Annotated in this window: 58 protein-coding genes and 1 rRNA gene; 58 read left to right on the top strand and 1 reads right to left on the bottom strand. The window is 34.4% G+C overall.

Annotated features, from left to right (window positions below; translation table 11 throughout):
• The 11 genes from rrf to rsmI form a co-directional block, all read left to right on the top strand.
• Nucleotides 1-97 (top strand): 5S ribosomal RNA (gene rrf, locus EPK97_RS20325); the annotation flags it as partial.
• A gap of 200 nt (nt 98-297) precedes the next feature.
• The gene (locus EPK97_RS20320; RefSeq protein ID WP_162038457.1) at nt 298-483 is read left to right on the top strand and encodes a sigma factor G inhibitor Gin; all 186 of its coding nucleotides are present in this window, start codon (nt 298-300) and stop codon (nt 481-483) included.
• Between the two features lie 153 nt (nt 484-636).
• Entirely contained in the window at nt 637-2,094 is a 1,458-nt protein-coding gene (locus EPK97_RS20315) for an aminotransferase class I/II-fold pyridoxal phosphate-dependent enzyme (protein WP_162038456.1), read from the top strand.
• Between the two features lie 34 nt (nt 2,095-2,128).
• Nucleotides 2,129-2,779, top strand: a complete 651-nt coding sequence (tmk, locus tag EPK97_RS20310) for a dTMP kinase (protein WP_162038455.1) — start codon at nt 2,129-2,131, stop codon at nt 2,777-2,779.
• A 145-nt stretch (nt 2,780-2,924) separates the two neighbouring features.
• A complete protein-coding gene (locus EPK97_RS20305) occupies nt 2,925-3,254 on the top strand; it encodes a cyclic-di-AMP receptor (protein ID WP_162038454.1) in 330 nt (109 codons plus the stop codon).
• A 288-nt stretch (nt 3,255-3,542) separates the two neighbouring features.
• The gene (locus tag EPK97_RS20300; protein WP_162038453.1) at nt 3,543-3,989 is read left to right on the top strand and encodes a YaaR family protein; all 447 of its coding nucleotides are present in this window, start codon (nt 3,543-3,545) and stop codon (nt 3,987-3,989) included.
• A 24-nt stretch (nt 3,990-4,013) separates the two neighbouring features.
• Nucleotides 4,014-4,991, top strand: a complete 978-nt coding sequence (holB, locus tag EPK97_RS20295; protein ID WP_162038452.1) for a DNA polymerase III subunit delta' — start codon at nt 4,014-4,016, stop codon at nt 4,989-4,991.
• Between the two features lies 1 nt (nt 4,992).
• Nucleotides 4,993-5,796 (top strand): PSP1 domain-containing protein, encoded by an 804-nt coding sequence (locus EPK97_RS20290; RefSeq protein ID WP_162038451.1) that lies wholly within the window; start codon nt 4,993-4,995, stop codon nt 5,794-5,796.
• 29 nt (nt 5,797-5,825) lie between these two features.
• The gene (gene yabA, locus EPK97_RS20285) at nt 5,826-6,164 is read left to right on the top strand and encodes a DNA replication initiation control protein YabA (RefSeq protein ID WP_162038450.1); all 339 of its coding nucleotides are present in this window, start codon (nt 5,826-5,828) and stop codon (nt 6,162-6,164) included.
• 86 nt (nt 6,165-6,250) lie between these two features.
• The gene (locus tag EPK97_RS20280; RefSeq protein WP_162038449.1) at nt 6,251-7,003 is read left to right on the top strand and encodes a tRNA1(Val) (adenine(37)-N6)-methyltransferase; all 753 of its coding nucleotides are present in this window, start codon (nt 6,251-6,253) and stop codon (nt 7,001-7,003) included.
• Nucleotides 7,000-7,869: a 16S rRNA (cytidine(1402)-2'-O)-methyltransferase gene (gene rsmI / locus EPK97_RS20275; RefSeq protein WP_162038448.1), complete on the top strand. Its 870-nt coding sequence runs from the start codon at nt 7,000-7,002 to the stop codon at nt 7,867-7,869. The genes EPK97_RS20280 and rsmI overlap by 4 nt, the downstream gene beginning before the upstream one ends.
• 98 nt (nt 7,870-7,967) lie before the next feature.
• Here rsmI and EPK97_RS20270 read toward each other — a convergent pair whose 3' ends face one another.
• A complete protein-coding gene (locus tag EPK97_RS20270; protein ID WP_162038447.1) occupies nt 7,968-8,255 on the bottom strand; it encodes an AbrB/MazE/SpoVT family DNA-binding domain-containing protein in 288 nt (95 codons plus the stop codon).
• 350 nt (nt 8,256-8,605) lie between these two features.
• Here EPK97_RS20270 and EPK97_RS20265 point away from each other — a divergent pair, with 350 nt between their 5' ends.
• From EPK97_RS20265 to lysS, 47 genes are all read left to right on the top strand, one after another.
• Nucleotides 8,606-9,370: a TatD family hydrolase gene (locus EPK97_RS20265; protein ID WP_162038461.1), complete on the top strand. Its 765-nt coding sequence runs from the start codon at nt 8,606-8,608 to the stop codon at nt 9,368-9,370.
• Nucleotides 9,371-9,659: 289 nt separating this feature from the next.
• Nucleotides 9,660-10,727 carry a 3D domain-containing protein gene (locus EPK97_RS20260; protein WP_162038446.1) on the top strand — a complete coding sequence of 356 codons (1,068 nt, stop codon included), beginning with the start codon at nt 9,660-9,662 and terminating at the stop codon, nt 10,725-10,727.
• Nucleotides 10,728-10,946: 219 nt separating this feature from the next.
• Nucleotides 10,947-11,489, top strand: coding sequence for a ribonuclease M5 (gene rnmV / locus EPK97_RS20255; RefSeq protein ID WP_162038445.1), 543 nt, complete (start codon nt 10,947-10,949; stop codon nt 11,487-11,489).
• A 9-nt stretch (nt 11,490-11,498) separates the two neighbouring features.
• Nucleotides 11,499-12,380, top strand: a complete 882-nt coding sequence (rsmA, locus tag EPK97_RS20250) for a 16S rRNA (adenine(1518)-N(6)/adenine(1519)-N(6))-dimethyltransferase RsmA (protein ID WP_162038444.1) — start codon at nt 11,499-11,501, stop codon at nt 12,378-12,380.
• Nucleotides 12,381-12,480: 100 nt separating this feature from the next.
• On the top strand, nt 12,481-13,368 hold the full coding sequence (gene yabG, locus EPK97_RS20245; protein ID WP_162038460.1) for a sporulation peptidase YabG: 888 nt from the start codon (nt 12,481-12,483) through the stop codon (nt 13,366-13,368).
• Between the two features lie 90 nt (nt 13,369-13,458).
• On the top strand, nt 13,459-13,734 hold the full coding sequence (gene veg, locus EPK97_RS20240) for a biofilm formation stimulator Veg (protein ID WP_160647612.1): 276 nt from the start codon (nt 13,459-13,461) through the stop codon (nt 13,732-13,734).
• A gap of 275 nt (nt 13,735-14,009) precedes the next feature.
• Nucleotides 14,010-14,192 (top strand): small, acid-soluble spore protein, alpha/beta type, encoded by a 183-nt coding sequence (locus EPK97_RS20235; RefSeq protein WP_160647613.1) that lies wholly within the window; start codon nt 14,010-14,012, stop codon nt 14,190-14,192.
• A 308-nt stretch (nt 14,193-14,500) separates the two neighbouring features.
• Nucleotides 14,501-15,355, top strand: coding sequence for a 4-(cytidine 5'-diphospho)-2-C-methyl-D-erythritol kinase (ispE, locus tag EPK97_RS20230; protein ID WP_162038443.1), 855 nt, complete (start codon nt 14,501-14,503; stop codon nt 15,353-15,355).
• A 77-nt stretch (nt 15,356-15,432) separates the two neighbouring features.
• Entirely contained in the window at nt 15,433-16,263 is an 831-nt protein-coding gene (gene purR, locus EPK97_RS20225; RefSeq protein WP_162038442.1) for a pur operon repressor, read from the top strand.
• 18 nt (nt 16,264-16,281) lie between these two features.
• On the top strand, nt 16,282-16,659 hold the full coding sequence (locus tag EPK97_RS20220) for a RidA family protein (protein ID WP_162038441.1): 378 nt from the start codon (nt 16,282-16,284) through the stop codon (nt 16,657-16,659).
• 173 nt (nt 16,660-16,832) lie between these two features.
• Nucleotides 16,833-17,120, top strand: coding sequence for a septation regulator SpoVG (gene spoVG / locus EPK97_RS20215; RefSeq protein WP_162038440.1), 288 nt, complete (start codon nt 16,833-16,835; stop codon nt 17,118-17,120).
• Nucleotides 17,121-17,335: 215 nt separating this feature from the next.
• On the top strand, nt 17,336-18,724 hold the full coding sequence (glmU, locus tag EPK97_RS20210) for a bifunctional UDP-N-acetylglucosamine diphosphorylase/glucosamine-1-phosphate N-acetyltransferase GlmU (protein WP_276609518.1): 1,389 nt from the start codon (nt 17,336-17,338) through the stop codon (nt 18,722-18,724).
• A gap of 16 nt (nt 18,725-18,740) precedes the next feature.
• Complete coding sequence (pth, locus tag EPK97_RS20205; protein ID WP_162038438.1) at nt 18,741-19,298, top strand: aminoacyl-tRNA hydrolase; 558 nt, start codon at nt 18,741-18,743, stop codon at nt 19,296-19,298.
• A 72-nt stretch (nt 19,299-19,370) separates the two neighbouring features.
• On the top strand, nt 19,371-19,601 hold the full coding sequence (locus tag EPK97_RS20200; protein WP_162038437.1) for an anti-sigma-F factor Fin: 231 nt from the start codon (nt 19,371-19,373) through the stop codon (nt 19,599-19,601).
• Nucleotides 19,602-19,698: 97 nt separating this feature from the next.
• Nucleotides 19,699-23,220, top strand: coding sequence for a transcription-repair coupling factor (mfd, locus tag EPK97_RS20195; RefSeq protein ID WP_162038436.1), 3,522 nt, complete (start codon nt 19,699-19,701; stop codon nt 23,218-23,220).
• On the top strand, nt 23,207-24,235 hold the full coding sequence (locus tag EPK97_RS20190) for a peptidylprolyl isomerase (protein WP_162038435.1): 1,029 nt from the start codon (nt 23,207-23,209) through the stop codon (nt 24,233-24,235). Before mfd ends, EPK97_RS20190 begins: the two co-directional genes overlap by 14 nt.
• A gap of 217 nt (nt 24,236-24,452) precedes the next feature.
• The gene (gene spoVT / locus EPK97_RS20185) at nt 24,453-24,995 is read left to right on the top strand and encodes a stage V sporulation protein T (protein ID WP_162038459.1); all 543 of its coding nucleotides are present in this window, start codon (nt 24,453-24,455) and stop codon (nt 24,993-24,995) included.
• Between the two features lie 145 nt (nt 24,996-25,140).
• A complete protein-coding gene (locus tag EPK97_RS20180; protein WP_162038434.1) occupies nt 25,141-26,763 on the top strand; it encodes a putative polysaccharide biosynthesis protein in 1,623 nt (540 codons plus the stop codon).
• Between the two features lie 5 nt (nt 26,764-26,768).
• Nucleotides 26,769-28,262, top strand: a complete 1,494-nt coding sequence (yabN, locus tag EPK97_RS20175) for a bifunctional methyltransferase/pyrophosphohydrolase YabN (RefSeq protein ID WP_162038433.1) — start codon at nt 26,769-26,771, stop codon at nt 28,260-28,262.
• A 133-nt stretch (nt 28,263-28,395) separates the two neighbouring features.
• On the top strand, nt 28,396-28,668 hold the full coding sequence (locus EPK97_RS20170; RefSeq protein ID WP_160647626.1) for an HU family DNA-binding protein: 273 nt from the start codon (nt 28,396-28,398) through the stop codon (nt 28,666-28,668).
• Complete coding sequence (locus tag EPK97_RS20165; RefSeq protein ID WP_162038432.1) at nt 28,668-28,943, top strand: RNA-binding S4 domain-containing protein; 276 nt, start codon at nt 28,668-28,670, stop codon at nt 28,941-28,943. Before EPK97_RS20170 ends, EPK97_RS20165 begins: the two co-directional genes overlap by 1 nt.
• 95 nt (nt 28,944-29,038) lie before the next feature.
• Entirely contained in the window at nt 29,039-29,317 is a 279-nt protein-coding gene (gene yabP, locus EPK97_RS20160; RefSeq protein WP_162038431.1) for a sporulation protein YabP, read from the top strand.
• Nucleotides 29,314-29,862: a spore cortex biosynthesis protein YabQ gene (gene yabQ, locus EPK97_RS22670; RefSeq protein WP_162038430.1), complete on the top strand. Its 549-nt coding sequence runs from the start codon at nt 29,314-29,316 to the stop codon at nt 29,860-29,862. Before yabP ends, yabQ begins: the two co-directional genes overlap by 4 nt.
• 25 nt (nt 29,863-29,887) lie before the next feature.
• Nucleotides 29,888-30,199: an FtsB family cell division protein gene (locus EPK97_RS20150; RefSeq protein WP_162038429.1), complete on the top strand. Its 312-nt coding sequence runs from the start codon at nt 29,888-29,890 to the stop codon at nt 30,197-30,199.
• Between the two features lie 160 nt (nt 30,200-30,359).
• The gene (locus tag EPK97_RS20145) at nt 30,360-30,782 is read left to right on the top strand and encodes a S1 domain-containing RNA-binding protein (RefSeq protein ID WP_162038428.1); all 423 of its coding nucleotides are present in this window, start codon (nt 30,360-30,362) and stop codon (nt 30,780-30,782) included.
• Between the two features lie 275 nt (nt 30,783-31,057).
• Complete coding sequence (gene spoIIE, locus EPK97_RS20140) at nt 31,058-33,535, top strand: stage II sporulation protein E (protein ID WP_162038427.1); 2,478 nt, start codon at nt 31,058-31,060, stop codon at nt 33,533-33,535.
• 107 nt (nt 33,536-33,642) lie between these two features.
• Complete coding sequence (locus tag EPK97_RS20135; RefSeq protein WP_162038426.1) at nt 33,643-34,401, top strand: vWA domain-containing protein; 759 nt, start codon at nt 33,643-33,645, stop codon at nt 34,399-34,401.
• Entirely contained in the window at nt 34,385-35,299 is a 915-nt protein-coding gene (locus tag EPK97_RS20130; RefSeq protein ID WP_162038425.1) for a protein kinase family protein, read from the top strand. Before EPK97_RS20135 ends, EPK97_RS20130 begins: the two co-directional genes overlap by 17 nt.
• Nucleotides 35,300-35,397: 98 nt before the next feature.
• Nucleotides 35,398-36,822: a tRNA lysidine(34) synthetase TilS gene (gene tilS, locus EPK97_RS20125; RefSeq protein ID WP_162038424.1), complete on the top strand. Its 1,425-nt coding sequence runs from the start codon at nt 35,398-35,400 to the stop codon at nt 36,820-36,822.
• 19 nt (nt 36,823-36,841) lie between these two features.
• Complete coding sequence (gene hpt, locus EPK97_RS20120; protein ID WP_162038423.1) at nt 36,842-37,384, top strand: hypoxanthine phosphoribosyltransferase; 543 nt, start codon at nt 36,842-36,844, stop codon at nt 37,382-37,384.
• A 68-nt stretch (nt 37,385-37,452) separates the two neighbouring features.
• On the top strand, nt 37,453-39,459 hold the full coding sequence (gene ftsH, locus EPK97_RS20115) for an ATP-dependent zinc metalloprotease FtsH (protein WP_162038422.1): 2,007 nt from the start codon (nt 37,453-37,455) through the stop codon (nt 39,457-39,459).
• A gap of 220 nt (nt 39,460-39,679) precedes the next feature.
• Entirely contained in the window at nt 39,680-40,618 is a 939-nt protein-coding gene (gene nadA / locus EPK97_RS20110) for a quinolinate synthase NadA (protein ID WP_162038421.1), read from the top strand.
• Nucleotides 40,619-40,722: 104 nt separating this feature from the next.
• The gene (gene nadB / locus EPK97_RS20105) at nt 40,723-42,333 is read left to right on the top strand and encodes an L-aspartate oxidase (RefSeq protein ID WP_162038420.1); all 1,611 of its coding nucleotides are present in this window, start codon (nt 40,723-40,725) and stop codon (nt 42,331-42,333) included.
• Nucleotides 42,326-43,189: a carboxylating nicotinate-nucleotide diphosphorylase gene (nadC, locus tag EPK97_RS20100; RefSeq protein WP_162038419.1), complete on the top strand. Its 864-nt coding sequence runs from the start codon at nt 42,326-42,328 to the stop codon at nt 43,187-43,189. The genes nadB and nadC overlap by 8 nt, the downstream gene beginning before the upstream one ends.
• Nucleotides 43,186-43,965, top strand: coding sequence for a type III pantothenate kinase (locus EPK97_RS20095; RefSeq protein WP_162038418.1), 780 nt, complete (start codon nt 43,186-43,188; stop codon nt 43,963-43,965). The genes nadC and EPK97_RS20095 overlap by 4 nt, the downstream gene beginning before the upstream one ends.
• A gap of 14 nt (nt 43,966-43,979) precedes the next feature.
• Nucleotides 43,980-44,846, top strand: a complete 867-nt coding sequence (gene hslO / locus EPK97_RS20090) for an Hsp33 family molecular chaperone HslO (RefSeq protein WP_162038417.1) — start codon at nt 43,980-43,982, stop codon at nt 44,844-44,846.
• Between the two features lie 140 nt (nt 44,847-44,986).
• Entirely contained in the window at nt 44,987-45,922 is a 936-nt protein-coding gene (gene cysK, locus EPK97_RS20085; protein ID WP_162038416.1) for a cysteine synthase A, read from the top strand.
• A gap of 464 nt (nt 45,923-46,386) precedes the next feature.
• Nucleotides 46,387-47,928, top strand: a complete 1,542-nt coding sequence (locus EPK97_RS20080; RefSeq protein ID WP_162038415.1) for a chorismate-binding protein — start codon at nt 46,387-46,389, stop codon at nt 47,926-47,928.
• 17 nt (nt 47,929-47,945) lie between these two features.
• Nucleotides 47,946-48,542: an aminodeoxychorismate/anthranilate synthase component II gene (gene pabA, locus EPK97_RS20075; protein ID WP_162038414.1), complete on the top strand. Its 597-nt coding sequence runs from the start codon at nt 47,946-47,948 to the stop codon at nt 48,540-48,542.
• Nucleotides 48,532-49,410, top strand: a complete 879-nt coding sequence (pabC, locus tag EPK97_RS20070; protein WP_162038413.1) for an aminodeoxychorismate lyase — start codon at nt 48,532-48,534, stop codon at nt 49,408-49,410. Before pabA ends, pabC begins: the two co-directional genes overlap by 11 nt.
• Nucleotides 49,407-50,273, top strand: a complete 867-nt coding sequence (folP, locus tag EPK97_RS20065) for a dihydropteroate synthase (protein WP_338075739.1) — start codon at nt 49,407-49,409, stop codon at nt 50,271-50,273. The genes pabC and folP overlap by 4 nt, the downstream gene beginning before the upstream one ends.
• Nucleotides 50,274-50,313: 40 nt before the next feature.
• On the top strand, nt 50,314-50,661 hold the full coding sequence (folB, locus tag EPK97_RS20060) for a dihydroneopterin aldolase (RefSeq protein ID WP_420826818.1): 348 nt from the start codon (nt 50,314-50,316) through the stop codon (nt 50,659-50,661).
• Between the two features lie 2 nt (nt 50,662-50,663).
• Nucleotides 50,664-51,206, top strand: coding sequence for a 2-amino-4-hydroxy-6-hydroxymethyldihydropteridine diphosphokinase (gene folK / locus EPK97_RS20055; protein WP_162038411.1), 543 nt, complete (start codon nt 50,664-50,666; stop codon nt 51,204-51,206).
• Complete coding sequence (locus EPK97_RS20050) at nt 51,158-51,364, top strand: helix-turn-helix domain-containing protein (RefSeq protein ID WP_162038410.1); 207 nt, start codon at nt 51,158-51,160, stop codon at nt 51,362-51,364. Before folK ends, EPK97_RS20050 begins: the two co-directional genes overlap by 49 nt.
• 18 nt (nt 51,365-51,382) lie before the next feature.
• Nucleotides 51,383-52,393, top strand: a complete 1,011-nt coding sequence (dusB, locus tag EPK97_RS20045; RefSeq protein ID WP_162038409.1) for a tRNA dihydrouridine synthase DusB — start codon at nt 51,383-51,385, stop codon at nt 52,391-52,393.
• Between the two features lie 208 nt (nt 52,394-52,601).
• Nucleotides 52,602-53,078 (top strand): transcription elongation factor GreA, encoded by a 477-nt coding sequence (greA, locus tag EPK97_RS20040; protein ID WP_162038408.1) that lies wholly within the window; start codon nt 52,602-52,604, stop codon nt 53,076-53,078.
• Between the two features lie 98 nt (nt 53,079-53,176).
• Nucleotides 53,177-54,664, top strand: a complete 1,488-nt coding sequence (gene lysS, locus EPK97_RS20035) for a lysine--tRNA ligase (RefSeq protein WP_162038407.1) — start codon at nt 53,177-53,179, stop codon at nt 54,662-54,664.
• Nucleotides 54,665-54,890: the final 226 nt, after the last annotated feature.

The following is a 54,890-nucleotide window of genomic DNA, read 5'->3' as shown; positions in this document are numbered from 1 at the left end:
GGTACCACGCGTACCCATACCGAACACGACCGTTAAGCCCTCCAGCGCCGATGGTACTTGGACCGCAAGGTCCTGGGAGAGTAGGACGTTGCCAAGCTAAACCAAAGACACTGTAGTGAATTTAATCACTATGGTGTCTTTTTTTACACCATTTAATTTTAATGTACATATAATAACGAAAATTAAATTTCACAATATCAGTATAGTTTTTAAAAATATTTTCTCTAAGATCAATTTAGAAGTTTAAGAGGATAGATAATGTGGCATAATGATAGAAAAAACAAGGGTGGGGAGTCTATGGATAGTAAGTTAGACTATACCTGTATAGTATGTGAAGAGCAAAATAAGAATGGCATCATGATATGCACAGAATTTATATGTAATCGTTGTGAATCTGAAATTATACGTACAGATGTAACCGATGCAAAGTATTCATTTTATATTAAAAAGTTAAGAAGAATATGGTATAGAAATATTATTTGATTACAAGATTTAAATTTAAGAGCTAATCCAGATAATAAGTGACCGTCTCTGATTTGGCGGTTTTTTTTTGACGTATTGGATGATATATTTAATATAAACTAGTATGTTAGTACAGAGAATGACAATTTTCATACATGGAGGTAATGTTTGTAGATGGATCAACGTAAAGCACCTTTATTTGATATGTTAAAACAATATCATATGGGGCAGCAAGCTAGTTTTCATGTGCCTGGTCACAAATTTGGACTAGATTTACATAAAGAAGAACAATACTATTTTGAGCATATTATGCAAATTGATTATACTGAAATTACAGGTCTCGATGATCTTCATGATCCCCAAAGTATTATTAAAGATGCGCTGGAACTTGCTGCAAACTGTTTTGGAGCAGAACAAAGTTATTTTTTAATAAATGGGAGTACTGTTGGAAATCTTGCCATGATTTTATCCGTATGCGGGCGAGATGATGTTATAATCGTACAAAGAAATGTACATAAATCTATTATTAACGGTCTCGTTTTAGCGGCAGCCAAAGCTGTATTTTTACCTCCTAATATAGATCCCAAAACAGGTTTGGATTTAGGTGTGTCTCTAAATAATTTACAAGAAGCATTAATTCAGTATCCTGATGCTAAGGCTGTGCTACTTACGAATCCAACTTATTATGGTATTGGGATGAAGTTGAAAAGGTTAGTTGATTTAGTACATGAATATCACATTCCAATATTAATAGATGAAGCGCACGGGGCTCATTATGGGTTTCATCCTAAATTACCCGAATCATCATTATCCTGTGGCGTAGATGTTGTGGTTCAATCCACTCATAAAATGCTAACATCAATGACAATGAGCGGTATGCTTCATGTTCAAGGGAATTTGATTGATAGAGAAAGATTAGATCGGTTTTTAAACATGCTGCAAAGCTCTAGTCCATCGTATCCCTTAATGGCTTCACTAGATATCAGTCGCAGGTGGATAAGCACCAGGGGAAGAGAGAGCATTGCAAACGTACAATCCATTATTTTAACCTTTAAAAAGGAAATGGAAATATTGAAATGGTTTGAGATTGTGGATATTACAAAAGATTTTGGAAAGGATTATACACAAGATCCTTTTAAAATTTTAATACATGATCTTACAGCCACTTTATCTGGTTATGATTTGCAAGCAGCAATAGAAAAACGAGGCTGCATGATAGAGATGGCAGATCCAAAGTTTATATTAATTGTATGCAGTGTTTCCACAATAGAAGATGATATGAACAGACTCCTAAATGCATTAAAGGATATATCATTTCATTTCAATTTAAAAAAGAAGGAACTGGGTGAAAACATAACGAATATATGTAATGAAATGGCTTATACAAGTTTAAGTCCACCTTTGAAAATGGAAAATCACTTTGAAAATACAAAGGTAGTTAGTTTAGATCAAGCATTGAACTTCAGATCTGCTGAAATGGTTATTCCTTATCCTCCAGGGATTCCTCTTCTTTATCCAGGAGAAATCATAAATTATGAAGTGATATTGAAAATAAATCAATATATAGATTCAGGAGCACATTTTCAAGGGTCAAAAGAAATAGTTAATCATCTAATATCAATTTTAAATTAACCATACAAAAATTCAGTCAACAAGGAGGTTTGTTGTGAACGGTTTATTTATAACATTCGAAGGTCCAGATGGTTCGGGTAAAACCACTCAAATACAACAACTAGCCAATTCATTAATCAAATTAGGTTACGACGTGATTACAACAAGAGAACCAGGAGGGACAAGAATCAGTGATCTACTGAGAAACATACTCCTATCGACAGAATATCAAGAAATGAAAGATCAAACAGAAGTACTTTTATATGCTGCTTCTAGAGCACAGCATGTACATGAGATTATTATTCCAGCATTAGAGCAGAATAAAATTGTATTATGTGATCGTTATATCGATGCGAGCATGGCGTATCAATCTGTTGGATTGGGAATTGACCAAAAAACAATTAAAGGGATTAATCACTTTGCAAGCTCTGGATTACAACCGATACGAACATACATGATGGATGTGAGTGTGAATGAAAGTAAGAATAGATTATCAAAGAGAACAAATAAAAAGGGTGAAATAATTTTAGATCGTATAGAACAAAAAGCCCATGATTATCATAAAAAGGTAAGAGAGGGTTTTTTACAAATTGCAAATAAAAATCCAGATAGAGTTCATTTGGTCAATGCGAATCAAGCAATCGATGTTATTTCAGAGGAAATATTAAAGGATATGACTAAAATATTAGAAAATAGATATGTGTAAGGTCAATAGATAGCTCCATGAGAATCCTCACATTACTTAAAGTCCAGCTAAAGAACATTTATACTTTTCGGGCTGAATCATTACTCTAATGAAAACCATTAGTAGTTTAAACTATTTTAAAGTATAATATTAGGAGGGGATTAAAATGAAATTAATTATTGCAGTAGTACAAGATAAGGATAGTAACCGATTGTCTAACGCATTAATTAAATCAAACTTTCGAGCGACGAAATTAGCAAGTACAGGTGGATTTTTAAAAGCGGGCAACACCACTTTTATGATCGGCGTGGAAGATGAAAAAATAGATGAAGTTATTGGTGTCATTAAAGCGAATTGTAAGGTGAGGGATCAATTAGTGTCGTCTGTTTCTCCTGTTGGAGGAACAACGGATTCGTATATTCCATTTCCAATTGAAGTACAGGTAGGGGGAGCTGCTGTATTTGTTATGCCTGTGGAAAAATTTGAACATTTTTAGAGGTTGTTTTCAAAAAGTCCACTTTTGCCAGCACAGGACTTACTTGTACTGCTTTAGACTTGTACAGGATGTACTGATCCATCATTAGTCACAGGACGTGACTGGTTTTGAGCAGTGATCACGACGTAAATTATGGAAGTAAATCCACATCGAATCTTGCATTCAACTTTGAAGTCCGGTGCTCATGTAACATTGTTTACATTCCGCTCCTCTTTCTAAAGCTTCATGCAACCTTCTCGGTGCTGAAAACTGAACTTTTTGAACATTTTTAAAGGTAGGTAAAATGAATTGAAGATAAACTCTGGTTTACGCTCCTTACAAAAAAATGTGTTGCTTACAGATCAAGCAAATCAAAATTCAATAACGATGAAAAATTTTTCTGAAACGTTACAACACCAAGAACAATTTGCATCAAGTGAACAATTAAAACAAGCAATTCTTCAAATAGAAATACAAGGTAAACGGTTATCAAAATCCTTGACCGTTCGCGAATTGTTTGCATACAAAAAACTTGTAAAACAATTTATGGATGAGACGGTTCGTAATGGAATCCAGCTTACAAGTAAAATAGGTAAGGACCGGCGAGGGAGAGGAAGAAGATATAAACTTTTAGAAGAAGTCGATCAATCGCTATTACAAATGACAGACGATTTATTGCAAAGTGAGCAAGGTAGAATTGAAATATTAGAAAAAGTAGGGGAAATACGAGGGATGTTGATCAATATATTATTTTAATGGAAAATGATAAGGGGTTATATCATGTCTTTTCATGAAATTATAAATCAAAACAAGGTGAAAAAGAAACTTCAGAACGGACTAAGGATGAATAAAATATCACATGCTTATTTATTTACAGGACCGTCAGGCACAGGGAAAAGTAAAATGGCCTTGAATTTTGCAAAGGCTATTTTTTGTATTCAAAATAAAGACGATGCTTGTGATCAGTGCATGGAATGTAAAAAGTTTGAACATGGAAATCATCCACAACTTCGTCTTATAGAACCAGATGGAAATCATATAAAAATAGAACAAATTAGAGATCTGCAAAAAGATTTTTCATATAAAATGAATGAAAATCAAGTGAAAATATATATATTATTTCGTGCGGATCGATTAACAACGCAAGCAGCAAACAGCTTACTAAAATTTTTAGAGGAACCTCAGTCCAACGTAATTGCTATTTTAATTGCAGATAATGGACATGCTGTTTTACCAACCATTCGATCTCGTTCACAATGGATATCTTTCCAACCACAATCCCCAGATAAAATGGCGGATCAATTAATTTCAGAAGGTTTTTCGAAAGAATTAGTTTACAGTGGTGTACACTTAACATCTGGACTGGAAGAAGCTAGGGAGCTTATCCAATTAAATTCGTTTGCAGAAATTAGAGGCATAATGATACAATTAGCTAAGGAAAGTTTAAATAAGTTTTCCGTTGCGAGCATTACAGCACAACAAAAAATATTTAAATCCAACCTTACAGACGAGCTGAATATACTTTTAGATTTATTTTTACTATGGTTTAAAGATATCATTCACATACAAACCGGGCGAAAGGACAGACTTGTTTTTGAAGACCAGCTTACATGGTTAGAAAAAAATGCCTTCACACGTCAGATGAACGACTGGGTTCAATGTATGGAAATTACAGTAAATACAAAAAAGAAGCTTCGATTTAATGTAAATCCTCAGTTAGCTCTTGATCAATTTATGATCCAAATTAAGGGGGGTTGAAATGTACTCAGTGATTGGGGTTCGCTTTAAAAAAGCGGGCAAGATTTATTATTTTGATCCAACGAATCATCCCGTAAAAAAAGATGATCATGTGATTGTAGAAACAGCACGTGGTATAGAATACGGGACAGTAGTCATTGGGGAAAAAAAAGTTGATGAGTCAGATATTGTCCTTCCCCTGAAGAAAGTGATTCGTGTAGCGAAATCAGCAGATGTTAAAGTGATGGAAAATAATAAAAAAGATGCTAAAGAGGCTTTTTATGTTTGTTTAGATAAAATTAATCAGCATCAATTATATATGAAATTAATTGATGTAGAATATACTTTTGATAGGAATAAAATCATATTTTATTTTACAGCTGAAGGAAGAGTAGATTTTCGAGAGCTAGTTAAAGACTTGGCGAGTATTTTTAAAACACGTATTGAATTAAGGCAAATTGGAGTAAGAGATGAGGCTAAGATGTTAGGAGGCATTGGACCTTGTGGGAGAACGTTATGTTGTTCAACATGGCTGGGCGACTTTGAACCAGTTTCCATCAAAATGGCTAAAGATCAAAGACTCTCTTTAAATCCAACGAAAATTTCTGGTCTATGTGGTAGACTCATGTGTTGTTTAAAGTTTGAACACGATCAATACGAAAGTGCAAAAAATGACCTACCTAAAGTTGGAAGTTTTGTGATTACCTCATTGGGTGAAGGTAAGGTTATTTCCATTAATCCAGAAAAAAGTTCGGTACAAGTTAAAATTTTTGATATGGAAAAAGTGAAGGAACTTTCACTTGAAGATGTTGTTGAACAAGAATAAATGCAGTTTTCTTAAACTGAGGTGGAATTGTGGAGAATAAGGATATCTATGCACAGGCCAATGAACTAGAACAGCATTTAGGCGATATATATAAAGATATTGGCGAAATGAAAAAGAAACTTATACAATTGTTGGAGGAAAATAAACGTTTAAGTTTAGAGAATCAGCAGTTGAGAAGTATGCTGAAAAAAGACCAGCCTGATAAAGATAAAATAAAAGAGGAAAATCCTCCTTCTCCAGTTATTGGCGAAGGTTATGATAATTTAGCTCGTTTGTATTATGAAGGATTTCATATTTGTAATGTATATTATGGACACCTTAGAACAGAAGGTGACTGTCTCTTTTGTTTATCATTTTTAAACAAATAGAATAATGAATTTTAAACCGCAGGACGCATCCTGCGGTTTTACAAATTTAAAATAATATTAGGTAAATTCAAAAAAAGGAACTGATTATGAAAGAAAACATACCTTTAATGGAGAGCGAAAGAATTGATGATTTATTAACACAAGAATTAAAGATAATACAAAGTGATGAGGTTTTTAGTTTTTCAATGGACGCCGTATTATTAGGACGTTTTTGCTCAGTTCCTATAAGAGGAAATATATTAGATTTATGTTCAGGTAACGGCGTGATCCCATTGTTGTTATCTACGAGGACAAAAGCACAGATTACAGCTGTTGAGATTCAAGAAAAATTAGCGGATATGGCTGCAAGAAATATAAAAATGAATAATTTAACAGATCAAATTTCTATCATTCAAGGTGATTTAAAACAAGTGCATACTCAATTGGGATATGGTGGTTTTGATTTGGTTACAGTAAATCCACCCTATCTTCCAGCATTTTCAGGAAAACAAAATGATAATGAATTTATTGCAAATGCACGTCATGAAATTTTATGTACATTAGAAGATGTTATTTCATCTTGTAATAAACTTGTGAAGAGTGGAGGCAAGGTGGGTTTGGTGCATCGTGCTTCTAGATTAGCGGATATTATTGTATTAATGAGGCAATACAACATTGAACCGAAACGTATTCGATTTGTACATCCTAGGATAGGTGAAGAAGCGAATATGGTGCTTGTCGAAGGAATTAGAAATGGAAAAGCGGATATGCATATATTAAACCCTCTGATTGTTTATGATGAGTATAATCAATATTGCAATGAGTTGATGGAAATATATTATGGAGATGCTGCAAAATGAACATACAAAAAAGCTTTTTAGAAGATGAAACAAATAAAGGTTGTTTGTACTTAGTAGGAACACCCATTGGGAATTTAGAGGATATTTCTTATAGAGCGCTCAGAATATTACAAGAAGTAGAGTGTATTGCTTGTGAAGATACAAGACAAACGAAGAAACTTTTGTCTCACTTTCAGATTTCGACAAGGTGTATTAGTTACCATGAGCATAATAAACATGCAAGCGGTAAAGAAATTGTACGTCTTATTGAGCAAGGTAAACATATTGCACTGGTAAGCGATGCTGGTTTACCAGTTATCTCTGATCCTGGAAATGAACTAGTTCAGCTTGCCATAGAATCTAATCTTTCAGTGATCCCTATCCCTGGTGCAAATGCTGCATTATCCGCGTTAATCATATCAGGATTAGATACAGATCAATTTATGTTTTTTGGGTTTTTACCTCGTGAAAAAAAAGATAAAAAAGAAAAACTTAAAGAATTGTTAGAAACGACAGGATCTATTATTTTTTATGAGTCTCCACATCGGTTATTAAATACACTAAATACAATGTTAGAAGTGTTGGGAAATCGTCGAATCTCAATTGCAAGAGAAATTACTAAAAGATATGAAGAAATAGTCAGAGGAACATTAGAAGAATGTATCAGTTATATGGATGACATAAAAATTCAAGGTGAATATTGTATCGTTGTACAGGGAAATATGGAAAAAGCAGAAAAAAAAGATGAGTTGTGGTGGAGTTTATTATCCATTCAAGAACACTTGGAACATTACATGAATCAGGAGTTAGATAAAAAGGAAGCAATGAAAAAAGTCGCGGTAGATCGCAAGGTATCTAAGAGGGATATATATAATCATCTCCTTTAAGAAAGAAAAAAATCCTGCCGTATGATTATTTATATAACGGCAGGAGACAAAGGAGATATGAAAAGGTTAGAATTAACTAAATCTTATTCTATTATATACTAAATAATTTCTTTTGTCACTGTATTATCTTTTTTGCTTGAATTAAAAATTTCAATGAGTTCAGGAATAATTTCTTTACTGATCATTTTCCCTTTGAAATACACTAAATCATTTGCATTACCGGTAAAAATACATGCAGGTTCATATTTTTTTAACATGACCTTTTCCCCATCAACATATATTTCTAACGCGTCTTTTTCTGCAATGCCTAAAGTTCTACGTAGTTCAATTGGAATAACTACACGACCTAATTCATCGACTTTTCTTACAATACCTGTAGATTTCATAAATTTATTCCCCTCTCTTTATTAAAAAACGTCAATTTTCGACAATATTTTCATTCCCTTATGATACTAATGTTTGCCAAATTAGTCAATACTTCTTTAATCAAAAATTGTAAATTTCTAAATAATGTATAATACTTTTATATTTATGCAATAGATCTCGATTTCAGGACGAAAAAAAGTGAGTTTTCTTTGTATTTAAATTCATGCTTAAGTTTTTATTTAAATTCGACAAAAACTCCACAGTGAATGTATTATTTTGTCGAATAATATTTTAATCGTTAAAAGTTTATTTCATTTACATATAAAATTATGTAGACTATGGATTAGGATTAAATGAAGGGAGTTTAATGATGTTAATAGATACGCACGTACACTTAAATGCAGAACAATTTAATGAAGATCGGGAACAGGTAATTGAACGAGCGAGACAAAACGGAGTTTCAATTATGATCAATGTGGGTTTCAACCGTGAAACGATCCCAGAAACGATAGAGCTTGCAGAAAAATATGATTTTATATATGCGGTTGTTGGATGGCATCCAACAGATGCCATCCACATGACTCCTGAAGACTTGCAATGGATAGAATCTTTATGCAGTCACAAAAAGGTAGTAGCTGTAGGAGAAATAGGGTTAGATTATTACTGGGATACTTCACCAAAAGATATTCAACAAAAAGTGTTTAGAGAACAGATCCGATTAGCACGTAAAGTGAATAAACCTATCGTGATCCATAATAGAGACGCACATCAAGATGTCGTGGATATTTTAGCTGAAGAGAATGCTGCTGAAGTAGGTGGAGTGATGCATTGTTATTCAGGGAGCTGGGAAATTGCCAAGAAGTGTTTGGATATGAACTTCTACATATCATTTGGGGGCCCGATTACTTTTAAAAATGCAAAACAGCCAAAAGAAGTGCTGAAAAATGTACCTTTAGACCGGTTGTTAGTGGAAACAGACTGTCCTTATTTAACTCCTCATCCTTATCGTGGAAAAAGAAATGAAACTGCATATGTGAAATATGTTGCAGAGGCAGCTGCGGAATTAAAGGAATTATCATTTGATGAAATAGCACGAATCACAACGAATAATGCTAAAAAATGTTTTCAAATATAATTTGTATTCGCATTAAGCAGTTAAATAGAGATAATCAGTGTAAAATTTAAGATTAGAGGATTAAAACATTTCATTTTCGTGAAATTTACCGTTTTAATCGTCTAATCTTTTCTTTTTGGGGTTTTACATTCTTAGTATAAGTTAAGTATGATCTTAAAGAAACAATTACATTAGTTTTATATATTTTTCCAAACTGTTTAAGAATTATTTTTTTCTAATTTGCATAATAATTATTATTTTCACAATTTTTTGAATTATTTGAAATAAAAAGGTTTTAAGGGGGAATTGGATGAGAGTCAATAGTAAAAAAACTCTCACAGCTTTATTAGCTTCTGGTTTAATTACTGTTGTCATTATCTTATTTTTGGCTTTATATGGTTTTAATTCAAAGGAAGTTTATTTAGTCATTAACGATGAAGAGAGGGTTGTTAAAACAAAAGAGGATGTATTGGAAGATTTATTAGCGGAACAGAATATCATGATTAAAGGACATGATGAAATCTCGAAACGACTTGATGCAATTTTAATAGATCAGGATAAAATTATGATTAATTATGCAGTTCCTGTACTGATAAAAGCAGATGGCCAAAGTGATGTGGTGTACACTACAGCTGATACTGTAAAAGAAGTAATTGAGGAACAAAATATTGAATTAGGTCCTCAAGATGAAGTATCTACTCCTCTAAATGGAAAAGTAATCAAAAGTTTAGAAATAAAAGTCACAAGAGTTGAAACTGCTGTTGAAGCTGTACAAACACCGATTGCTTACGATGTTGTAACAATTGAAGATCCGACTTTACAAGAAGGTAAGGAGAACATTGTACAAGAAGGCAGTGATGGAGTACTGCTTAAAAAAACAGAAAAAGTAATGAAAGATGGTAAAATTATATCGGAAAAAGTCATTCAAGAAGTGGTTCAAATTGAAAGTACAAATCAAATTTTAGCAAAGGGTACTTTAAAACCTATTGTTAAACTAACAAATGCTTCACCAGATGTTGCGGAAATCACCGTGGATGGTATGACATTTGGTTATAAAAAAGTATTAAATAATGTGAAATTAACAGCTTATGATGCTGGATTAAAGTCTACTGGTAAATCTAAAGGACATCCTCAATTTGGTATTACCTATACAGGAACAACGGTGAAGGAAGGTCATACGGTCGCTGTAGACCCAAATGTCATTCCACTAGGATGGTGGATATATATCGAAGGTTATGGTTTTAGACGAGCAGAGGATATAGGTAGTGCAGTAAAAGGTAAGAAGGTAGATATTTATTATGATGATGGGAATTTTGTTGAAGCTTTTGGTACAAAAAGGGGTTATACAGTTTATGTAATAGGTCCTGAAAAACCTTAAATAATCAGCGTAAATATCGAATTAAGGCCCCAAAGTAATTTGGGGCCTATTCATTTCCAATTTTTTCAAGTAATCAGCAGAGTCTATAGGCTTGTTATCTCATGATTTAACATTAAGAATTCTTTAACCATAGTCAATCATACAATGACAGGTATCCTTGTTTAAGGAAACACATATCATATATACTTGGATGAGAGCAAAGAGAAGGGATTATAATAGATGATTAAAGAAATGATTGTGGTTGAAGGGAAGGATGATACCACCGCTATACAACGAGCGGTTGATGCTGACACAATTGAAACAGGTGGATCAGCGATTAATAAAGAAGTGATTCAAAGGATAAAATTAGCACAGGAACGAAGAGGTGTGATTATATTTACAGATCCTGATCATGCAGGTGAACGAATTCGTAAAATCATATCTTCCAAAGTTAAAGGATGTAAACATGCCTTCCTGACTAGAGAAGAGGCTAGTTATAAAGATGATATTGGGGTTGAGAATGCTTCAATACAAGCTATAAAATCGGCACTTGAAAATGCAAAAATAGAGTTTATGGATATAGAAGAACAAATATCTTGGCAGGATCTTATGGATGCAGGTCTCGTCATCCATCCTCTAGCTGCGAAAAGAAGAACGGAATTGGGTAAAATACTCGGGATTGGATATTGCAACGGAAAACAATTTTACAAAAGATGTAAAATGTTTCAAATTACAAAACTAGAATTTGCGAATGGGATACAACAAATTGAGTTAAAGGATTGAATTAAACATATGGACAACACAAATTTAGAAAGAATTTCATCACTTAAAAATACAAAAGAAATTATAAAGAGGTATGGTTTTTCTTTTAAAAAAAGTTTAGGTCAAAATTTTTTAATTGATCAAAATATTTTAGAAAAGATCGTTAATGCGGCAGAATTGGATCAAAATAAAGGTGCATTAGAGATTGGTCCAGGTATCGGTGCTTTAACACAATCGTTAGCGCAGTCAGCAGGAAAAGTCACAGCAATTGAATTAGATCAACGTTTAATTCCAATATTAAACGATTTACTTCAGCCTTATGATAATGTTGAAGTCATTCATGGAGATGTGCTAAAGCTAGATCTGAACTCCATGATTAAAGAACAGTTTAAAGACCAAGTAGAAATAAGTGTAGTTGCCAATTTACCTTATTATGTGACTACCCCTATTATTATGGCTTTGTTGGAAAAACAACTGCCTATAGAAAATATTGTAGTCATGATTCAAAAGGAAGTTGCAGAAAGAATGGTTGCATCACCAGGGGGTAAAGATTACGGGAGTTTGAGTATTGCAGTCCAATATTATTGTGAACCAGAGATGGTGTTAACCGTTCCAAACACGGTTTTTATTCCACAGCCGAATGTTGATTCAGCAGTGATCAGATTGAAGCGGCGTAAGAAACCGATTGTTCAAGTGGAGGATAGTGTATTTTTCTTCAAGGTAGTTCAGGCTAGTTTTGGACATAGAAGGAAAACGATAATTAACAATTTAATCTCTAATTTGTTTACTAAAGATGATAAACAAGAGCTAATTTCCATACTGCAATCCTGTGACATTGATCCTTCTAGACGTGGTGAAACATTAAGCATTGAAGAATATGCAAGATTAAGTAATGTTCTTTTAAGACTATAATTCATCCTTGTCCCAATGTCCCATAAGAATAAATTCATTCCCCTTATTTATACACAAAAATAACATCTGCTCCATAGTATAGATGAGGAGGGATGAGATGATGTATCGAGGAGATTTGGTAACTAGAAAGTCTTATGGTGAAGATGTTGTATTTGAAATTATAGATATTAACAGACAAAACGCATTTTTAAGTGGGGTTGAATATCGATTGGTAGCAGACTCTCCTGTTATGGATTTAAATAAAGTGGTTGATTATCATTCAACCAAAGATTATATGAGATCACATTCTAAAGTGCAGCAAACGCAACGAATGATTCAGCGATATAGAAGAGAGCAGCAAGAGACGAATTTGCATAATATGATGATCATAGGTGAGCAAGATAAGGAAGAGGAATTAAAATCATACTTTGAAGTACCTGGTAAAGTTCTTCATTTGGATGGTGACTCACGTTATTTAACTAAGAGCCTAGATCTATACAGTAAGCTTCGAGTTCCAGTAGAAGGGCATTATTTTCGTGAGAAAGATATGCCTGAACAATTATATGAACTATTACCTAAAGTGAAACCAGATATATTAGTGATAACTGGGCATGATAGTATGATTAAAAATCGCAGAAATAGGGATGATTATAGTTTAGATAGTTATAAAAATTCTCGAAATTTTGCTAAAGCAGTGAAAATAGCTAGAGAATATGAAAAGAATAAAGATACTCTTATGATTGTTGCTGGTGCTTGTCAGTCTCATTTTGAAGCTCTTTTACAAGCAGGTGCTAACTTTGCCAGTTCTCCACAACGTATATTAATCCACGCTTTAGATCCAGTTCAAATCGCATCCAAAATTTCGTATACCTCTATTAAAGATACTGTGAATATGTCAGATGTAATTAGTTACACAATTAGTGGTATAAAAGGAATAGGTGGTATTGAATCTCGAGGGAGCTATAGAATCGGACTTCCTAATATTAAAAACAGTGAAAATAATCATTGACAACAAGTTTGTTTCACTGATATAATTGTTTAATTTGACTTTCCACAATCCTTTAGATATAATGGATTAGGAAAGAGGTGGTAGTTGGACATGTCAAAAAATTCATTGTCAGAAATAAAACGCAGCTTGGAGACCCATGTTGGGGCTAAAATAATGTTAAAAGCAAATGGTGGACGAAAGAAAACCATTGAAAGAACAGGTGTGTTAGAAGAAACCTACCCTTCTGTATTTATTGTTAAATTAGATCAGGAACAACATGCCTTTAAAAGAGTGTCTTATTCCTATGCAGACATTTTAACGGAATCTGTAGAAGTTACTGTATGCAATGATGAGGGACAAGTTAAAATTACTTACATTGAACATTAACATGTAACACATGCATAGTATATATGATTTAATCATCAGCAAAACCTGTAAAGGTTTTGTTTTTTTTTACTTTTATTAATACATACTTATGCAAAATATGAGGTAGTTAATATGAGGATATTTCCTTTACATCAACAGTATCTTATGAGCCCATTTGTCACATACTATCCTTACATACAAGAAGTCTGTATCTTGTACTTATTAAGAAGTGAATATGATAAGGAAGCGGAATAGGTTAATAAAAATGTTCAACTTTATGAAAGGGGCGAATCTTGATGGGGCGAAGAAGAAGAGGAAATGTTATGTCAGAACAATTTAAATATGAACTTGCAAAAGATCTTGGTTTTTATGAAACGGTACAACGGGAAGGTTGGGGAGGAATAAAAACAAAGGATGCTGGAAATATGGTAAAAAGAGCAATACAAATAGCAGAGCAGGTTTCTAATAAACAATCATAGTTGATGTAAAAAACTAAAGCGTTTGTTCCTGCTTTAGTTTTTTTAACTTCATCCATTCTATGAGCACCCTCCAGAGTGATACTGGGTGAAGGCATATCCTAGATCATACATCATACACGACCATGCTTCATTTGACCACTTTGGTACCAACATGTTCATAAACTGTAAAATGTGAGCGTTAAAACGTATAGTTCGTTCATAGTGCTTTTTGTAAAATCATTTGTTATATTATATAGAGTAATATAAATAAATCCAATGGATGAGAGATTTTAAAGATTCACTTTATTGTAATTGAAGAAGGTGTTTTAATGAAAATATATGAAAAAGCCCCGGCTAAAATTAATTTATCATTAGATGTTCTAAGAAAAAGAGAGGATGGCTATCATGAAGTTGAGATGATTATGACTATGGTAGACCTTGCAGACCGATTGGAAATGTCGGAGTTATCAAGAGACACCATTATCATTACCAGTCAAGCGGGTTACATTCCTCTAGATGAGAAAAATTTAGCGTTTCAAGCTGCGCGTTTAATAAAAGAAAAGTACGATGTGAAAAAGGGTGTTTATATCCATTTAGATAAAAAAATACCTGTTTCCGCAGGTTTAGCTGGTGGGAGTAGTGATGCTGCTGCCACGTTAAGAGGGTTAAATAGGTTATGGGAGTTAAATATTCCAACAAGTGATTTAAAAGAATTAGCAGAGGAACTAGGTTCAGATGTCCCTTTTTGTATAGAAGGCGGTACGGCAATAGCAAGGGGAAGAGGAGAAATATTAGAGAAAATATCATCTCCTCCTCAATGTTGGGTTATACTTGCCAAACCTCCTATTAATGTATCTACATCTGATGTATACGGAAGATTAAATGTAAATAAAATTAATAAACATCCATCAACGGAAATCTTAAAAAATGCAATTGAAAACAAAAATTTTCAGCACATTTGCCTTTCTCTTGGCAACGTCCTAGAAGAAGTCACCATACCTATGTATCCTCAGATTAATCAATTAAAAGAAGTCATGCTTCGTTTGGGTGCGGAAGGAGTTTTGATGTCCGGTAGCGGTCCTACTGTATTTGGTCTTGTTTCTAAACAATCAAAAGTGAATAAAATATATAATGGCTTACGAGGTTTTTGCAACAACGTATTTGTGGTCAGAATATTAACATAGGTTTATTATTTTAGTAAAAACACGTATAATAATGATATATTTAAAATTAATATTCGGTTTATACAGGAAGGGATGTTATGAAGAAGTTAAAAAGAAGTGCGAGATTGGTTGAAATGACCCAATATTTATTAATCCACCCACATTCACTCATTCCGTTAACCACCTTTGCAGAGAGATATAACGCTGCCAAATCGTCGGTAAGCGAGGATCTTGCAATTATCAAAGAAGTGTTTGAATCTGAAGGTTTGGGTAATCTTCATACATTAGCTGGAGCTGCTGGGGGAGTGAAATACATCCCTAAAATTCCTAAAGACTTATCACTTGAAATGATAAAGAAGATTTGTAAACTTCTTGAAGAACCAGGACGAATTTTGCCAGGAGGATATTTATATATATCTGATATATTAGGACAACCTGTATACATAAATGAAATAGGAAAGATGTTTGCTTCTATTTTTTCAAATTTAGAAATTGATGTGATCATGACCGTTGAAACAAAAGGGATTCCCTTGGCTTATGCAGTTGCTTCCTATTTAAATATACCAGTTGTAATTGTAAGAAGAGACAATAAAGTGACGGAAGGTTCTGCTGTAAGCATTAATTACGTTTCTGGATCCAATAAAAAAATAAGAATGATGACTCTTTCCAGAAGGGCTTTGAATGAACAATCAAAAGTACTAATTATTGATGATTTTATGAAAGCTGGCGGAACCGTTCAAGGGATGAAGGATTTATTGGAAGAATTTAATGCCAAAGTTGTTGGTGTTGGTGTTTTTGTAGAGTCAAGGGAGGAGGGTTTAGAAGAGCATTTAATTACAGACTATGTTTCACTTGCTAAAATAACAGGAGTGGAATTAAAATCGAAAAAAATCTCTGTTTGCCCAGGTAATTATTTTGAAAATGAATAAAGGAGATCATGAGATACTATGACAATACAATTTGTACATACCGATTCTGCACCAAAGGCGATCGGACCTTATTCTCAAGCTGTGAAAGTGGATCGTTTCATTTATACTTCTGGCCAAATACCTCTTGATGTGAATGGAAACATTGTTGAAGGTGGTATTAAAGAGCAGACACATCAAGTATTTAAAAATTTAGAAGCCGTTTTACAGGAAGCAGGGGCATCATTGCAAAACGTTGTAAAAGCGACGGTATTTTTAAAAGACATGGATTTTTTCGTAGATGTGAATGAAATTTATGCATCTTATTTTGGCAATCATAAACCCGCTCGTTCAGCTGTAGAAGTAGCTAGACTTCCGAAAGATGTATTGGTGGAGATAGAATTAATAGTTTATGTATAACGTATTTGAAAATATAGGAATTTAAAGCTATTAATTTCATATAATTTACATTTTTTATATGAGATTTAAGTTTTTGACACAAAAACTTTAAAATTTTTAGAAAAAAAGAAGGAATTATCATAAATTTGTGGAAGTATTAACCAAGTCTTTTTAATAAAAGGTGGTGAACACAAGTGCAAATTACTGATGTAAGACTCCGCCGAGTTAATTCCGAAGGAAGAATGAAGGCGATTGCATCGATCACTATTGATAACGAATTTGTTGTTCATGATATTCGTGTTATCGAGGGGAATAATGGGATGTTTGTAGCGATGCCAAGCAAAAGAACCCCAGATGGAGAGTTTAGAGATATTGCTCATCCAATATCTTCACCAACTCGTGAGAAGATTCAGTTAGCAGTATTAGAAGAATATGAGAATGCTTCTTCAGAAGAAGATGGAGTTATTGAAGAGGGAGCATAAGAACACTGTGAAAAGAGAGCTGAATGCTCTCTTTTCATTTTAATCAACATATGGCTTCACTTTTAAATATGTTATGATGTAAGTGAAGAACATTTATAATAAGTCAAATTAAAATTTATCTTATTTTCATATTCGGTAAATACATAGGATAATAAAAATTAAAATTATTTAATACTTATAGTATATAAATGCAAAATAAAGGAAGGGTTTTAGATTTGAAACTTTTATCTATTGTATTGGCAGCTGGCAAAGGCACAAGAATGAAGTCAAATTTACATAAATTATTACACCCTGTATGTGGAAAACCTATGGTAGGGCACGTGATAGATGTATTAAAGGAAATAAACTCTAATAGAATTGTAACTGTCATTGGACATGGAGGGGAATCAGTTCAATCCTATTTAGGTAATCAAGTGGAATATGCCATTCAAGAGAAACAATTAGGGACTGGTCATGCTGTATTGCAGGCAAAATCTATATTGGAGAACGAGGAAGGGGTCACGCTCCTTATTAATGGAGATGGTCCATTAATTACAGCGGGATCACTATCTAAATTTATAGAGTTTCATAAAGATACAAACGCAGCAGCCACTATATTAACTGCAGAATTGGATCATCCTCATGGTTATGGCAGAATAATAAGAGGGGACAATCAGCAAGTTACACATATTGTTGAGCAAAAAGATTGTTCACCAGAGGAAAATGAAATTAAAGAAATCAATACTGGCACGTATTGTGTAAACAATAAAAAACTGTTCCAAGCCTTGAATCAAGTAACAAATTATAATAGCCAAGGAGAGTATTATCTAACAGATATTATTGGCATATTAAAACAACAGAACGAAAAGATTGAAGGTTACGTTTTACAAGATTCAAATGAATCTTTTGGGATTAATGATCGTGTTCAGTTAGCACAAGCCGAAAAAATTATGAGGGATCGTATTCTTCAACAACATATGAGAAATGGAGTTACAGTTATTGATCCTGCGAATACCTATGTTGAAGCAGAGGTCACAATTGGAATGGATACGACATTATTGCCAGGAACAAGAATAACAGCGAATAGCCATATTGGCTCCTCTTGTCTCATAGGTCCGAACTCTGAAATACAGAACACAAAAATTGGCGAATATGTTACAATTAAACAATCTGTAGTAATTGAATCTTCTATTGAAAACCATACTACTGTAGGGCCATTTGCCTATTTAAGGCCAGGTTCTAAGATTGGTGAACATGTAAAAATCGGCGATTTTGTAGAAATTAAAAATGCAACCATTGACCATCATAGTAAGATTTCTCATTTAAGTTACGTTGGTGATGCAAAAGTTGGGAAAAATGTGAATATTGGATGCGGTGTAGTGACCGTAAATTATGATGGCTTTCGCAAACACGTAACTGAAATCGAGGATGAAGCATTTGTAGGTAGCAATGCTAACCTAATTGCACCTATTAAAGTAGGAAAAGGCAGTTATGTTGTTGCTGGTTCCACATTAACAGAGGACGTTGATGAAGATAGTGTTGCTATAGCAAGAGTAAAGCAAACGACAAAAAAAGGATACGCAAGCAAGTTAAAGAATCGTATTAAAAATAAAACTAACAATTAAAATGAGGTATAAAAGCGTGAAATGGATCGTAGGATTAGGTAATCCTGGTAAATTATATGAAAGCACAAAACACAATCTTGGGTTTATGATCATCGACCGATTTGCTGAATTAAATAAGATTAAGATTTCAAAGAATAAATGTAAATCTTTAATTGGGGAGGGAAATATAAAAGGTCAAAAGGTAGTGTTAATCAAACCAATGACTTACATGAACCTTTCAGGCGAAGCGGTAAGAGCTTACATGGATTATTATCAAGTAGAACTAGAAGATATGATTGTTGTATATGATGATTTAGATACAGAATTTGGGAAAATGAGATTAAGATATAAAGGCAGCGCTGGTGGAAATAACGGGATTAAATCCATTATTGAACATACAGGCACTCAATCTTTTAATCGAATAAGAGTAGGTATCTCACGTCCTCCTAAAGGGTATCATATTCCTGACTATGTCCTGTCTAACTTTAATAAAAATGAATTGGAGACTTTGGATGAAATGATTTCAAAATCTTGTGATGCATTAACTCATGCTCTCGAAGAGCCATTTGAAAAAACGATGGCAAAGTTTAATTAACTGAAATTGGCTAAAAACATAAAGAATTGAACATACTGATAATAATTCACATGTCGGGAGGCATTATGATTTATGTCAGTAAAATATATTTGTCGTCACTGTCAAACTAAAATAGGTGAGATCTCAGACGGGGAATTAAATGAGATGCGTTTAGGATTTCATTTGTTAACTCCTGAAGAAAGAAATGATATGGTTTCATACAATCAACATGGTGATATCACCGTTAAAGTAGTGTGTGATTATTGTAAAGAAGCAATAGATAAAAATCCAGAGCTATCATTGATATCCAACCCATTGCAATAGAGTCACTTTTTATGGATAATATGGACATTGACTAAACTGGTTTTATAGTCTTAGCAGGTTTTAGCTGAGGCTTCTTTTAGTGTGAGGGGGGTAGAATTTGAAAAGAATTATTCAATCATTTACTAAAGATACCAACGTACAGTCTATCATTAATGGAATACACTCTAATATGAAAGAGCAGCTTGTATCAGGTTTGGTTGGTTCTTCAAGACAAATGGTGTTAGCCGCATTATATTCAGAAATGAATAAACCTATGATGATAGTGACACATAATCTATTTCAAGCACAGAAAATATACGAAGATCTTAAAGAGTGCTTTTCGGATTCTGAACTTCTTTTATATCCTGCAAATGAGTTGACTTTAACAGAGTCTGCTGTTGCAAGTCCGGAAATGATTGCACAAAGACTTGAAGTATTATCAAAATGTTCGCTTGGTTTTAGAGGGATTCTTATTTCACCTTATGCTGGAATAAGAAAATTTCTTCCAACGCCTGAAGCAATGAAGGATGCCCATATTCAATTAGAAGTGGGAGAAGAATTGAATCTCGACGTATTTAAAAAACAAATGACTTTACTAGGTTACGAAAGAGTAGAGCGAGTTGAAGCTAAAGGGGACATGAGTATTCGTGGAGGTATTATTGATTTTTATCCCATGGTTGCCTCTACTCCTTTTCGCATTGAATTATTTGATGAAGAAATCGATTCTATAAGGTCATTTGATATATCTGATCAGAGATCCATAGAAAAAGTATCCTCTATTGTGATCACTCCTTGTGAGGAGTTAATTGCAGATGAGCACCGATTTCAGAATGCTGCTAAACATGCAAAAAGTGTACTAGATGAATATTTAAACAAAACAAATGATTCGCAATTAAAGGAAAAATTAGCTTCATCGATTACTAATGAAATAGACTCTTTAAAGAATGAATCTTATTTTAAAGATATTTACAAATATAGTACGTTCATTTATCCAGAACGAAAAACTTTATTGGATTATATGCCAGATAACTCACTCATCGTGGTTGATGAGCCTTTACGATTGCTTGAAACTGTGAAACAAATCGAGAAAGATGAAGCAGAATCCATTACAACTCTACTAGAACATGGGAGGACTATCCCTGCTTTTTCTCTTGCAGAAGAATATAATACCATCATGAAATCAAAGCCGTTCCCAATGGTTTATTTTTCTTTGTTTTTAAGACAGATTCCTCATGCTCATCCGCAGAATATCGTTAATTTCACCTGCCGTCCTATGCAGAATTTTCACGGTCAAATGAATGTTTTAAAATCAGAAATTGAACGTTGGAAAAAAGCAGGGACAGAGGTAGTGATTCTAGCAAATGGTGAAGAAAGAATTGAAAAGGTTAGACGAGTATTAGGGGATTATCATATTGAAGAACCTAGTATTACGAACCATAATCTAACAAGTGGATTTGAATTTCCTTCCGCACATCTTGCAGTTATTACAGAAGAGGAAATGTTTAATAAAAAACATCGAAAAATTAGAAAAACGAATAAAAGGGTTGAAAATGCAGAAAAAATTAAAAGTTACTTAGATTTAAAACTAGGTGACTTTGTTGTTCACGTGAATCATGGGATTGGAAAATACGTAGGTATTGGGACACTTGAAATTAACGGAATTCATAAAGATTATATTCATATTATGTATGCAAATGATGATAAACTTTCCATCCCGATTGATCAACTTGATCTTGTACAAAAATATGTGAGCTCTGAGGATAAAGAACCGAAGTTATACAAACTCGGGGGTACAGAATGGGCAAAAGCAAAAAATAAAGCTCGTACTTCTGTTAAAGATATAGCAGATGATCTCATTAAATTGTACGCAGCTAGGCAAGAATCTAATGGTTATAGTTTTAACAAAGATACTACATATCAGGCAGATTTTGAAAGTATGTTTCCATATGAGGAAACCCCAGATCAGTTAAATTCCATACGAGAAATAAAAGCGGATATGGAAAAAAGACAACCTATGGATCGATTGTTGTGTGGTGATGTTGGATATGGTAAAACTGAAGTGGCGATTCGTGCAGCGTTTAAAGCTGCGATGGAAGGAAAACAAGTTGCTATTTTAGTTCCTACAACCATTTTAGCACATCAGCATTTTGAAACTTTTCAAGAGCGTTTTGCTGGATATCCGATTAAAATTGATGTATTGAGCCGTTTCCGAAGCAGAAAAGAGCAGAAGGAAACGATGAAAGGCATAAAAAATGCAACAGTAGATGTTGTCATTGGAACACATCGTTTATTATCTGCAGATATTGTATTTAAAGATTTGGGTCTTCTTATCGTAGATGAGGAACAGCGATTTGGCGTATCACATAAAGAAAAATTGAAACGATTAAAAACGAATGTAGACGTGTTAACCTTAACTGCCACACCAATTCCAAGAACTTTACACATGTCTATGTTAGGTGTTAGGGATTTATCAGTTATTGAAACACCACCTGAGAATAGATTTCCAGTACAGACTTATGTTGTTGAACATAGTCATACGCTTGTCAGAGAAGCCATTGAAAGAGAATTAGCGAGAAATGGACAAGTATATTATTTATTTAATCGTGTGCAAGGTATTTCTCAAATGGCAGAACAAATATCTGCTCTTGTTCCAGACGCTAGAGTTACGGTTAGTCATGGCAAAATGTCAGAGCAAGAATTGGAAAAAACGATCCTTGATTTTCTAGATGGCGAATATGATGTGTTGGTGAGCACTTCCATTATAGAAACGGGTGTAGATATTCCAAATGTAAATACCTTGATTGTCCATGATGCAGATAAGATGGGGTTATCACAACTCTATCAATTAAGAGGGAGAGTTGGACGTTCCAATAGAGTGGCTTATGCTTATTTGACCTATCAAAGAGATAAGGTTTTGAATGAAGTGGCTGAAAAAAGATTACAGGCAATTAAGGAATTTACAGAACTCGGCTCAGGATTTAAAATTGCAATGAGAGATCTTTCTATTCGTGGAGCAGGAAATTTATTAGGTGCAGAACAGCATGGATTTATCGCTTCTGTTGGATTTGATTTGTATTCGCAAATGTTAGCGGATGAAATAGCTAAGAAAAAAGCTGCGTTGCACGGTGATGTGATTGAACCTGTGCAGGAAATGATTACACAAATTGATATTGGAATTGATGCCTATATTCCACCAGAGTATATTTATGATAGTATGCAAAAAATCGAAATCTACAAGAAAGTAGCGTCAATGCGTGAGATAGACGAAGTAACTGATCTGTATGATGAGCTTGTAGATCGTTTTGGTGATCTTCCCGATGCGGTTTCTAATTTACTGGCAGTAGCAAAACTGAAAGCGTATGGTTTAATGTACTCCATTGCTTCTATCACTAGAAAGAACGATGATATTGTGATGCATATGGATGATTCACAAAATGGTAAAATTGATGGACAAAAACTGCTTAAATTAAGCTCTCAATATCAGGGCAAAATTAAGCTTATTCCAGGGCAAAAAATACAAATCGTTGTAAAAGGAAAAGGACTTGAATCTGATCAAATTCTAGATTTGATGGAACAGTTTTTGGTAAAATATAAAGAAGTGTTTAAAGACAAGGAGGAACTACAAAATGCAGCAAGGTAAATTAAAATGGATAACAGGATTAATGTTGGCATTATCACTAATGTTAATCATTAGTGCATGTGGACAAGAAGGTGAAGAAAGTGATACTAATGTAGATGATGAAGGTACAGACCAAGTAGAAACGTTTGATCCAACAAAAGATACAAATAATGTAGCAGAATATGAAGGTGGAGAAATAACCTTAGAGGAATATAATGCTTTTACAGGTGTAATGAAATTATTATATTCACCTGAATATTTTGATCAACTTCAGTCAACACCGGGGTTTAATAACAATTTAATTCAGCAGCTTATTGCTTTTGAATTATTGGAAGCAGAGGCAGATGAAGAAACGATAAAAGAACAACAAGCAATATCACAAACAAATTTAGAGGAATTCATAACACAATATGAAGCTGCAAATGGAGAAGGTTCATGGAGTACTGGATTAACAGATATAGGCATAGAAGAGGAGGATTTCAGAAAATTTATTGAGCTCTCTAACATTTCACAGGAAGTATTAAGCAAAGATATTTCTGAGGAAGAAGTAAAAGCTGAATATGATCGTGTTTTAGCTGAAAGTCCTGCAGAGTTAGTTGCTCAAGCTACAGTAAGCCATATTTTAGTTAAAACGAATGACCCTAACACAGGAGAAGAAACTCGAACAGAAGAGGAAGCTCTAAAAATTGTGGATGAGATTAATGCAAAATTGGATGCTGGAGAAGATTTTGGAGCATTAGCTAAAGAGTACTCAGAGGATGAAGGTTCTAAAGATAATGGTGGTAAGTATGAAAATGCAAATATCAATAATTGGGTGGAAGAGTTTAAACTTGCAGCTGCTGAACAGCCCATTGGTGAGATTGGGGAGCCTGTAAAAACCGTTTATGGTTATCATATTATAAGAGTAGAAGATCGCACGGAATTATCTTTTGACGAAGTGAAAGAAGGAATTCTTGCAAGTTTAGTACAACAGAAACTTCAAGATTATAGTTCAAAAGAGGTTTCAGATCTAATTACCGGGGTAAGTATTCCTTAGGATAAGTTAAAAGTGAGTTCATATAAGGAAGACCTAAAAGGTCTTCCTTTTCTATTTATTTCATAAGAAGAATTATGTGATTGATCCAAAAATGATCATTATTTGTTAACATTTTGTGTATAAGAATTTGGGAGTAGATGAATACTATGGACGTAAACCCAACACAAAAGATATCCAGTTTAAATAAAATCTTCCGTGAAAGTGAGGCATCATGAACATGAAAGCAACTGGAATTGTACGTCGCATAGATGATCTAGGCAGAGTTGTGATACCAAAGGAAATTCGTCGTACTTTAAGAATTAGAGAAGGGGATCCATTAGAGATTTTTGTTGATCGAGATGGTGAGGTTATATTGAAGAAATACTCACCTATAGGCGAATTGGGTGATTTTGCACGGGAATACGCTGAATCTCTTTTTGAAAGTACAAATCATATTGCAATCATTTCTGATCGCGATACGATCATCTCAGTCGCAGGTGGGGCAAAGAAAGACTATTTGGAAAAACGGATTGGTTCCTTACTTGAAGAAAGCATGGAACAGCGTAAAACTATTTTTCATGATACATCCGGAGAATACGAAGTATGTAAGGATATGCGTGAAAACTTTACCTCCATCGTCATTTCTCCCATTGTTACAGGCGGCGATCCAATTGGAACAGTCATTTTAGCAAGTAAAGAAGACGATTCAAAAATGAGTGATATGGAAGTCAAAATGGTTGAAACGGCAGCTGGATTTTTAGGAAAACAAATTGAACATTAAGATGTCATTGAATTAGTGAAAGCTTCCGCTTATATTATAAGTTGGAAGCTTTTTCTTTTTTCCTATATAATATAGGATGTTTATGATGAGATTGATGTTTAAAAGTGTCCTTTTAATTAAGGATATTTATAGTTAGGAGAAAGAAATGTCACGATCCACTTTACTTAGAGGTGTGACCATATTAGGTGCAGCGGCTATTATATCCAAGCTACTAGGCACACTTCAAAAAATTCCAATGCAAAATATAGGTGGAGATGAGGCATTTGGCATTTATAGTGCAGTATTTCCTATATATACTTTGATCATTTTTCTAGCAACAGCAGGATTTCCAGTTGCTATTTCAAAATTTGTCTCTGAAAGTCTGGAAAGAAAAGATGAAGTAGAAGCAGTACAAATTTTAAAAGTATCCAGTATCATTTTATTTCTGTCTGGATTACTCTTTTTTTCGCTTCTGTTTTTTGGCGCACCTGTCATTGCAAAAGCAATTGATAATATGCATACCGTAAAAGCCATTCAAAGTATTTCGATAGCCTTATTATTTGTACCCGTAATGTCAGCAATAAGAGGTTATTTTCAAGGTAAACAAAACATGCTTCCAACAGCTATATCTTTAATTACTGAACAAACAATACGTGTTGTCACTATGATTGTTTTATTATTTTTTTTTACCTCTCGTGGCTATACTAATGATTGGATTGCGGCAGGGGCAACTTTTGGTTCAGCAGTAGGTGCTTTGGCTGGGTTAATGGTTATGATCGTGATATGGACAATAGAAAAAAATAATCTTCAAATAAGTAGTGCTAAATTTAAATCCAATTCCAATTCCATTTTGAACATTAGTAAAAAACTCATTGGTTATGCAATACCAGTCTGTTTAGGTGCTATTGTCGTGCCTATTTTGGGTATTGTTGATTCCTTTACACTACCAAGATTGATAAGAGTATTCCATGGTTTAGACGAATCACGGGCAATAGAGCAATTTGGCATTTATGCACGTGGATTAACATTAATACAACTGGTTTCCATGATTTTCAGTTCTATATCCGTTGCACTTGTACCTCTCATGGCACAATTCAAGCTAAAAGGTCAGTTAGATACAATTAAAATATATACTGAATTATCGATTCGTTTTACTTGGCTAATTGGAATTGCTGCATCATTTGGATTGTTTTTTTGTATTAAACCTATTTCCACTATGCTTTTTGAAAATGAGTTGGGTACGTTAAGTGCTTCCATCTTATCCTTTACGATTGTTTTTAGTGTGTTAAATATTATTTCTACAAGTATTTTACAAGGGTTAGGGTCTCCAGTGATTCCTGCCATTAATCTTTTGATAGCAGCGGTTGTAAAGGTTTTGTTAAACGTTTTATTTGTTTCAGTCTGGGGAATTGAAGGAGCAGCATTATCTACAGTACTTGCTTTTCTTGTTGCAAGTATTTTAAATTTGATAACATTAAGAAGAAAAACGGAGTTTTCATTGAAATGTTCGAATTATTTGATGAAACCAGCCCTTTCTATTGTATTAATGGGTGCATCTATATACCTTATTAACTACGGGTTCCAGTTTGTTTTTTCTCACGTCATAGATGAGTTAGGACACCGTTTGAATGCTACAGTAATCTCATTAGTTTCTGTGAGTATTGGCGCGTTGATTTATATAATCAGTCTTTTTATTACACTTACAATAAGTGAGGATGATTTGAACCATATGCCAAGTTTAGGTAACAAAATCAGACCATGGCTCGCTAAAATTAAATTTAGGAAGTGAAACCAATGCCCTTATCTATCACCATTGTTGGCTTAGGATCAGGAGATGAAAATCAACTTAGCTTAGGAATTTGGAGAAAAATTCAACAATCTGAACAACTTTATTTAAGAACAAAACAACATCCGGTTGTGCAATTTTTAGAAGAAAATAAGATTGGCTTCCATTCTTTTGATCACCTATATGAATCATTTAACTCTTTCCCTGAAGTGTATGATGCTATTGTTAGGGAACTTACACAGGCTGTTTTAGCTAAGGAAAAAGATGCTGTATATGCTGTTCCAGGACATCCCATGCTTGCAGAATCTACCGTTCAGTTATTAAAAAAGCAATGTGAGGAACTTGAAATAGAGTTACATATTTTAGGTGGAGAGAGTTTTCTTGACCAATCTTTTTTAAGGTTTGGTTTCGATCCGATCGATGGATTTCAGTTGTTGGATGCTACCGATATGAAATCTTCGATGCTGCAACCACAGTTACATACCATCATTGCACAAATTTATGATTCTTTTGTGGCTTCAGATGTGAAATTAACATTAATGGAGATTTACCCAGACGATTATGAAGTAGTAGTTGGTCATGCATTAGGTGTTGAAGGGCAAGAAGAGATTTGTAAAATTCCTTTGTATGAATTAGATCACGATCAAACGTATGGTAATCTATCCCTTGTTTGGGTCCCGCCCAGTTCTGATGAAAAGTTGCTCAATCAAAGCTTTGACAGACTGCGAGAAATTGTAAATATATTAAGGAGTCCTGAAGGATGCCCTTGGGATCGGGAACAAACACATCAAAGCATAAGGAAAAATTTAATAGAGGAAACCTATGAGGTAATTGAAGCGATTGATGACCAAGATCCTGAAGCCATGTGTGAGGAACTTGGCGATCTCTTAATGCAGGTGATGCTGCATGCACAAATGGAAGATGAGTTAGGGAGTTTTACAATTGATGATGTAGTTTCAGGATTAATTGAGAAGTTGATACGCAGACACCCTCATGTTTTTGGAAATACATCAGCCAGCAATTCAGAAGAAGCTTTACAAAATTGGGATCAGATGAAAAAAGAGGAGAAGAAGAAAAAAGGATTAGATGTTGAAAATTTATCCCTTTTATCAGGTGTACCCAGTGGTTTGCCTAGTTTGATGAAAGCGTTGGAGTATCAAAAAAGAGCGGCGAAAGTTGGATTTGATTGGGAGACGATTGACCAGGTATTTGAAAAAGTAGCTGAAGAGATGAGAGAGCTAACAGACGAGATTCAAACTTCTAATGATGAAGATCGAAAAAAGGAGGAGCTGGGTGATGTTTTATTTTCTTTAATCAACTTATCTCGTTTTTTAAAAATTGATCCTGATGAGGCGATTAGTTTGGCAAATCAAAAGTTTTTTTATAGATTTTCCTATATTGAGAAGGAATTACGTTTAAGAGGAGAAAAAATTGACAAGACTAGTATACTAGTAATGGAAGAAATTTGGCAGGAAGCAAAATCAAAAGGATTAAAAAAATAGTCCAATAGTAGTATATTTAAAAAAAAATTTACTTTTCAGCAGGATTTTCCTTAAAAATAAAGAATTAGTTAAACCGGGAAAGATTATTTTTCAAAAAATGATATAGGCGTATAATATTAGGAGGTTTCTTAAAATGAACAAAGCTGATTTAGTTAGTAATATTTCAGAAAAAAGTGGATTATCAAAAAAAGATGTTGAAACAGTACTTAACGGATTTCTTGGAGAAGTAACAAGTGCATTAACAGCTGGAGATAAAGTACAACTTATTGGATTTGGTACGTTTGAAACTCGTAAACGTGCAGGTCGTGTTGGACGTAATCCTCAGACTGGTAAGGAAATTACAATTCCTGAGACTGTAGTACCAGCATTTAAGGCGGGTAACAAACTTAAAGAAGCCGTTAAATAATGCGGTTAGACAAGTTCCTTAAAGTTTCCCGACTTATAAAACGTCGAACGGTAGCTAAAGAGGTTACTGACCAGGGAAGAGTTTGGATCAATGGGAAAGTTGCTAAAGCTAGCAGTTCGATAAGAGAGAATGATGAGCTAACTATTCATTTTGGACAAAAAACAGTGACAGTTCGCATTCATAAAATTTCGGAAACATCTCGAAAAGATGAAGCAAATGAAATGTACACTGTATTAAAAGAAGAAATGAACAAACCTAAAGATGGTATATTTTAAGAAAAAGAGACTGATTGTTTAATTAGTCTCTTTTTTTCTTTGTTCTAAAATTTAATTTTGTCCCATATGGTAATGGTAGAAGGGGGGTACATGCTATGAAGGAGCATACGGGACAAACAAGACAAGAAATAAAAATGTTAAATAGAAAACTTCTTGAAATTTCTGGGGTGAAAAACGTAGAGAGTTTTGATAGTCAGGAGTTTTTGTTGGATACAGAGTATGGTTTTTTAACGGTTACAGGAGAGGATTTGCATATTAAAAACTTAAACCTAGAGCAGGGTTTAGTTGCCATAGAAGGAAGAGTGAATACTACCGCATATTTAGACGCTACAAGCTCAAAACCTAAAGGCTTTATTAGCAAGTTATTCAAGTGAGTCTTTCTTCTCAGTTTATCTCTCTGTTGACGATGATAATAAGCGGTATGTTGTTAGGAGTTATATATGATATATACCGCGTTGTAGCGTCTCAATTTCATTTTCGTCGATGGATCATTTCGTCGTTAGATATTATTTACTGGATATTATCTACTTTGTTTGTTTTCCGAATGTTGTATTTAAGTAATTCTGGAGAAGTGCGTTTTTACGTTTTTCTTGGATTAACGCTCGGAATCATCTTTCACTATGTTTATTTTAGTCCATTAACGATAAAAATAATAATATTATTGATTGGATGGATAAAAGCACTGATTCGTTTTGTCAAAAAATTATTTTACGCTTTCATCATTTTTCCTCTTAAGATGATATATAGGTGTATACTTATTTTGTTCGGTATTATTACGGCTATCTCTATTTTCCTTTGCAAATTTATGTTACAATTATTGTATCCAATTTGGAGGCTTTTAAAATGGTTGCTAAAACCGTTTAAAGTAAATATACTAAAATGGTTACAACCTATTATAAAAAGATTTACACGACGATAAAAAGGATGGATCAGGAGGATTCCAGATGAATGGACGTCAAGCTCAGGAGATAACACCAAATAAAGGATTTAGAAGACGTTTCAAGTTATTGATGGTTATTTTAATTTCTTTTATTAGCTGGGCGACAATGACAATATGGAATCAAGTTCAGGTATTGGATGAAAAGAACGAACAACTTATCCTTCTTGAAGAGGAATTAACAGAAACACAAAAATTAAATGATCAATATAATAATGAAATCACACGTTTACAAGATCCTGAATACATTGAACAAAGAGTTAGAAAAGATCTACAAATGACACAAGAAGGTGAAACGCTCTTGATACTAACTAAGTGAGCCAAATGAAATAATGAGTTATTGACTAGAAATACTCTGAATACTATAATACTACTGAAAGTATTTACAAATAAGAAGTTTACAAAGGTCTCAACGATTTCGCCGAAAGGTCACCAACAGGTGGTTTTCTTATATTTTTAAGGGAGGAACAATTTATTTTATGTCAATTGAAGTAGGCACCAAGTTACAAGGTAAAGTTACTGGTATAACAAATTTTGGAGCTTTTGTGGAATTATCTGAGGGAGTCACTGGACTAGTACACATTTCAGAAATTGCAGATAATTTCGTGAAAAGTGTGAGTGATCATCTAAAAGTAGATGATGTTGTAACTGTGAAAGTGATTGAAGTGAAGGATGGTAAAATTGGACTATCTATTCGTAAGGCTGTAGATAAACCCTCACAACCACAGAGAGGTGCACAAAGGGGCCCGCAGCAGAGAGGTGCTCGATCTAAACCCAAAAAGTTAAACCTTTCCTTTGAAGATCAAATGGTAAAGTTTTTAAAAGACAGTGAAGAACGCATGTCTTCTTTAAATCAAAAGAAAAATGACAGACGTGGAAGAAAAGGAGCTAAACGCTCTTAATAATATAAATTGAAAAGTGCTGATCAAGCACTTTTTTTTATTTTTTTTGGTATATATTTACTTCGGATTTGTGTTTTTTTTATATTTATCGACACGAATATTTAATAAAATGACGTTTATGATGGATTAATTTGCAACTATACAGGGGTCTGATATGAAATCAGGTCTTTTTTGTCGGTTTTTTTTTTGAAACTACTACCTCATTTTGACAAACTTTCTAGTAGATACCTAATATACTAGAGACACTTATCTCTATATAGGTGGTGTAAATAAGTATGAAATTAATTCCTCCAGTTCAGTTGAAATCTAGAAAGTACAGCATGTTCAAATCGTCATTTTTTAAAATGACGTCAGAAAATCCCCTTATACAGCTTTTAAAAAATCAAAAAGTAACGATATTACTTTTAGTGATGGCATTTTTGTTAGGACGTTCGGTTATTCTAGAGCAATTTTCTCCCTTTGCTATTTCATATTTTGGTGTTCTCTATTATTTACGTAGAGACTTGGTGTACTGGACAGGTCTTTGCCTTTGTATAGGCGCAATATCATCATCCTATATGATCTCAAATGCTATTATTGTACAAATGTTGGTTTTTTACCTTTTTCAAATGGGGTTTGAAAAATTTGAAAAAAGAGATTTATCTTATTCCCCTATCATTATATTTTTAACCAGTTTTTTTGTTCATGCATTTTATCTAATTTTGTTTAAAGGTTTTACATGGTTTGGGGGGATGTCCGTTATTGTAGAGTCTGTGTTAAGTTTTATTTTAACGCTGATTTTTATACAAGCGGTGTCTATATTCACAGTTACCAAAAAAAAATATCAATTAAAAAATGAAGAAGTGATTTGTCTTACTATATTAATTGCATCTGTTCTTACGGGGGCGGTTGGATGGTTTATTGCAGACATTTCAGTGGAACAAGTGTTGTCCAGATATCTCGTGTTATTATTCGCATTGGTTGGTGGCGCTTCACTAGGTGCATCAATTGGGGTCGTTTCAGGTATTATACTTAGTTTAGCAAATGTAAGTGCTGTTCACCAAATTAGTTTATTAGCTTTTTCTGGTTTATTAGCAGGATTAGTAAAAGAGGGAAATAAGCTAGCAGTTGCTATAGGAATGTTGTTAGGTACTTCTATATTAGCAATGTACAATAGCGAACAAACAGAAATTTTAGTGTCCATTTGGGAAACCTCAGCTGCAATCGTACTATTTTTATTAACACCGAAAAGTTTTATTCAAGCCATAGCTAAATATGTCCCCGGTACAAAAGAACATATTAAAACCCAGGTTGATTATGCTAAAAAAGTTAGAGAGTTAACAGCTCAAAGAGTAGGGCAATTTTCTGAAACATTTCGACAGCTATCTAGTAGTTTTGTACAATTAGGTGAAAGTGAAAAAAATAAAGATACTGATGAGCAAAACGGAATGCTTTTAGATTCCGTTTTCCAACGAACATGTACGACTTGTTGGAGACAAAAACAGTGCTGGGAAGAAAAGTTTAACCGAACTTATAATTATATGAATGAAATGTTAACCCAAGTAGAAAACAAACCCAATATTGGGAAAAAAGATATCCCTATAGAATGGAAAAATAGTTGCATAAAAACAGAACAAATGTTAGAAGTCATGAAAAACCATTACGATATGTTGAAACAAGATGTACGATGGAAGCAACAAATTCAAGATAGTAGACAAATTGTTGCTGACCAACTCATAGGCGTCTCACAAGTAATGGAGGATTTGGCAGATGAAATTAAAAGAGAGGGTCAAGAATTAAATCTACAGGAGGAACAAATCCGCCACGCCTTAGAGGAGTTAGGGTTATCCATCTATAGTGTGGATATCATAAGCTTGGATCAAGGCAATGTGGATATTGAAATGGTACATCAATACACAAAAGGTTTTGATGAAAGCCGGAAAATCATAGCCCCTCTTTTATCAAATATATTGGGAGAAAATATAGCTGTATTAAAAGAAGAATCAGTAAAGGAAGGTTATCACGTAGTTACCTTTGCATCTGCTAAACGATATGAAGTGAGTACAGGTGCAACAGAAGTTGCAAAGGGAGGGGAATTGCTTTCTGGAGATAATTACAGCATCTCAGAGTTAGGGAATGGGAAGTTTGCCGTTTCTATTAGTGATGGAATGGGTAATGGGATACGAGCACATAAGGAAAGCAGAACCGCTTTAAGTATACTTGAACAATTGCTTCAGTCAGGTATGGATGAAAAGATTGCAATTAAATCAGTGAATTCGGTACTGTTTTTAAGATCCTCTGATGAAATGTTTGCAACCATTGATGTGGCATTAATTGATTTATACACTGCAAAAACCACATTTTTAAAAATTGGCTCAACTCCTAGCTTTATTAAACGAGGAGATGAAGTGATCACGATATCTGAAAATAACTTACCCGTAGGTATTTTACATGAAATTGATGTTGATATTATAGAAATGCAGATGCAACCCGATGATATTATTATTATGATGAGTGATGGAATTTATGATGCGCCTGGATTAGCTAATAATAAAGAACTTTGGATGAAAAGAAATATTCAAAATATGCAGACGGACGATCCTCAAGATATTGCAGATTGTTTATTCGAGGCAATTGTTCGTCAAAATCATGGAGAGATACTTGATGACATGACCGTTGTTGTAGCTAGGCTTGATCAGCATATACCTGAATGGTCTACATTTCGTTGGACCGGTCAAACACAAATTGATAGACCTTCAAAAACCGTAGGGTAATTCTTACTGGTTGATGTGGAGAAAGGTTTTAAACCTTCATTAAATGGGAATAATAGAAAATAATATTTTTGTTTCTATTAATCTATTATTTTGGAGGTTTTGATAATATGGTACAACAAATTATTGTCATTACAGATGGGTGTTCAAATGTAGGGTTAGATCCAGTGACGGCAGCAGCCCAAGCTCGTGAGGAAAATATCGTTGTGAATGTAATAGGAGTTGTAGACGAGGGAGATTTTGGACTGCGCGGTACGAGAGAAATTGAAGAGATGGCTAAATCCGGAGGTGGATTAAGTAAAATCATTCATTCGAAACAATTATCTCAAACCGTTCAAATGATGACTCGTAAAACGGTCGTACATACGATTCAGCAGGTTGTAAATGAAGAATTGCAGCACATCATAGGATCAACAACCTCATTAGAAGATTTACATCCCGATCAAAGAGAGAAAGTTGTAGATGTAATAGAAGATTTGGAAGAAAATATGACTTTACGGGTAGTATTGCTCGTAGATGCTAGTGCGAGTATGAAACCTAAAATTAATGCAGTTGAAGATGCAGTTCATGATTTGATGTTAAGTTTACAAGCTAGAGAAGGTAGAAGTGAGGTTTCTTTGTTTCATTTTCCTGGATCAAAAAATAAAAATGAACCTGCGGAGATGGATTTGGATTGGTCTACTGAATTTGCAATTATGAAACGTTTATTTTATAAAATAAATATGAGGGGTGCAACACCCACAGGACCTGCGCTATTAAAAGTCATTGAATATATGGTTCATAAACGTTCAGATGATGAAGTGAAAATGTTGGATGGAAAGAAAGACATACATAAAAAGGGTGCGATGTTAAGTGATTACATCGTATAAATCCACTAATAAGCTAGTTTTACAACGGGGTTTTAAACTTCAGGGGAAGTGGAATAAAAAAATTTATTATATCGAACATTTGCTAGGGGAAGGTACAAGTGGTAAAGTCTACTTAGTAAAACATGATCAGAAATTATTTGCCATGAAAATTGGTTCAGATGACATTAGTCTCCAGTCAGAAATTAATATATTAAAAAAAATCAACAAAAAGCCTGAACCAGAAAAAAAATTATTTATTGATTCTGATGATCTTGACTTGAATGGTGAGATTTACCCTTATTATGTTATGAAATATATTCAAGGGCTTGATGCAAAGTTATTTTTAAATTCATATGGACATCAGTGGTTTCATTTAGTAGGTTTGAATATTTTAAATCAACTACAAGCATTACATCAAATGGATTTGATTTTTGGAGATTTAAAAATTGAAAACGTGATTGTTTCTGAGTTTGGGAAAGTGACATTGATAGATTATGGAGGAGTGACATCAAAAGGGCGCTCTGTTAAACAATTTACACAAATATATGATCGTGGGCACTGGATAGCAGGGACTAGAAAAGCAGATGAAGCTTATGATATTTTTTCCTTTGCTATTTTATGTTTAATTTTGACCGATGCTTTTTCTATTTCAAATTTAGCTTCAGAGAAAAAAAGCGGTGCTTATTTATTAAAAAAAGCTAAAATGAATCCACATTGTAAACGTATGATTCCTTTTTTAGAAAAGGCGATAAATGGGAAGTTTTCATCCACAAGATGTGCACGTGAGGAATGGAAAAAACTAATGTATGGTGATGGTTTAGAAAATTCAAGCTCAATTGAATTACCATGGTTAAAACCTGCATTGGCTTCTTCCATTTTTGTGTTTGTTGTGACGGTTTACTTTAGTTTTTTTTATTAAGTGATGATGAAACAAAAATGAAGCCGACTCCCATTTATATACTGTCGCGTCCATGTGGACAACGATTCACCAATACATCAGTGAAGAGGAGTGAGCTTATGGAGTTAGTTCAAAACGTTGAAAAAACGATCAAGGAAAAACACTTATTTGAAGCTGGTGAAAAGATTATCGTTGCTTTATCGGGAGGCCCTGATTCAATGGCTATGCTCCATATTTTGCATACTCTTTCATCAAAGTGGAATTTTAAGTTAATCGCAGTACATATTAACCATCAGTTCCGAGGAATTGAGGCAGATCAAGAAGAAATGTTAGTACATCAGTGGTGTAATGATTTACAAGTTCCTTGTGAAATTGGAAAAATAGATGTTCCTGCTTACATTGAACAAACAGGAAAAAATGCACAAGCTGCGGCTAGGGAAAAGAGATATGAATTTTTATTTCAAATTGCTGAACAATACGGCTCCAGAAAAATAACTTTAGCACATCATGCTGATGATCAAGCGGAGACAATATTGATGAGATTGATTCGTGGTACTGGACCCGAAGGATTAACTGGTATTTCGATGAGAAGAATGGAAAATAAAATGCAACTCATTCGTCCTTTGTTACGTATATACAAATCAGAAATTCTTACATATTGTCATCAAAACCATTTAAAATTTACTCAAGATAGTAGTAATCAACAGAAGAAGTATTTCAGAAATGAGATTAGATTGGATGTAATACCATATTTAAAGCAATATAATCAAAAGTTGGAAAAATCATTAAACCGTCTGTCAGAGATGATGACTGAAGAACAAAGTTATTTGGAACAGGAAACGAATAGATACTTTAAGGAAATCATAAAGAAAAATAACAATGGTTTTTATTTTTCTAGAAAGACTTTTATTTCCTTACATATTGCTTTACAAAGAAGGCTGATTAAACTAATATTAAGTTATCTTTGTTCTGATCCCTATTCATTTGAATACAAGATTATAGAAATGTGTCGCGTCGCAATAGAACAAAATAGTACATCCACGATGCACCTTGATGTTAGTGAACAGATTTTTTTTATTAGAGAATATGATCAAGTTGGGTTTTCAAATCAAAAAATGAACCAAGATTTATCATTTAGTTATAAGATTGAGGAGAATACAAAACAACTTGAAGTGTTTGAGGCAAACGTATTATTTGAGTTTGCTGAACAATTAGTTTCAAAAGTCGACTTAGATATTCTAATCAAAGGTCGATTAAATTCGGAAGTGATTTTTGATATGAATCAACTCTTTTTCCCTTTATCGATTCGTAATCGAAAACTAGGAGACCGAATGCAAATAAAAGGGTTAAATGGTACTAAAAAAGTAAAAGATATTTTCATTGATGAAAAAATTCCACCTTCCAAGAGAGAGAAAATTCCATTATTGGTTGATGCTAAACAGCAAGTACTATGGATTCCTGGTATTCGTGTTTCTAGTCATGCTGAAATGGAAGAAAAGACTTCACGTATTTTACATATTCAATACAAAAATTCCATACTTTAATTTATAGGAGGTCAGTTTTTTGCATAACGATATAAAACAGACATTATACAGCGAAGAACAAATTCAAGAGAAAATTAATGAGCTGGGTCAAATAATCACTAGTGACTTTAAAGATAAAAACCCCTTGGTGATTTGTGTTTTAAAAGGTGCTTTTATTTTTATGTCAGACTTAGTTAAAAAAATCGACATTCCTCTTGAAATTGATTTTATGGCGGTTTCTAGTTACGGTCAGTCCACCAAATCATCAGGTGTTGTAAAAATTATTAAAGATTTAGATGTACCTGTTGAAGGTAGGGATGTTCTCATTGTAGAGGACATTATTGATAGTGGTTTAACTTTAAGTTATTTAGTAGATGTTCTGAAAGGAAGAAATGCTTCGTCTACAACCATTGTGACTTTGTTTGATAAACCAGGAGGAAGAACCGTAGATCTTGAGGTTGACTATAAAGGATTTATATTACCGAATGAGTTTGTCGTTGGATATGGTTTGGATTATGCGGAAAAATACCGCAACCTTCCTTATATAGGAATACTAAAAAATGAAGTATATTCACAGACTTAATGGCTAAGTTGTGAATGAAAGTTAGGATATGTTAAAATAGATAATGTGCTTTGTAGAGGAGGTAGGGGATGAAAAATCGATTCATTCGCAACACAGGATTTTATTTATTAGTTTTTTTAATTATTATTGGTATTGTTCGATTTATTGGTGGTCAAAACGAACAGGTGGAGGTTTTGAACTACTCTCAATTTGAAGAGCAATTATTAAATAATAATATTCAAAAAGTATCATCGCAATTTGATGGATATACTACGAATTTAGAAGGGACATTTGTTGAACCTATAAGTGATACCGGATCTAAAAATTTTCAGCTTTATGGTCCAGACACCGATGCACTTGATGAGTTGTTGAAAGAGCACTCAACTGTTGAGTACTTACCGATGGAAACACCTAGCGTATGGGTGACTTTGTTGACATCACTTATCCCGTTTATCATTATCTTTGTTATATTTTTCTTCTTGCTTAATCAAGCTCAGGGTAGTGGCGGCAAAGTGATGAACTTTGGTAAAAGCAAAGCCCGTTTATATAATGACGAAAAGAAAAAGGTAACTTTTAATGATGTAGCCGGGGCAGATGAGGAAAAACAAGAGCTCATAGAAGTTGTCGAATTTCTAAAAGATCCGAGGAAGTTTTCTAATTTAGGGGCAAGAATTCCAAAGGGACTTTTATTAGTTGGACCACCAGGGACTGGTAAAACGTTACTAGCACGTGCTGTTGCTGGAGAAGCAGGCGTTCCATTCTTTTCTATAAGTGGTTCAGATTTTGTGGAAATGTTTGTAGGTGTTGGTGCATCTCGTGTTCGTGATTTATTTGAAAATGCAAAGAAAAATGCACCATGTATTATATTTATTGATGAAATTGACGCTGTTGGTAGACAACGTGGAGCTGGATTAGGTGGAGGTCATGATGAACGTGAACAAACCTTAAATCAACTCCTTGTTGAGATGGATGGTTTTGGTGCAAACGAAGGAATTATTATCGTTGCTGCAACCAATAGACCAGATATCTTAGACCCAGCACTTTTACGTCCTGGACGTTTTGATAGACAGATTACTGTAGATCGCCCTGATGTAAGAGGTCGTGAAGCGGTATTAAAGGTACATGCTCGTAATAAACCGATTTCAGATGATGTTAATCTAGAAACATTGGCTCGTTATACTACAGGATTTACAGGAGCCGATTTAGAAAATTTATTAAACGAAGCGGCTCTTATTGCAGCCCGAAGAAATCGTAAAGATATCAGCATGAGTGAATTGGATGAAGCTTTTGATCGTGTAGTTGTAGGTACTCAAAAGAAAAGCCGTGTTATCAGCGAAAGAGAAAAACGTACGATTGCATATCATGAAGCTGGACACACCATCATTGGGTATTTTGTTCGAAATGCTGATATAATGCATAAAGTTACGATTGTTCCAAGAGGACGTGCTGGTGGTTATGCCATGATGATCCCTAAAGATGGGGAAGATCGTATGCTGAATACGAAGAACGAACTCTTAGATAGAGTAACCGGACTGCTTGGTGGAAGGGTTGCAGAAGAATTATTTATCGGTGAAGTTGGCACAGGTGCTTATGATGACTTCAAAAAAGCAACAGGAATCGTTAGAGCAATGGTTATGGAATATGGAATGAGTAAACTAGGTCCAATGCAATTTGGCCAAACACAAGGACAGGTGTTTCTAGGAAGAGATATTGGCCATGAGCAGAACTATAGTGACGCTATTGCATATGAAATTGATCAAGAAATGCAGACCATGATTCGAGAACGTTTTGATCAAGCAAAAGAAATTTTAACCAAACATGAAAATGAAGTACATCTTATCGCAAAATCATTATTAAATTTAGAAACGTTAGATAAAGATCAAATTACTGAGATTATTGAAGAAGGAAAAATTCTCGAGCGTAAACCTGGCGAGCATAAAGATGTACAGGTGACTGCTAATCCTAAAGATAGTGATGAGGATGTGAAAGTTAACATTCAAAAACAGGATGATGAGGATGACGCTAATAAACTTACATTTGATAATAATGAAAAAGACGAAAAAGACGAAAAAGACGATAAAGATGGTAAGGCATAAAAAATAAATAAATTTAGTATTTATATTCAAAATCCGGAGTGTACTTTACACTTCCGGATTTTTCTTGCTTTTTTTTGTTGACATGAAGGTTCATGTTGTGTAAATTAGTTGTAAAATTTGATTTAGTAAAGTAACATGGTTTTAAACATAATAAATTAATGAAAGTATTTGCATTTATTTGTTCATTTTTTCACAAAGTCATATAGAGGGGTGGATTTTAATGGAAGCGTTGGCTTTAGAGAGAAAAGCGGAACGAAATCAGCAGTTGAGAGAAAGACTGCTTGAACTAAAAAAGGAAAGAAACGCCATAATATTAGCACATTATTATCAACGTGATGAAATACAAGAAGTAGCAGATTTTCGTGGAGATTCATTTTTATTAGCACAAAAAGCAGCTGAAACAGATGCAGATGTCATTGTTTTTTGTGGCGTTCACTTTATGGGTGAAAGTGCTAAAATATTAGCTCCAGATAAAACAGTCATTATACCTGATGAAAGAGCAGGTTGTCCTATGGCTGATATGGTTAATGTAGAGGGATTGCGTGAATTAAAACGTAAACATCCAAATGCAACAGTTGTAACTTATATTAATTCATCTGCAGAAATTAAAGCTGAAACTGACATATGTTGTACCTCAGCAAATGCAGTGAAAGTGATTCAGTCTTTAGATACAGAGGAGATTATTTGGGTACCTGATAAAAACTTAGGTCATTACGTATCACAATTTACGGACAAAAAGATGATCCTTTGGGAAGGATATTGCAACACTCACGATATGTTAACTGTTAAGGATGTAGAAGAAATGAAAGCCAAATATCCTAATGCAGAGTTTGTTGTACATCCAGAGTGCAGACCAGAGGTCGTAGAAATTGCAGATTTTGTGGGTAGCACAACAGGTATTTTGAAGTATTGTAAGGAATCTGACAGCCAAGAGTTTATCGTTGGTACAGAGGATGGTACAGGTTATCAACTTCGTATGGATAGTCCTAATAAAAAATTCCATTTTGCAACGAAATTTTTAGTTTGTCCGAATATGAAAGTAAACAATTTAAAAAAATTAGTGCGTTCTTTAGAGGATATGAAGCCACAAATTTATGTCCCACCTCACATTGCAGATAAAGCAAAATTATCATTAGAGCGTATGCTAAAAGTTAAATAACATGAACGAATTAGTATTTGTAAAGAGCGCATATTATTAGATGGTACAAATTAACCAATCTTTTAATATGCGCTAATCTATGTTAAAGAGAATAGGTGATAAGAATGATACCTCAATATTTAGTTGATTTTTCAATAGATGAAATACCACATATACATACAGATGTCATCGTGATTGGTTCAGGGATTGCAGGTTTATTTACAGCGATCAAAGCAAGTAAAGGCAATGATGTTATTATGATTACGAAAAAAACGTTGTTAGATAGTAATACTAGATACGCTCAAGGTGGGATTGCGGCGGTTATGGCCGAAAAGGATTCTCCCGCCTATCATAGACAAGACACACTAATCGCTGGAGCTGGTTTGTGTTCGGTAGAAGCAGTGAACGTTCTTGTACACGAAGGACCTGACGGTGTGAAGGATCTGATGAAGCTGGGGACTCAATTCGATGAAGAAGATGGTGAAATTGCCCTTACGAAGGAAGGGGCTCATAGTCAAAGGCGTATATTACATGCGCATGGTGATGCAACAGGTGCTGAAATTGTACGAGCCCTATCAGAGCAAGTCAGAGATAGAGAGAACATTGAAATGTGGGATGATCATTTTGTTATTGATTTGATTACCCACGATGGAGAATGTTGTGGGGTACTTGTACAAAAACCAGACGGTGAACGTATTTATGTACAGGGAAAAGCTGTGGTTCTATGTACAGGAGGCTCTGGACAGCTTTTTCGATACACAACAAATCCAATTATTGCAACTGGTGATGGTATAGCAATGGCCTATCGTGCAGGGGCTCTGATTAAAGATATGGAATTTATACAATTTCACCCAACTGCTTTATATTACCCAGGAGCACCCCGATTTTTAATATCTGAAGCGGTCAGAGGAGAAGGGGCTGTATTAAGAAACATTAAAGGTGAGCGTTTTATGGATCAATATCATGCTCAGCTGGAGTTGGCACCCCGTGATGTAGTAGCAAGAGCGATTGTGAGTGAAATGGCAAAAACGAATTCTACCTTTGTATATTTAGATATTTCTCATGAATCTCCAGATATGGTGAAACGTCGTTTCCCAACCATTTATCAATTTTGCTTAGATTTTGGATTGGATTTAACGGTGGATTGGATCCCTGTGGCACCTGCTGCACATTACATGATGGGCGGAGTGAAAACAGACTTAAATGGAGAAACTTCTGTCAAAAGGTTATTTGCATGTGGGGAAGTATCTTCAACTGGAGTTCATGGAGCCAATCGTTTAGCAAGCAATTCATTATCTGAAGCGATTGTTTTTGGAAGAAGAATTGTAAATCAAATCAATCAGCTTTCTTCTTTGAAACAGGTTCCTGAAGTAAAAGTGGTATTAGATCGCAAACAGAATACCCAGGCTATGGTTGAGAGGCGATTAAAGCTGCAAAAAATTATGTTGAGGTACGTCGGTTTAGAAAGATCACTAAAAGAATTAGATAAAGGACTTGCAGAATTAAAACGGCAATTGCCTGTATTTGAATCACATCTTACTAAGTTAGAGGAGTTTGAATTTGTTAACTTATTAATCTGTGCAATGTTAACAGCAGAAGGAGCAAAAGTAAGAGAAGAAAGCCGTGGCGCACATTATAGAGAAGATTTCCCTGAAAGGGATGAAATCGTATGGCGTAAACATATATTGCATCATCGTGATCAAGGTATAGTAGAGGAGTGTATTGAACATGATTGAAGGAAGTATGGAACGAATAAAGGAAAATTTAAAAGAGTGGTTGAAGGAAGACATTGGTACAGGAGATGTGACAAGTATATCTACCATCCCAGTTGAACATCAATCTATAGGATTTATTCATGCGAAAGAAAGTGGAGTGCTGGCAGGCTTGCCGGTTGCGAAACTAGTATTTCAAATTGTAGATCCAAACATTAAATTTAACGAAAAAGCAACAGAGGGTTCCTTTTTAAATCAGGGCGATACCATCGTAACAGTAGAAGGCAATACAAGGAACATATTAATGGGTGAGAGGTTAGCCCTCAACTTATTACAACGTCTTTCTGGAATAGCGACCAAAACGAATACCTACGTCAAAGAATTAAGTGGCTTATCCGTTAAAATTGCTGATACAAGAAAAACGACTCCTGGTCATCGCATATTAGAAAAATACGCGGTTAAAGTTGGTGGTGGATACAATCATCGATTAGGATTGTATGATGCAGTTATGATTAAAGACAATCATATCAAAGCAACAGGTAGTGTGAAAAGTGCAATTGAATCAGCAAGAAAACAAATTCCACATACGATGAAAATTGAGGTTGAAATTGAAGCGTTAGATCAAATAGAGGAAGCGTTAGCTGCAGATATTATATTGCTGGATAATATGTCTATTGATAATATGACGAGAAGTGTAAATTTAATAAAAGAACAATCTTCTCATAATATTGTGGAAGCTTCTGGCGGAGTAACTCTTAAAGCTGTAAGAGAAATTGCATTAACTGGAGTGGATGTCATTTCTGTTGGGGGACTAACGACTTCAATCCAGAATTTGGACATTAGTTTAGATTTAAATGAAAAGAAGGTGAGTACATTTTGATTTTTGTCATAGATGTTGGAAATACCAATATTGTATTAGGTTTATTTGAGGAAAATAAATTACTACATCATTGGAGACTGAGTACAAATCGTTCAGCCACCGTGGATGAATATGGCATTATGATACATAATTTATTTCATCATGCGAAAATTGAAAAAGAGCAGATTAAAGGTATTATTATTTCCTCTGTAGTACCTCCATTAATGCACGTATTAGAAGCATTATGTACAAAATATTTAAATAAAGAGCCACTTATTGTAGGTCCTGGCATCAAAACAGGGTTAAACATTCGTTATGAAAATCCTAGGGAAGTTGGGGCAGATCGAATTGTCAACTCCGTTGCAGGGATTGAGTTATATGGTGCTCCACTGATTATCGTTGATTTTGGAACAGCAACAACATTTGATTATATCGATGAAAAATCTCAGTATATCGGAGGCTTAATCGCACCTGGTATTGGGATTTCTACAGAAGCACTGTATCAAAAAGCAGCGAAATTACCTAGAATCGAGCTTGTTAAACCTAAACATGTCGTTGGAAGAAATATGGTGACTTCCATGCAGGCGGGTATTATATTTGGGTATGCTGGTCAGGTTGATGGAATCGTGGAAAGAATTCAAGAAGAATTTACAACAAAACCAAATATCATCGCAACTGGGGGATTAGCAGAATTAATTTCGAATGAATCAAAAACGATTCAACATATAAACCCTCTATTAACACTAGAAGGATTAAGAATTATTTATGAACGTAATGAAATGCCATCTTCATCTTAGGAGGAATTAACATTATGAACGATTATCTTATTCGTGGTACAGCTATGGACGGGAAAGTACGTGCATTTGCTGTTCATACAACAAATATTGTAGAAGAGCTTCGTCAAAGACAGGAGTCATGGCCTACTGCTACGGCAGCTTTAGGAAGGGTTGCTTCAGTAGGAGTTATGATGGGTGCAATGCTTAAAAATGAAGAGAAGCTGACGATTCAAATCAAAGGGGATGGACCGATGGGTCAAATTGTCGTTGATGCGAATGCCCATGGTGAAGTACGTGCTTATGCAGATCATCCGCATGTCCACTTGCCTAGTAATGCTCAAAATAAATTAGATGTTGCAGGTGCTGTTGGTAGAGAAGGTTCGATTTATATTATTAAGGATTTAGGTTTAAAGGAACCTTATAGAGGTAGCATCCCTATTATATCAGGGGAATTAGGGGAGGATTTCACGTATTATTTTGCCAAATCAGAACAAACCCCTTCAGCTGTTTCTGTGGGTGTATTAGTAGATCAAGATGCATCTGTTAGAGCTGCGGGTGGTTTCATTATACAGCTGATGCCAGGATTAAGTGATGAGGAAATTACGAAAATAGAACAAAATTTAAGTCAAATTAAACCTGTGACAGAATTGCTGGAAGAGAACAAGACATTAAAACAAATTTTACAAGAGGTTCTACCTTCTGTTCAGATCATGGATCAAATGGATGTGAAATTTAAATGCCACTGCAGCAGGGAAAAAGTAGAGGAGACTTTAGTTAGTTTAGGAGAAGCTGAATTGAAAAAAATCATTACTGAGGATGGACAAGCCGAGGTTGTATGCCATTTTTGCAATGAAAAATATCAGTTTAGTGCAGAGGATTTAGAAAAATTAATTCAAAAATAGGACTGATAATACATTAGTTCATATTGACATTTATAATGTGAATTGGTACTATTATCGTATAAAACCTACTAATTTAGTCGGAAATAACATTTAAATATATTTATTTATGTAATATTTAGAAAAATACGGGAGGGAATATGATGTCTAAAATTGTTAATAACATTACTGAGGTCATTGGTAACACACCTTTAGTTCGTTTAAACCGAGTAGTTCCTGAAGATAGTGCAGAAGTTTATGTAAAGTTAGAATTTCAAAACCCTGGAGCAAGTGTTAAAGACCGTATTGCAATCAACATGATTGAAACAGCGGAAAAAGAAGGAGAATTAAAATCAGGCGATACGATTATTGAACCAACAAGTGGAAATACGGGTATAGGTTTAGCAATGGTAGCGGCAGCTAAAGGTTATAAAGCCATCCTTGTTATGCCTGAAACGATGAGTATGGAAAGACGTAATTTATTACGTGCTTACGGAGCGGAGCTAGTTCTAACTCCTGGTCCAGAAGGTATGAAGGGTGCTATCAAACGAGCTGAAGAAATTCAAGCTGAGAATCCTAACTACTTTATGCCACAGCAGTTTAACAACCAAGCAAACGTACAAATTCACGTGAAAACAACAGGTCCTGAAATTGTAGAAGCGATTCATTCTATTGATGGAAAATTAGATGCGTTTATTTCAGGTATAGGCACAGGTGGAACGATTACTGGTGCCGGTCAAGTATTAAAGGAGAACTTCTCAGATGTAAAAATAGTTGCAGTTGAACCTGCATCATCCCCAATACTATCTGGAGGGAAACCAGGACCCCATAAAATCCAAGGAATTGGAGCGGGTTTTGTTCCTGAGATATTAAATACAGATATTTTTGATGAAGTGATAACAGTTGAGAATGAACAAGCGTTTGAGACTTCTCGTGAAGTAGCAAAAGCCGAAGGTATTCTTGGTGGTATTTCTTCTGGCGCAGCGATTTATGCAGCACTTGAAGTAGCAAAAAAACTTGGCAAAGGTAAGAGAGTTGTTGCGGTTGTTCCAAGTAATGGTGAGCGTTATTTAAGCACACCACTATACCAATTCGAATAATTTAGAGGTTGTTTAAAAAATCCCAACTTTGTCAGCATAGGAAGTGCTGATCCTACGTTGGTCACATGGATGTGACTGATTTTAAGTAGGGAAAAGTACGCTCCCCATCACGAAGTGAGCTTGGTATCGAGTCTTGAGAATGTAGGTCGACTAAGATCACAACACATCCTTGTGTTGAACATCGACATCAGTTCATCCATGAACTGAAAGTCCGGTGCTCATGTAGGTTTACCTACACTGCGCTCCTCCTTCTTAAAGAATCATGCAACCTTCTCGGTGCTGAAAACGGAATTATTAAACGTCGATTGAAAGTCTTTAAGAAAACTATAAAATCATTTAACATCTGGTCCTTCGCAAGAGGGACTTTTTATTTTTATTTATTTCAGATATACTTAGTAATCAATATGAGTTATATGAGTTACACAATGAGTTAAATAAATTGAACAAACTCGGGGGTATTAATCGTGATTTTAACCTCTTTAGAGCAGTGGAAGCATTGGGCAAATGAATATACGATGCTCCCATATATACAAACATTCTCTTTACCTAGTGTTAATGTGATTTCTTGGGAAAAAGCTTGGGAGAATTCTTCAGATCATGCGTTTGTATTGGAAAGCGGTAAAACAGGGCAATATACCTTTTTAGGTTTACGGCCTTTTTCAACTATATTTGGCAACAACGATAAAGGCATCATTTCTGATCAAAATAACAATAAAACTCACGTTCAAGGAAAACCTTTGGATTTAGTAAAGAATTGGATGAAGGATTATGTTGCTCCTAAAATAGAAGGAGCTCCTAAGTTCATTGGAGGTTGTGTAGGTTATTGGAGTTATGATGTCATTCGCTCAATAGAAAAGATACCAAATTTATCAAAAGAAAATTTAGAAATTCCGGACTATTATTTTATGATGATGGATGAGTTATGGATTATAGATCAGGTTAATCAATGTCTATATTGTGCAGTTCATCTTCCAGTTACAGATACGCATATAAACGAGGAAATGCTCCATTTTCAATATTTAAAGGCTAAAGAAAAAGTAGATCATATGAAAAAAAAGTGGGATGATATCGTAAATATAAACGACCACCACCCATCTCATCAAAGACAGAGGATATTTCAAAGTTCAGTAAAGCAAGATCAACTTCACATCGATGTGGAATCCATTGAAGGAGTAGATAAAGCTTTTGCAAAAGATGACTATATGGTAGCAGTTAAAAAAATTCAAGAATACATATCCCAAGGGGATATTTTTCAAGTAAATCTATCACTACGGCAAAGCCGACGTTTAAATAGTTCGCCAGAAGAGCTTTATGAATGGCTAAGACTGTTAAATCCTTCTCCATACATGAGTTTTCTGAAGTGTCCTGACTTTCATCTTGTTTCGGCATCTCCGGAGTTATTAGTTAAACTTGAGGATGATATTGTAAGTACAAGACCTATAGCAGGTACAAGACGCAGAGGAAATGACAGTGCAGAAGACAAGAAACTGGCAGAAGAACTGATATTGAATGAAAAAGAACGTGCAGAACATGTCATGTTAGTGGATTTAGAAAGAAATGATCTCGGTCGTATTTCTAAATTTGGTACGGTGAAGGTTAAAGATTTTATGGACATAGAATACTATTCACATGTCATGCATATCGTTTCAGAGGTACAGGGTGAATTAGCCGAAGGAAAAGACGGATATGACGTCATTGCAGCAACATTTCCTGGTGGAACCATAACGGGAGCACCTAAAATTCGAACGATGGAAATCATTGAAGAGTTAGAACCTGTTAGGAGAGGTCCATATACAGGCTCCATCGGTTGGATTGACTACAATGGGAATATGGAATTCAATATTATTATACGCACATTAGTCGTTTTGGATCAGATCGGATATATACAAGCGGGAGCTGGAATAGTCATTGATTCTGATCCTTATAGAGAGTATAAGGAAAGTTTAAATAAAGCGAAAGCATTATGGAAAGCAATTCAATACAGTGAATTAATCCATCAAGTATAAAAGGGGGCGCATATGGAGTGATACTTGTCATTGATAACTATGATTCTTTTACTTATAATTTGGTACAATATTTAGGTGAAATTGGACAAGAGGTTATTGTTCATAGAAATGATGAAATTGACATTTCAAAAATAGAACAGTTGCAACCAGACCATATTTTAATTTCTCCAGGTCCATGCACACCTAATGAAGCAGGGATCAGTTTAAATTTAATTGATCATTTTAAAGGGAAGATTCCTATTTTGGGAGTTTGTTTAGGTCATCAAGCGATTGGACAAGTTTTTGGAGGAGAAGTCATTAGAGCGGAACAACTCATGCACGGGAAAACCTCTCCTATTTTTCATGATGGTAAGGCGGTATTTGAAGATATTCCATCTCCTTACACAGCAACGAGATACCATTCTTTAATTGTCCGTAAAGAGTCTCTCCCCGATTGTTTGGAGATTAGTGCTGAAACAGAAGCGGGAGAGATTATGGGATTAAGACACAAGGAATATAACATCGAAGGTGTACAATTTCATCCTGAGTCCATTATTACAGATCATGGTTTACAACTATTAAAAAACTTTATCTCCCAAACAAATGCGAAAAGAGAAAAGATACATGAAAGTTAGTATAAATGGGACAATACTTGACGAAAAAGAGGCCGTGATATCTATATTTGATCACGGTTTTCTTTACGGTATGGGTTTATTCGAGACATTCCGAACCTATCAAGGTAAACCTTTTTTAATAGAACAACATCTAAATCGTTTAGAAAAAAGTTGTAAACTGATCGGTGTAAATTGGAAATACGACAACAATCGTATTTTACAAGAAGTTGAAAACTTGCTAAAAGCCAATCAATTAAAAGATGGATATGTACGTTATACCGTTACAGCAGGAGAAGGGCACTTAGGGTTACCTACAGATGTTTATTCCAAATATAATGAGATCATTTATATGAAAGCTCTACCTGCAATAAGTGAGGACTTATATAAAAATGGCAAAGCGCTTCAGCTTTTAGATATTAAACGAAATACACCAGAGACAGATATACGTTTAAAATCACTTCATTACATGAATAATATTTTAGCTAAAAAAGAAATAAACGAAACTGCTGAAGATAAAAAAGCAGAGGGATTGTTTTTAACTGCTGAAGGTCATTTAGCCGAAGGGATTGTAAGTAATATTTTTTTCATTCGTGATCAAGTTTGTTACACTCCTTCCATTGATACTGGAATTTTACCAGGGGTTACAAGAGCTTATGTAATTGAATGGTTAGAAAAGATAGGGATTCAAGTCATTGAAGGGCGGTTTTTATGGGATGATTTAATGACGGCTGATGAGATTTTTATAACCAATTCTATTCAAGAAATCGTACCTATTACAACACTGTATAATTTACAAGGTGAAAAGTTTGAAGTAGGATCAGGACGAGTTGGCTCTGAGACAAAGGATTGGATCAAAGAATATAGATCAGCTATAGGAGGATATGAATGAGACGGAATTTATTTATGACGAGATCAAGACCCTATGTTGGTTCTCGTAAACTAAATTGTAAGAACCGTTTAATAACAATAGGAGAAAAAACGTTAATCATGGGTATCTTAAATGTAACTCCGGATTCTTTTTCTGACGGTGGGAAGTATATATGTGAAGAAACAGCAGTAGAAAGAGCGTTGAAGATGATTGATGAGGGAGCAGATATCATTGATGTGGGGGGCGAATCTACAAGACCTAATGCCGAGACAGTTGATGTAAATGAAGAATTACAACGTGTTATTCCAATAATAGAAGCATTAAAAGATGAGATTCAAGTTCCTATCTCTATTGATACTTATAAAGCTGAGGTTGCTGAGAAAGCCTTAAATGCTGGGGCACATATTGTGAATGATGTATGGGGTTTGAAAAAAGATCGGAATATGGCTGCTGTTATTGCTAAACATCAATGTCCAATCATTATCATGCACAATCGAAATGAAAATGGATACAATCATTTAATTGAAGATGTCATTTTTGATTTACATGAAAGTATAAATATTGCTCACCAAGCAGGGATAAAAAATGAGCAGATTATCTTGGATCCAGGTATCGGTTTTGCTAAAACCTATGACGAAAACCTAACCCTCATGAATCATTTGAGTGATATTGTTGCAATAGGATATCCTGTATTATTAGGAACTTCAAGAAAGTCTATGATTCGTAATGTATTGGATTTACCTTCTGATGATGTTGTTGAGGGAACAGCAACTACAATTGTTTATGGGATGATGCAAGGATGTCAAATCGTTCGTGTTCATGACATTAAAGAAATGAAACGGGTAGCAACAATGACGGATGCAATGTTATTAAAAGGTTATTAAAAAATGGAATAAGGGAGTTTTAAAATTGGATAAAATAATAATGGAAAAAATGGAGTTTTACGGTTACCATGGTGTTTTTCCTGAGGAGAGAAAATTAGGTCAGAAATTTTACATAGACACTACCCTTTTTTTTGATTTACAATCAGCAGGGAAGAGTGATGATTTAAATCAGACTATCAATTATGCCGAAGTATACGATGTGATTAAAGGAATTGTGGAGGGACATTCATATCAACTAATTGAAGCTTTGGCAGAAAATATTGCATCAATAGTGTTGAAAACTTATACTAAGATCAATGAAATTATAGTCAAAGTGACAAAACCTAATCCACCTTTTGATATTCACTTTTCAGGTGTCGCTGTTGAAATCCATCGAAAGAGCGTGTAAACATGAATGAAAACAATAAAAAGAGCCTCGCATATATAGGGTTAGGGTCAAACATAGGTGAGCGAGAAAATTATCTTAAAGATGCAGTACAACAAATGAAAACTTATCCTATAGAAGTGATAGGATGCTCAAATATATATGAAACTGATCCTGTTGGGTATACAGATCAGGATGCTTTCTTAAATATGGTTGTTGTGGTTGCAACGACATATTCTCCTGAAGATTTACTTAATCAATTAGCTATTATTGAAAAATCATTATTAAGACAAAGAGTCATTCATTGGGGGCCAAGAACCATTGACTTAGATGTATTGTTGTATGACAATGTTCAAATAACCACAGATCAACTTATCGTTCCTCATCCAAGGATGAATGAAAGGCTGTTTGTACTTATACCACTGTTGGATGTGATTCAATCAGAAGATGATAGACAACAAATTCAAAAAACGGTGGATAAATTAATGGAACTTGAAGGTGAGAAAGAAGGAGTAAGGCTTTGGAAAAAAACCGAGTGGCTCAACGTATTAGAGCTTTCAGAAAATTAAAGGGTTACACTCAAAGTGAACTTGCAGTTAAAGTAGGCATATCAATCAGTAAGTTAGGCTCTATTGAACGAGGATCGATTAAACCTGATGATAAAACAATTCAACTAATATCAGAAGCATTATACATTGATGCAGATGAATTAAAAAGTGAAGTCTAAATTGAAAGGAATAGGAAAATGTTGCAAATTGGTAATATCCAAACCAAAAATAATGTTGTGCTAGCTCCTATGGCAGGAGTATGTAATCCAGCATTTCGATTAATTGCAAAAGAGTTTGGTGTTGGATTAGTATGTGCTGAAATGGTGAGTGATAAAGCGATTTTACATGGGAACGAAAGAACGATGCAAATGTTATTCGTTGATGAAAGAGAAAAACCTCTTAGTTTACAGATTTTTGGAGGCGATAAACATTCGCTTGTTGAAGCGGCAAAAGTAGTAGATCAGAATACGAATGCTGACATTATAGATATCAATATGGGTTGTCCAGTACCTAAAATCACGAAATGTGATGCAGGTGCAAAATGGTTATTAGATCCTTCTAAAATAGAAGAGATGGTATCTGCTGTAGTAGAAGCGGTATCAAAACCAGTCACTGTCAAAATGAGAATGGGTTGGGATGAAGAACACATATATGCAGTTAAAAATGCACAAGCTGTGGAGCGTGCAGGTGGGAAAGCAGTAGCTGTTCATGGAAGAACAAGACAGCAATTGTATACTGGTAAAGCAAATTGGGATATTATTAAAGAAGTCAAACAATCGGTAAAAATTCCAGTAATTGGAAACGGTGATGTGTTTACACCAGAAGATGCAAAACATTTACTCGATTATACGAGTTGTGATGGCGTCATGATTGGAAGAGCAGCTTTAGGAAATCCATGGATGCTTTATCGCACGATTCATTATTTAACAAACGGAGAATTATTGCCTGAACCTGATGCAAGTGAAAAAATGCGTATCGCATTGTTGCATTTAGATCGTTTAGTTGATTTAAAGGGTGAAAATGTAGCTGTAAGAGAAATGCGTAAACATATGGCTTGGTATTTAAAAGGTTTACGTGGTTCTGCAAAGGTCAAAGATGAAATTATGGCGGAAACCTCAAGAGATGGAATGAAAAACATTCTTAAAAATTTTGTTGAATTTCAACAGCAAAAAAGTGAGAATGTGAATAATACTGTCGTAATTCATTAGATTTATTTAAATAAGCATCCCTTTATTGACTTTTGCACATCCTTACAATATAATCATTCATTAGAATAAAATAAGAGAGACACCTTGACTAAGAGTCATCATGAATCTGTCATCATGGACTGAAACTTTAATATATTAAAATAGAGCAATTTTTATTTGCTGAGTAGAAGCAAATATGAAAAATACTTAAATGACAGGAGATTTCAGTATGTCTGATAAAGAAGTAATTCTTACCCCAGAGGGTTTGAAAAAGCTAGAGGATGAATTAGAAAATTTAAAATCAGTAAAACGTAGAGAGGTTGCTGAACGAATTAAAGTAGCTATCGGATACGGAGATATTAGCGAGAACTCAGAATATGAAGATGCTAAAAATGAGCAAGCATTTATCGAAGGTCGAGTGATTACACTTGAAAAAATGCTTCGTAATGCACGCATTATTAACAATGATGATGTAGGAACTGATAAAGTAAACATCGGTTCTCGAGTGGTTTTAAAGGACATTGAGTATGGAGATGAGGTTGAATATGCTATTGTTGGTACAGCAGAATCCGACCCTTCCCAAAATAAAATTTCCAATGAAAGCCCTGTAGGAAAAGCGATTCTTGGTAAAGAAAAAGGATCGGTAGTAGATGTAAATGTACCTGCTGGCGTGATACAATACGAAATCATTGATATCATGAAATAGTTTATTTATTATTCCCATTTACAAAAAAGCTTCCGATAATTGCTTCCTATGGAAGCTTTTTTGTGTAATGTAGTGAAACTAAAGGAGTGGAGTTATAAGTGAGTCAAGAATTAGAACTAAATGAGTTGCTACAAATTCGCCGCAATAAATTAGATGAACTTAGAAGTTTAGGGATAGATCCATTTGGTGGTAAGTTTGAACGCACACATACAGCAAATGAAATTATTTCTGATTATTCCGACTATACGAAAGAAGATTTGCAAGAGAAGAATGCAGAAGTCATTATTGCAGGTCGTATTATGCAAAAACGCGGTATGGGTAAAGCTGGTTTTGCTCATATTCAGGACATTTCAGGTAAAATTCAGATTTATGTCCGCAAAGATACCGTTGAGGAAAACCAATTTGACGCCTACAAGATGCTGGACATTGGGGACATTGTTGGAGTGAAAGGGTTTGTTTTCAAAACAAAAACAGGAGAGACCTCTGTTAAAGCAACGGAAGTTACAGTTCTATCTAAGTCTTTATACCCATTACCTGAAAAGTTTCATGGACTAAAAGATGTAGAACTGAGATATCGTCAAAGATACGTGGATTTAATTATGAATCAGGATGTACAAGAAACATTTATCCTTCGTTCAAAAATTATTCAATCCATGCGTGAATATTTAAACCAAAAATCTTTCTTAGAAGTAGAGACCCCTACACTTCATGCAATTGCGGGAGGTGCAGCTGCACGTCCGTTTATTACTCATCATAATGCATTGGACATGCAATTATATATGAGAATTGCGATAGAATTGCACCTTAAAAGATTAATTGTAGGTGGGATGGAGAAAGTTTACGAAATTGGACGAGTATATCGAAATGAAGGGATTTCTACACGTCATAACCCAGAATTCACTATGCTGGAGCTTTACGAAGCCTATGCAAATTTCGAAGATATTATGCAATTAACAGAGGAAATGATCGGACATATAGCTGAACAAGTTTTAGGTACAAAAGTAGTTGACTATCAAGGAGTTAAAGTTGATCTAGGCACTCCATGGAAAAGAATATCAATGGTAGATGCGATCAAAGATGTAGTGGGTGTAGATTTCAATATTCAAATGACGGATGAGGAAGCACATCAGCTTGCCAAAAAACACAATGTGAAAGTTGAACCAACGATGGCATTTGGACATATCGTAAATGAATTCTTTGAAACGTTTGTTGAAGAGACATTGATTCAACCTACATTTGTTTATGGACAACCTGTAGAAATTTCACCATTAGCTAAAAAGAACGAAGCAGATCCTAGATTTACAGATCGTTTTGAATTGTTTATCGTTGCTAGAGAACATGCGAATGCATTTACCGAGTTAAACGACCCAATAGATCAAAGAGAAAGATTTGAGTCTCAAATAAAAGAACGTGAGCAAGGAAATGACGAAGCTCATATGATGGATGATGATTTTATTAGAGCTTTAGAATATGGAATGCCACCTACAGGTGGGTTAGGGATTGGAATGGATCGACTTGTAATGTTATTAACTGATTCACCATCTATACGCGACGTATTATTATTTCCAACGATGAAAGAAAAGTAATCCATTATTATCTAATTCTTAGCACAAAATGTTCTCACTTTTTAGTGGGAACATTTTTTTTAAAAAAGTACTTGCATTATATAAAAGGATCATGTTATATTATTAAAGTCGCCGCTGAGACGGACGACAAAAACAAAAGAAAATGCTTGATAATAAGGCATTCTTTGCACCTTGAAAACTGAATAACGAGTGAACTTAAGGAGACCTGAAAGATTTTCAGGAATCC

It is taken from the genome of Chengkuizengella sediminis, assembly GCF_010078385.1.
Classification (GTDB): Bacteria; Bacillota; Bacilli; order Paenibacillales; family KCTC-33759; genus Chengkuizengella; species Chengkuizengella sediminis.
Note: the sequence above shows the minus strand (reverse complement) of the source record. Positions and strands in the feature narration are given on the sequence as shown.

Coding starts and splice junctions, on each gene's coding strand:
- EPK97_RS20150 (WP_162038429.1), top strand. CDS start 29,888: ATGAATGGACGTCAAGCTCAGGAGATAACACCAAATAAAGGATTTAGA.
- EPK97_RS20170 (WP_160647626.1), top strand. CDS start 28,396: ATGAACAAAGCTGATTTAGTTAGTAATATTTCAGAAAAAAGTGGATTA.
- nadC (WP_162038419.1), top strand. CDS start 42,326: ATGATTGAAGGAAGTATGGAACGAATAAAGGAAAATTTAAAAGAGTGG.
- EPK97_RS20270 (WP_162038447.1), bottom strand. CDS start 8,255: ATGAAATCTACAGGTATTGTAAGAAAAGTCGATGAATTAGGTCGTGTA.
- spoIIE (WP_162038427.1), top strand. CDS start 31,058: ATGAAATTAATTCCTCCAGTTCAGTTGAAATCTAGAAAGTACAGCATG.
- cysK (WP_162038416.1), top strand. CDS start 44,987: ATGTCTAAAATTGTTAATAACATTACTGAGGTCATTGGTAACACACCT.
- rsmA (WP_162038444.1), top strand. CDS start 11,499: ATGGACAACACAAATTTAGAAAGAATTTCATCACTTAAAAATACAAAA.
- EPK97_RS20320 (WP_162038457.1), top strand. CDS start 298: ATGGATAGTAAGTTAGACTATACCTGTATAGTATGTGAAGAGCAAAAT.
- EPK97_RS20165 (WP_162038432.1), top strand. CDS start 28,668: ATGCGGTTAGACAAGTTCCTTAAAGTTTCCCGACTTATAAAACGTCGA.
- EPK97_RS20180 (WP_162038434.1), top strand. CDS start 25,141: ATGTCACGATCCACTTTACTTAGAGGTGTGACCATATTAGGTGCAGCG.
- EPK97_RS20220 (WP_162038441.1), top strand. CDS start 16,282: ATGACAATACAATTTGTACATACCGATTCTGCACCAAAGGCGATCGGA.
- EPK97_RS20200 (WP_162038437.1), top strand. CDS start 19,371: ATGTCAGTAAAATATATTTGTCGTCACTGTCAAACTAAAATAGGTGAG.
- yabG (WP_162038460.1), top strand. CDS start 12,481: ATGTATCGAGGAGATTTGGTAACTAGAAAGTCTTATGGTGAAGATGTT.
- holB (WP_162038452.1), top strand. CDS start 4,014: ATGTCTTTTCATGAAATTATAAATCAAAACAAGGTGAAAAAGAAACTT.
- folK (WP_162038411.1), top strand. CDS start 50,664: ATGAATGAAAACAATAAAAAGAGCCTCGCATATATAGGGTTAGGGTCA.
- EPK97_RS20315 (WP_162038456.1), top strand. CDS start 637: ATGGATCAACGTAAAGCACCTTTATTTGATATGTTAAAACAATATCAT.
- rnmV (WP_162038445.1), top strand. CDS start 10,947: ATGATTAAAGAAATGATTGTGGTTGAAGGGAAGGATGATACCACCGCT.
- EPK97_RS20265 (WP_162038461.1), top strand. CDS start 8,606: ATGTTAATAGATACGCACGTACACTTAAATGCAGAACAATTTAATGAA.
- yabN (WP_162038433.1), top strand. CDS start 26,769: ATGCCCTTATCTATCACCATTGTTGGCTTAGGATCAGGAGATGAAAAT.
- EPK97_RS20235 (WP_160647613.1), top strand. CDS start 14,010: ATGGGGCGAAGAAGAAGAGGAAATGTTATGTCAGAACAATTTAAATAT.
- yabP (WP_162038431.1), top strand. CDS start 29,039: ATGAAGGAGCATACGGGACAAACAAGACAAGAAATAAAAATGTTAAAT.
- spoVT (WP_162038459.1), top strand. CDS start 24,453: ATGAAAGCAACTGGAATTGTACGTCGCATAGATGATCTAGGCAGAGTT.
- EPK97_RS20280 (WP_162038449.1), top strand. CDS start 6,251: ATGAAAGAAAACATACCTTTAATGGAGAGCGAAAGAATTGATGATTTA.
- veg (WP_160647612.1), top strand. CDS start 13,459: ATGTCAAAAAATTCATTGTCAGAAATAAAACGCAGCTTGGAGACCCAT.
- EPK97_RS20305 (WP_162038454.1), top strand. CDS start 2,925: ATGAAATTAATTATTGCAGTAGTACAAGATAAGGATAGTAACCGATTG.
- EPK97_RS20145 (WP_162038428.1), top strand. CDS start 30,360: ATGTCAATTGAAGTAGGCACCAAGTTACAAGGTAAAGTTACTGGTATA.
- EPK97_RS20190 (WP_162038435.1), top strand. CDS start 23,207: ATGCAGCAAGGTAAATTAAAATGGATAACAGGATTAATGTTGGCATTA.
- purR (WP_162038442.1), top strand. CDS start 15,433: ATGAAGAAGTTAAAAAGAAGTGCGAGATTGGTTGAAATGACCCAATAT.
- ispE (WP_162038443.1), top strand. CDS start 14,501: ATGAAAATATATGAAAAAGCCCCGGCTAAAATTAATTTATCATTAGAT.
- nadA (WP_162038421.1), top strand. CDS start 39,680: ATGGAAGCGTTGGCTTTAGAGAGAAAAGCGGAACGAAATCAGCAGTTG.
- nadB (WP_162038420.1), top strand. CDS start 40,723: ATGATACCTCAATATTTAGTTGATTTTTCAATAGATGAAATACCACAT.
- pabC (WP_162038413.1), top strand. CDS start 48,532: ATGAAAGTTAGTATAAATGGGACAATACTTGACGAAAAAGAGGCCGTG.
- EPK97_RS20135 (WP_162038426.1), top strand. CDS start 33,643: ATGGTACAACAAATTATTGTCATTACAGATGGGTGTTCAAATGTAGGG.
- rsmI (WP_162038448.1), top strand. CDS start 7,000: ATGAACATACAAAAAAGCTTTTTAGAAGATGAAACAAATAAAGGTTGT.
- tilS (WP_162038424.1), top strand. CDS start 35,398: ATGGAGTTAGTTCAAAACGTTGAAAAAACGATCAAGGAAAAACACTTA.
- EPK97_RS20260 (WP_162038446.1), top strand. CDS start 9,660: ATGAGAGTCAATAGTAAAAAAACTCTCACAGCTTTATTAGCTTCTGGT.
- hslO (WP_162038417.1), top strand. CDS start 43,980: ATGAACGATTATCTTATTCGTGGTACAGCTATGGACGGGAAAGTACGT.
- folP (WP_338075739.1), top strand. CDS start 49,407: ATGAGACGGAATTTATTTATGACGAGATCAAGACCCTATGTTGGTTCT.
- EPK97_RS20290 (WP_162038451.1), top strand. CDS start 4,993: ATGTACTCAGTGATTGGGGTTCGCTTTAAAAAAGCGGGCAAGATTTAT.
- dusB (WP_162038409.1), top strand. CDS start 51,383: ATGTTGCAAATTGGTAATATCCAAACCAAAAATAATGTTGTGCTAGCT.
- greA (WP_162038408.1), top strand. CDS start 52,602: ATGTCTGATAAAGAAGTAATTCTTACCCCAGAGGGTTTGAAAAAGCTA.
- ftsH (WP_162038422.1), top strand. CDS start 37,453: ATGAAAAATCGATTCATTCGCAACACAGGATTTTATTTATTAGTTTTT.
- folB (WP_420826818.1), top strand. CDS start 50,314: ATGGAAAAAATGGAGTTTTACGGTTACCATGGTGTTTTTCCTGAGGAG.